The sequence below is a fragment of the Sporolactobacillus nakayamae genome (genome assembly GCF_900113325.1).
In the GTDB taxonomy this organism is placed as follows: Bacteria; Bacillota; Bacilli; order Bacillales; family Sporolactobacillaceae; genus Sporolactobacillus; species Sporolactobacillus nakayamae.
Genome location: NZ_FOOY01000005.1, coordinates 177,153 through 217,551, shown reverse-complemented (window position 1 = coordinate 217,551; position 40,399 = coordinate 177,153). Strand labels below are relative to the sequence as shown.

General features: G+C 43.1%; 39 protein-coding genes, 2 pseudogenes and 3 riboswitches (1 of these 44 running past the window's edge). Of the genes and pseudogenes, 29 read left to right on the top strand and 12 right to left on the bottom strand.

What is annotated here, in order from left to right; all coding sequences use genetic code 11:
- Positions 1-340, bottom strand: a pseudogene (locus BM003_RS04610) (IS1634 family transposase); the annotation flags it as partial.
- Between the two features lie 267 nt (positions 341-607).
- Complete coding sequence (locus BM003_RS04605) at positions 608-1,135, bottom strand: DUF6143 family protein (protein ID WP_093670557.1); 528 nt, start codon at positions 1,133-1,135, stop codon at positions 608-610.
- Between the two features lie 182 nt (positions 1,136-1,317).
- Here BM003_RS04605 and BM003_RS18155 point away from each other — a divergent pair, with 182 nt between their 5' ends.
- Positions 1,318-1,926, top strand: coding sequence for a DnaA N-terminal domain-containing protein (locus BM003_RS18155; RefSeq protein WP_093670555.1), 609 nt, complete (start codon positions 1,318-1,320; stop codon positions 1,924-1,926).
- Between the two features lie 127 nt (positions 1,927-2,053).
- Here the strand turns inward: BM003_RS18155 and BM003_RS04595 are convergent, their stop codons facing one another.
- Positions 2,054-3,451 (bottom strand): MATE family efflux transporter, encoded by a 1,398-nt coding sequence (locus BM003_RS04595; protein WP_093670553.1) that lies wholly within the window; start codon positions 3,449-3,451, stop codon positions 2,054-2,056.
- Between the two features lie 17 nt (positions 3,452-3,468).
- Positions 3,469-3,684, bottom strand: a complete 216-nt coding sequence (locus BM003_RS17895; RefSeq protein ID WP_245734061.1) for a hypothetical protein — start codon at positions 3,682-3,684, stop codon at positions 3,469-3,471.
- Between BM003_RS17895 and BM003_RS04590 the strand changes: the two genes are divergently transcribed.
- The 9 genes from BM003_RS04590 to BM003_RS18210 all read left to right on the top strand — a co-directional run bounded on the left by BM003_RS04590 (position 3,605) and on the right by BM003_RS18210 (position 11,082).
- The gene (locus tag BM003_RS04590) at positions 3,605-4,456 is read left to right on the top strand and encodes a DMT family transporter (protein ID WP_245734057.1); all 852 of its coding nucleotides are present in this window, start codon (positions 3,605-3,607) and stop codon (positions 4,454-4,456) included. The two genes, BM003_RS17895 and BM003_RS04590, sit on opposite strands and share 80 nt — an antisense overlap.
- 200 nt (positions 4,457-4,656) lie before the next feature.
- Positions 4,657-4,920: a metal-sensitive transcriptional regulator gene (locus tag BM003_RS04585; RefSeq protein WP_093670551.1), complete on the top strand. Its 264-nt coding sequence runs from the start codon at positions 4,657-4,659 to the stop codon at positions 4,918-4,920.
- Positions 4,921-4,966: 46 nt separating this feature from the next.
- A complete protein-coding gene (locus BM003_RS04580) occupies positions 4,967-5,287 on the top strand; it encodes a rhodanese-like domain-containing protein (RefSeq protein WP_093670549.1) in 321 nt (106 codons plus the stop codon).
- An 86-nt stretch (positions 5,288-5,373) separates the two neighbouring features.
- Entirely contained in the window at positions 5,374-5,676 is a 303-nt protein-coding gene (locus BM003_RS04575) for a rhodanese-like domain-containing protein (protein WP_010027643.1), read from the top strand.
- Between the two features lie 13 nt (positions 5,677-5,689).
- On the top strand, positions 5,690-7,339 hold the full coding sequence (locus BM003_RS04570; protein ID WP_093670547.1) for an FAD-dependent oxidoreductase: 1,650 nt from the start codon (positions 5,690-5,692) through the stop codon (positions 7,337-7,339).
- A gap of 64 nt (positions 7,340-7,403) precedes the next feature.
- A complete protein-coding gene (locus BM003_RS04565; RefSeq protein WP_028976645.1) occupies positions 7,404-7,637 on the top strand; it encodes a glutaredoxin family protein in 234 nt (77 codons plus the stop codon).
- An 87-nt stretch (positions 7,638-7,724) separates the two neighbouring features.
- A complete protein-coding gene (locus tag BM003_RS04560) occupies positions 7,725-10,193 on the top strand; it encodes an FAD-dependent oxidoreductase (RefSeq protein ID WP_093670545.1) in 2,469 nt (822 codons plus the stop codon).
- 121 nt (positions 10,194-10,314) lie between these two features.
- The gene (locus BM003_RS04555) at positions 10,315-10,491 is read left to right on the top strand and encodes a hypothetical protein (protein WP_245734049.1); all 177 of its coding nucleotides are present in this window, start codon (positions 10,315-10,317) and stop codon (positions 10,489-10,491) included.
- A 342-nt stretch (positions 10,492-10,833) separates the two neighbouring features.
- The gene (locus tag BM003_RS18210) at positions 10,834-11,082 is read left to right on the top strand and encodes a RidA family protein (RefSeq protein ID WP_425441038.1); all 249 of its coding nucleotides are present in this window, start codon (positions 10,834-10,836) and stop codon (positions 11,080-11,082) included.
- A 107-nt stretch (positions 11,083-11,189) separates the two neighbouring features.
- Here BM003_RS18210 and BM003_RS04545 read toward each other — a convergent pair whose 3' ends face one another.
- Entirely contained in the window at positions 11,190-12,308 is a 1,119-nt protein-coding gene (locus BM003_RS04545; RefSeq protein ID WP_093670541.1) for a glycoside hydrolase family 172 protein, read from the bottom strand.
- Positions 12,309-12,329: 21 nt separating this feature from the next.
- On the bottom strand, positions 12,330-13,703 hold the full coding sequence (locus BM003_RS04540; protein WP_093670539.1) for a glycoside-pentoside-hexuronide (GPH):cation symporter: 1,374 nt from the start codon (positions 13,701-13,703) through the stop codon (positions 12,330-12,332).
- 216 nt (positions 13,704-13,919) lie between these two features.
- Between BM003_RS04540 and BM003_RS04535 the strand changes: the two genes are divergently transcribed.
- Positions 13,920-14,912, top strand: a complete 993-nt coding sequence (locus BM003_RS04535; RefSeq protein ID WP_093670537.1) for a LacI family DNA-binding transcriptional regulator — start codon at positions 13,920-13,922, stop codon at positions 14,910-14,912.
- Positions 14,913-15,044: 132 nt separating this feature from the next.
- Here BM003_RS04535 and BM003_RS04530 read toward each other — a convergent pair whose 3' ends face one another.
- Positions 15,045-15,599, bottom strand: a complete 555-nt coding sequence (locus BM003_RS04530) for a TetR/AcrR family transcriptional regulator (protein ID WP_093670535.1) — start codon at positions 15,597-15,599, stop codon at positions 15,045-15,047.
- Positions 15,600-15,948: 349 nt separating this feature from the next.
- Between BM003_RS04530 and BM003_RS04525 the strand changes: the two genes are divergently transcribed.
- From BM003_RS04525 to BM003_RS04485, 11 genes and pseudogenes are all read left to right on the top strand, one after another.
- Positions 15,949-19,011, top strand: a complete 3,063-nt coding sequence (locus BM003_RS04525) for an MMPL family transporter (protein ID WP_093670533.1) — start codon at positions 15,949-15,951, stop codon at positions 19,009-19,011.
- 331 nt (positions 19,012-19,342) lie between these two features.
- Positions 19,343-19,441: pseudogene (locus BM003_RS18205) on the top strand (helix-turn-helix domain-containing protein); the annotation flags it as partial.
- A 953-nt stretch (positions 19,442-20,394) separates the two neighbouring features.
- Positions 20,395-20,553 (top strand): FbpB family small basic protein, encoded by a 159-nt coding sequence (locus BM003_RS17350; RefSeq protein WP_143128429.1) that lies wholly within the window; start codon positions 20,395-20,397, stop codon positions 20,551-20,553.
- Between the two features lie 51 nt (positions 20,554-20,604).
- A riboswitch (SAM riboswitch) is annotated at positions 20,605-20,712 on the top strand.
- Between the two features lie 345 nt (positions 20,713-21,057).
- Positions 21,058-21,158: riboswitch (SAM riboswitch) on the top strand.
- Between the two features lie 114 nt (positions 21,159-21,272).
- Positions 21,273-21,452, top strand: a complete 180-nt coding sequence (locus BM003_RS04515) for a hypothetical protein (protein ID WP_093670531.1) — start codon at positions 21,273-21,275, stop codon at positions 21,450-21,452.
- A 4-nt stretch (positions 21,453-21,456) separates the two neighbouring features.
- Positions 21,457-22,470, top strand: coding sequence for a trans-sulfuration enzyme family protein (locus BM003_RS04510; RefSeq protein ID WP_218143211.1), 1,014 nt, complete (start codon positions 21,457-21,459; stop codon positions 22,468-22,470).
- A complete protein-coding gene (locus tag BM003_RS18070) occupies positions 22,460-22,600 on the top strand; it encodes a PLP-dependent transferase (protein ID WP_218143210.1) in 141 nt (46 codons plus the stop codon). Before BM003_RS04510 ends, BM003_RS18070 begins: the two co-directional genes overlap by 11 nt.
- 17 nt (positions 22,601-22,617) lie before the next feature.
- The gene (locus BM003_RS04505; protein WP_093670529.1) at positions 22,618-23,034 is read left to right on the top strand and encodes a GNAT family N-acetyltransferase; all 417 of its coding nucleotides are present in this window, start codon (positions 22,618-22,620) and stop codon (positions 23,032-23,034) included.
- Between the two features lie 119 nt (positions 23,035-23,153).
- Positions 23,154-24,464 carry an O-acetylhomoserine aminocarboxypropyltransferase/cysteine synthase family protein gene (locus BM003_RS04500; RefSeq protein ID WP_093670527.1) on the top strand — a complete coding sequence of 437 codons (1,311 nt, stop codon included), beginning with the start codon at positions 23,154-23,156 and terminating at the stop codon, positions 24,462-24,464.
- Between the two features lie 28 nt (positions 24,465-24,492).
- Positions 24,493-25,620: an iron-containing alcohol dehydrogenase family protein gene (locus BM003_RS04495; protein WP_093670522.1), complete on the top strand. Its 1,128-nt coding sequence runs from the start codon at positions 24,493-24,495 to the stop codon at positions 25,618-25,620.
- Positions 25,617-26,771, top strand: coding sequence for an amidohydrolase (locus tag BM003_RS04490; RefSeq protein ID WP_093670520.1), 1,155 nt, complete (start codon positions 25,617-25,619; stop codon positions 26,769-26,771). Before BM003_RS04495 ends, BM003_RS04490 begins: the two co-directional genes overlap by 4 nt.
- A gap of 52 nt (positions 26,772-26,823) precedes the next feature.
- A riboswitch (SAM riboswitch) is annotated at positions 26,824-26,925 on the top strand.
- A 169-nt stretch (positions 26,926-27,094) separates the two neighbouring features.
- The gene (locus BM003_RS04485; RefSeq protein WP_093670518.1) at positions 27,095-27,262 is read left to right on the top strand and encodes a Fur-regulated basic protein FbpA; all 168 of its coding nucleotides are present in this window, start codon (positions 27,095-27,097) and stop codon (positions 27,260-27,262) included.
- Positions 27,263-27,309: 47 nt separating this feature from the next.
- Here BM003_RS04485 and BM003_RS04480 read toward each other — a convergent pair whose 3' ends face one another.
- From BM003_RS04480 to BM003_RS04465, 4 genes are all read right to left on the bottom strand, one after another.
- Positions 27,310-28,218, bottom strand: a complete 909-nt coding sequence (locus tag BM003_RS04480; RefSeq protein WP_093670516.1) for a lysylphosphatidylglycerol synthase domain-containing protein — start codon at positions 28,216-28,218, stop codon at positions 27,310-27,312.
- Positions 28,219-28,270: 52 nt separating this feature from the next.
- Positions 28,271-29,410 (bottom strand): MGDG synthase family glycosyltransferase, encoded by a 1,140-nt coding sequence (locus BM003_RS04475; RefSeq protein WP_093670514.1) that lies wholly within the window; start codon positions 29,408-29,410, stop codon positions 28,271-28,273.
- A 15-nt stretch (positions 29,411-29,425) separates the two neighbouring features.
- Entirely contained in the window at positions 29,426-29,941 is a 516-nt protein-coding gene (locus BM003_RS04470; protein ID WP_093670512.1) for a glycosyl-4,4'-diaponeurosporenoate acyltransferase CrtO family protein, read from the bottom strand.
- Positions 29,942-30,215: 274 nt separating this feature from the next.
- Entirely contained in the window at positions 30,216-30,896 is a 681-nt protein-coding gene (locus tag BM003_RS04465; RefSeq protein WP_177184639.1) for a helix-turn-helix transcriptional regulator, read from the bottom strand.
- 379 nt (positions 30,897-31,275) lie between these two features.
- Here BM003_RS04465 and BM003_RS04460 point away from each other — a divergent pair, with 379 nt between their 5' ends.
- Both BM003_RS04460 and BM003_RS18065 read left to right on the top strand, forming a co-directional pair.
- Positions 31,276-32,643 (top strand): hypothetical protein, encoded by a 1,368-nt coding sequence (locus tag BM003_RS04460; protein ID WP_093670508.1) that lies wholly within the window; start codon positions 31,276-31,278, stop codon positions 32,641-32,643.
- Positions 32,644-32,863: 220 nt separating this feature from the next.
- A complete protein-coding gene (locus tag BM003_RS18065; RefSeq protein ID WP_281242864.1) occupies positions 32,864-32,989 on the top strand; it encodes a hypothetical protein in 126 nt (41 codons plus the stop codon).
- Positions 32,990-33,134: 145 nt separating this feature from the next.
- Here the strand turns inward: BM003_RS18065 and BM003_RS04450 are convergent, their stop codons facing one another.
- Complete coding sequence (locus tag BM003_RS04450) at positions 33,135-35,684, bottom strand: EAL domain-containing protein (RefSeq protein ID WP_093670506.1); 2,550 nt, start codon at positions 35,682-35,684, stop codon at positions 33,135-33,137.
- A gap of 244 nt (positions 35,685-35,928) precedes the next feature.
- Between BM003_RS04450 and BM003_RS04445 the strand changes: the two genes are divergently transcribed.
- The 5 genes from BM003_RS04445 to BM003_RS04420 form a co-directional block, all read left to right on the top strand.
- A complete protein-coding gene (locus BM003_RS04445; protein ID WP_093670504.1) occupies positions 35,929-36,864 on the top strand; it encodes an L-lactate dehydrogenase in 936 nt (311 codons plus the stop codon).
- Positions 36,865-36,973: 109 nt separating this feature from the next.
- Positions 36,974-37,534 (top strand): maltose acetyltransferase domain-containing protein, encoded by a 561-nt coding sequence (locus tag BM003_RS04440; RefSeq protein ID WP_093670502.1) that lies wholly within the window; start codon positions 36,974-36,976, stop codon positions 37,532-37,534.
- A gap of 407 nt (positions 37,535-37,941) precedes the next feature.
- The gene (locus BM003_RS04430; protein ID WP_245734048.1) at positions 37,942-39,021 is read left to right on the top strand and encodes a FecCD family ABC transporter permease; all 1,080 of its coding nucleotides are present in this window, start codon (positions 37,942-37,944) and stop codon (positions 39,019-39,021) included.
- A gap of 3 nt (positions 39,022-39,024) precedes the next feature.
- Complete coding sequence (locus BM003_RS04425; protein ID WP_093670498.1) at positions 39,025-39,786, top strand: ABC transporter ATP-binding protein; 762 nt, start codon at positions 39,025-39,027, stop codon at positions 39,784-39,786.
- A gap of 11 nt (positions 39,787-39,797) precedes the next feature.
- A protein-coding gene (locus BM003_RS04420) for an ABC transporter substrate-binding protein (protein ID WP_093670496.1) crosses the window boundary here: on the top strand, positions 39,798-40,399 show its 5' portion. 415 nt of this gene lie beyond the right edge of the window; only the first 602 of its 1,017 coding nucleotides appear in the window; it begins with the start codon at positions 39,798-39,800; its stop codon lies off the right edge, out of view.

Here is a 40,399-nt window from a genome sequence, read left to right as displayed (position 1 = left end):
AATAGGCTACCGACAGAATCTGCTTGTAGGTATCAGGAAAACAACGTTTGAGGTCCTCAGTAATTCCCAATTTTGTGCCAATGGTATCAAACAAATAGGTTGTTCCGTAAAATCGGCGTTCCGCTCGCTCTGTCGGAACTGGGCCTGGTTTTTTGGCGATCAATTCTTTCATCGTTTCGGAATATTTTTTGGAAGGGACGAAGTCCCCTGTTACGGGATCCAGTTTTCCAATGCACTTCCGGTTATTTCGTGCTTGTTTTTTTTCTTTATCCCAGTATCCTACTGATTCATAAACATAAGTGACACCATTCTTTTTATTCTTTAGATAGACAAGTGACATGAGAACGCCTCCAAACATTGTTATAATTATACCAATGTTTGGAGATAATGTCAAGTGAAAAAGCGTCCAAATCTCAATAATATCAAGGGATTTGGACGCTTTATTGTTATAAAATACCGGGAATGCAGGATTAAAGGACTCATGAAGCTTCACCGATGATGACGCTCCTTCCCTAGTCACGTTTGAAAAGGAACCTCCTGAATCACAGAGAATCGTTTGCTCATTGCCGCAATGATCAAGTGCGGCCCCCGCACATTCGTCCGTAACTTATACACACGGTTCTTCCCACCAGCCGAATGCAATCCGCCCCAGAATTTTTTCGTTACTTGTTTCCGGGGGAAGACAGTTTATTAGAAAATTACCGCCTGGAGGGCAGATGAATTTCCCATCTTCCTCCGACACGATGGTTGTTTCGGCAGGACAACGGCGTCCGAATATGAGCGTTCCGCCCGCAGGCTCCGTCTCGACATTTTCCGCATACAAAAACTGAACCCTTGGCTTGGGCAAAGGATGTATTGCCGTGTTTGCCGGGCTTTGCATATCCGTCAGCTTCGCCGTTCCCGATACCGCTGTATTCAGCCAGACCTGAAAAGAAAAGGGGATCTCGCTAACGTTGCCGACGGTGAAAACATTTACAAAAAGTAAAACTCCAGAATTGCGAGGGTTGAACAGCCCAGCCCATGCATAGTTATTTTCGCCAAATTGCTCGCGGCTCAATCCGGCGAAGTAGTTGCCCCGAAGGGATTGATATAATGGCATTGTACAGGACGGTAGCTGGCAAGGCTTATTGAACATCGCTATTCTTCCTCTCTACGACACTTCTCTTCACACATGATTATGCAAGTTATTGGGAAAACGTGAAGTCAATCCTGGAACGAGAAAAGGCGCCTTACCCGTTTTTAATTGATTTGTTCCTAGAAACAGATAATAATTGGATTTATATTCAGTCAAAAAAATAGTCTGAGAGGGGCATAAACATGCATGTAATCACCTTAAGCGGCTCTAAAAAATTTAAGCATCAATTTGAACGGGTAAATGCATTTCTGACACTTCAAGGAAACATCGTCATTAGCTTGGCTTTCTTCGAACAAAGTGATGGTTTTAAATTGACACAAGAACAAGTTGAACTTCTTGGCGATTTGCATTTAAAGAAAATTGATATGTCTGATGAACTGTTCGTTATCGACGTTGACGGCTATATAGGAAGTCAGACCAGAAAAGAAATTGAGTATGCTGAAAAGAATGGCAAAAGAATACGGTACTACTCTAGTTTTGCGAAGAATACGAACGAGCATCGACAGATGAAACTGTGGGAACAAGCGCTTAACTTAATTGCGGGGACAATTAAACGCGCACAGTATGAGACGTGGTTCAAAGACACAACGGCAAAGTACGATGGCGAGACTTTCTTTATTGATTGTGCAAACGACTTTTCAAAGGATTGGCTGTATACTCACTATTCTCCTTTAATTCTTAAGGCTGCAGAACAGGTAACTGAAAATGATAAAGTTAAGATTGCTTTCCGATCCTCCAAACAAACCAGTGAAACGATTGATAAATCCCGTGTGACGTTGATTAAGGATTAATCGGAAGGTCAACGTTTCGTGATCAATGGGTGAAAAGGTTATTAAGGACTATCGTTGCCTGCGTTCTAATTCACGGAATGCAATGCAGGTGAACCTTTCATTGGGATGAAGGCTTCGGAAAAATGGATTAGATTGAACTTTTCACGTTATTCACTACCCCGTGTGGTCGCGGCACGTCATCGGTTTCATGACTTGTTTCCAATGCGTTGAGTTTGCGACTCACAGAAATGTAGGAGCCAATGAGCAGGAGCAGCGCACCGCCCCACGCAAGCGGATTGGCAAGGCTCGCTCCCGTGAATCCCAAGAGCTTAATTAGAAAAATAACAGCAAAAGAACGCATGAGCAGTTCGACGATTCCGGAAAGCGTAGGCAAAACGCTGTAACCGAGTCCCTGCAGCGTGTAGCGTATGATCAACAGTAAAGAAAGCAGTGCGTACATCGTGCTGTTGTAAAGAAAGTAAGTTTGTGCCAAATGAATGACAACAGGCTGCTGATTTCCGACAAATAGGTGGCAGAGCGGAACGGCATAGGCAATGATCAGTGCCCCCATGGCAATACTTAACGCGCAAGAAAGCACCATCGTCTGTTGAACGCCATGGCGAATGCGTGCATAATGTTTGGCACCCAAGTTTTGTGCCGCAAAGGTGGCCATGGTAATGCCGAATGACAGTGAGACCTGTGTTGCCAGAAAATCGATACGGCCCGCTGTCGTATAGGCAGCAACGGCGTTCGAGCCCAATGTGTTGAGCATGACTTGAACAATGATTGCGCCAATTGAAATGATCGATGCCTGAAATCCCATTGGCAGACCAAGGTGGAGATGCGGCTTGATTTCTCGAATAATATGCAAAAAATGGTCACGGGACAATTTGAGCTCAGGTACAAATTTATTGATGAATTGCAGGCACCAGATGGCGGATAACCCCTGTGCCGCGACCGAGGCGAATCCGGTACCAGCGACGCCCATATGAAAGAACAGAATGAAAATGAAGTCAAAAACAACGTTGACCACGCAGGCAAGTGCCAGAAAAATAAGCGGTGCCCGGCTGTTGCCTAAAGCACGTAACGTATTATTAAAAAGATTGTATAGAACGGTAACACTGGTCCCCCAGAAGCAGGCAACAATAAACTTTTGCGCATCATTGATGATGTCAGGAGGCGTTTGCATCAGCTCGAGCAGCGGGCGTGCAAAGAGAACGCCGATGCACGTCAGAATCAGAGAAACGGCAATACTGATAAAAATATTAACGGCAAAACTGCACTTGACGCCCTGAATGTCCCCAGCACCGTAGCGGCGCGCCGTCAGAATGGTCAGACCTGCCGTCATCCCTTGCGCGAAACCAATAATCAGCGCAAACAAACTATCGGTAGCGCCTACAGCAGCTAAAGCATGGATACTGATCGTACGACCGACAACGATTGTATCCGCAACGTTATAGAACTGCTGAAAAAGATTCCCGATCAGAAGCGGAATCGTGAACAAGATTATTTTTTTAATCGGACTTCCTTTTGTTAAATCCCACATGAAGAACACGACCCAATCTAAGCAGTAAGACTATCATACATCAGCTTGCAGGAAAGATCATGCTCTTTTTCACAGTGGCTAAAAAGTTGCTCATGGTCTAAGGGATGCTCAAGAAATGAGCTGTTTTTTACATCATCCAGACCATTTACATCTATATTTATCATTCTAATTGGGTTAGTTGTCAGACATATCGACTTATCTTCAAGTGCAGCCGCTTTGTTAAGTAGTTCCATTGGGGGAGGATTCTTGACGTGTGTAGTCTTGATGACCAAGAAAAAAATTCCTTGGAACTTAGTAAAGTCTAATTTTATATGTTTGATTTTTTCGGGTATAGCATTGGCTGGTAATTGGATCTTTTTATACGGCTCTTATCAGTATACAACGGTAACTAATGCTACATTGGCTTATTATTTTGCACCTGTAATTGTGATGATTTGTTCGCCAATCATGCTGCATGAACACTTATCTGTCAAAAAAATACTGTGCATTTTTACTGCAGTAATTGGAATGGTTATGATTGTGGGAACGGGGCTTAGTGCGTTCGGAAAACAGGATTTATTGGGTATCTTTTTAGGCGTAATTGCTGCCGTGTTTTATGCTTCGCTGATGTTAGTAAACAAATTTATTCACGATATGGATAAACTAGAGCTAACGATGATTCAACTGGGCACTGCTGCGGTACTTCTTTTCTTCTATGTGTTTTTTACAGAGGGATTGGCTTTCTTGAGTGTTTCAAAGTCTGCACTGCCTTTTATTGCTTTACTAGGCATTGTCAACACAGGTATTGGGTTTTGGCTTTTTTTCTCTGGAATGCAGAAACTTTCAGGGCAGAGTATCGCTGTGTTAAGTTATGTAGATCCGCTTGTAGCGATTTTAATTTCCGGAGTAGTTTTGCAAGAACGAATGACTGTGGTTCAAGTACTAGGCGGAATCTTGCTTTTAGGTTCTACATTCACTAGTGAGGTGAAATCACTTCATAAACCACACAAGAATATCATCGCGTGACAAGGGAGGCGTTTCTATGCCATTTAATTCTTTTGAAAATTATCCAATGTCATGGAAACCATCGATTGATAGAAATTCACGTTCGTTTTATAACATACTCACTTCACCTAGGTCTTTCGATCAGCTAAACGGTCCTTTCATTTGACAGAGAAAAATGCATCAATTATTATACCTATAGGGGTATATTGAGGAGGGTGTTCATGGAGTATACAGCGCAAATGAAAAATCGATTGAAACGAATTGATGGTCAGATCCGCGGGATTCTTAACATGATGGAACAAGGCGAAAACTGCCGCAGTGTGGTCACCCAGATGACGGCTGCTCGAACGGCAATGGATCGTGCACTTGGCTTAGTGATTGGAAAGAATTTGGAGGCCTGTTTGAGAGAGCAGATTGAGAACGGTGGCGGATCCGCTGAATCCATCATAAATGAAGCGGTTCAAATGCTGGTGAAAAGTCGCTAAGGGATCAAGACGCGGTGAATCGAATAGTGAAAAGAGGAAATCAACTATGAAATGCCTGTTCTTTTGCAAACCTAAAATTACAAAGATAAGCACTTCGGAACTAAAAGAGGCTTATCTGCCTAATAAAAAGGGGAAATACTTTCTTGACGTACGCACAAAACCGGAGTTCAGCAGTCGATCAATTCCGGGTTTTATCAATAGTCCGCTGCAAACGTTGACTAATCATCTCAACAAGATCCCGAAAGAAAAAGAAGTCGTTGTCATCTGTCAAAGCGGTATGAGAAGCTCAGTTGCTTGTAAGCTTTTGAAAAAAGCGGGGTATGAAAAAGTGACCAATGTACGCGGCGGGATGAATCACTGGGTTTAGTTTTTTTATGCAGTTAAATATACCTATAGGGGTATAAAGCACATAGGTTTTGATAAGAAAAAAGTTGATCCAAGGAGGAAAACAGCATGTATGAAGAACTGACACCTGAAGAAGTTGAACGCTTGTTGCGCAACCATACACCAGTAAGTATTATCGATGTTCGTGAACCGTTTGAATTTGCCGAGGGGCATATTCCGAGGGCGATTAATATTTCGGTTAATGAGATTCAGAACCGAATCGGCGAAATCAACAAAGAGCAAGAACACATCATGGTTTGTCATTCCGGAAGCAGAAGCGAGGTGGCTTCTGCCATCCTGTCCGCAAGTGGATTTAAGGTGAAAAATATGGATGGCGGGATGATGAATTGGCACGGACCGATTGAATGCTAAGGAGGTAAATTCAATGAAATACGTCATTATTGGCGGGGTGGCCGGCGGGATGTCGGCAGCCACGCGGCTTCGCCGATTAAATGAAGAAGCAGAAATTATTGTCGTGGAACGTGGTCCTTATGTTTCTTTTGCCAATTGCGGACTTCCTTATTTTATTGGCGGCGTGATTCAAGAACGGTCAAAGCTGCTTGTACAGACGGCAGAAAAGCTGTATCAGCGTTTTCGTCTGGATGTGCGGACGGAAAGTGAAGCAACACATATTGACCGGGAACAAAAGAAAGTAACTATTACTCATCATGGAAAGACTTATGAAGAAAACTATGATGCTCTGATTCTCTCAACCGGCGCGCACCCAATGCGTCCGCCAATTAAAGGAATTGACCAAGCGGATCATTTGTTCACGCTACGCGATGTTCCCGATGCTGAACATATTGTTCAATACCTGCAGCAGCATCAAGTGGATCGTGCAGTGATCATCGGTGCCGGTTTTATCGGCATGGAAATGGCAGAGAACCTTGCAGAACGCGGACTTAAAGTGACGATTATTGAACGCGAGCATCAAGTCCTTCCTCCGCTTGACCCGGAAATGGCGGCTAGTGTAGAAGCTGAACTGAAAGAGCGCGGTATTGAGGTGCTCAAAGGAAAAACCGTCACGGGTTTTGAAGAAAAAGGTGCCGTTCTTGTGATGGATGATGGACGGCGAAAAGAGAGCGATTTGACTCTTTTATCGGTAGGCATCGTTCCTGAATCATCTTTAGCTGAGCAAGCAGGCTTAGCACTGGGTATCCGCCGCAGTATATCGGTTAATGATCAGCTACAGACCAGTGATCCAAATATCTACGCGATCGGTGATGCAATCGAAGTTGCGCAGACCATCAGCGGGAAAGCAGCAGTTATTCCACTCGCTTCACCGGCCAATCGCCAAGGACGAATGGTTGCTGACATTCTTAGCGGGCTGAATCGTCACTATAAGGGAACGCTAGGCACATCCATTGTGAAAATTTTTGATACATCTGCCGCTGTGACAGGATTAAGTGAAAAAATGCTACAGAGATATCAGATCCCTTATGAGGCGTTGCACACCAGTCCGCCAGATCAAGCATCGTATTATCCGGGCAGCTCGCAGATGACACTTAAGCTGCTCTTCGACCCGGAAGTGGGAAAGCTACTGGGTGCTCAAGCAGTTGGTAAGAAGGGGATTGATAAGACCATCGATGTGCTTGCCACGGCAATCCATGGGCAGATGACGGTCAATGATTTAACTGAGCTTGAACTCGCCTACGCTCCGCCATTTAATTCGGCGAAGGCTCCAGTTAATTTAATCGGTTATGCATCAGAAAATCTGCTTGAAGACAAAGTGCAGCATGTTCAGTGGAATGAAGTCGACCAGCTAGTAAAACAAGGAGCAATGCTGATTGATGTTCGGACAGAACAGGAATACGAGAACGGAACCATCCAGGGGGCGGTGAATATTCCTTTGGACAATCTTCGTCAACGAGTACGGGAGATTCCAAAAAACCGTAACTTGATTGTGACTTGTCAGGTGGGTCTGCGCGGCTATCTCGCATCTCGTATTCTTGCTCAGAAAGGTTATAAGGTTAAGAATTTAGATGGAGGATATAAGCTGTATAAAAGTGTCTTTCCGGAAAAAGTAAAGGAATGATAGGAAAGATTAACAATTTGTTCGTTCGAACTGAAGCAAAAAACTTTTAAAGGAGTTATTAACGATGAATGAAATTACCGTGTATACGACCAATACTTGTCCCTATTGTCATATGGTGAAGAACTTTCTGAGTGAAAAAGGGATGCTATTTAAAGAAGTCAATGTCCAGCAAGACCCGGCTGCCGGTCAACGTCTTGTGGAAACAACCGGACAAATGGGTGTACCCCAAACCAATGTGAATGGACAATGGGTACTCGGATTTGATCCAAGTCGGATTATGAGTCTGATTCATGAATAATCTTTCTTTACCGACAACAAGCCAAGGAAGTTAATCAGGACTATGGCGAATGCAACGACTCAAATACATGAATCAGGAGGACCCATTGTGAAACAAAGAATCATTATTGTCGGCGGCGTCGCCGGGGGTGCAAGTGTAGCAACGCGGCTCAGGCGATTAAGTGAAGAAAATGAAATTGTCATGTATGAAAAGGGTGCTTATATTTCCTTTGCTAATTGCGGACTGCCTTATTATGTTGGCGGTACGATCCGTGAAAAAGATGCACTGCTTGTCGAGTCGGTTGAGAACATGGTCATGGAATTCAATATTGAAGTTCATAACAACACAGAAGTAGTTGATATAGATCCTGAAAAACACATCATTACGGCAAAAGATGTGCTGAACGGAGAAGTCTCAACAGATCATTATGATCGGCTGATTCTTTCTACAGGGGCAAAACCGATTGTGCCCAAGATCCCGGGACTTGATCATGCAGATAACATCTTCTCTGTACGAAATATACCCGATGTTGCGCGTATAAAAAAATATATGGATACGCATAACGTGCACAAAGCAACGGTGATCGGCGGCGGCTTCATTGGACTGGAGATGACTGAAAATCTTGTTGAACTCGGGTTGGCGGTTATGTTAGTTGAAGCGAGCCCGCAAGTAATGGCGCCGCTTGATTTCGAAATGGCACAATTTGTCCATGAACAGATTGAAATGCACGGCGTCACGCTCATCTTGAACGACGGCGTTGCGCAATTTTCCAACAACGGGCGTACGCTCGTACTCAGCAGTGGTGAAGAAATAGATACCGACCTGACTGTGATGGCGATTGGTGTCTTACCCGACAGTGCACTGGCGCAAAAAGCGGGTGTGAAGACAGGCATTAAGGGTGCGATTGTCGTTAACGAACATTTTGAAACGAGTGTCCCCGATATTTTTGCGATTGGCGATGTGATTGAAGTGACAGATTTCGTCACCGGTATGCCCACTTTAATTCCGCTGGCAGGTCCTGCTAATCGGCAGGGACGGTTTCTCGCAGACTATCTAAATGGCTTAGAGGCGAAAAATCCTCCTGTGCAGGGAACAGCCGTGGCAAAGGTTTTCGCGCTCACCGTGGCGACCACGGGAAAAAATGAACGTCTTTTGAAAAAGGCGGGTATCGCTTATCGTGTGGTTCATTTACACCCGAATTCCCATGCCGGCTATTATCCTGGCGCAGCACCGATTGAGTTGAAGGTGATCTATGACGATCAGGGCAAAATTCTTGGTGCACAGGCGATTGGTACGGAAGGCGCGGACAAACGTATTGACATGATTTCGGCAGTCATGCGTTTAAACGGATCGGTCGAGGATCTGCAGTTGATTGAAGTAGCGTATGCACCGCCGTATGCATCGGCAAAAGATCCTGTAAACTATGCCGGTTATCTTGCTGCAGACCAGCGACAGGGATTAGTAAAGACGATTGAATGGCATGAGGTCGATGCGTTGATTGGGAAGCAGGCATATTATTTGGATGTGCGCGAATCATTTGAACTGGCCGCCGGAAAAATTTCCGGCAGCCATCATATTCCGCGGGGCGAACTAAGAGGGCGGATTGAGGAGCTTCCTAGGGATCAGCCGATTTACGTATATTGCTCTGTTGGACTCCGCGGTTATAATGCGGCACGCATATTGGCGCTGAATGGTTTTGATGTCTATAATCTCGACGGCGGTTTGAAAACGTATGAACAAGCGAACTATGAGACGGGTCAAATGCAAGCACAGACCCATCCTGAAGTCCAGGATGAACCCGATCTGGAAGTACGGCAAGCACCACAACAAAGTACAAAAATAGAAGTCGATGCTTGCGGATTGCAGTGCCCAGGCCCGATCCTCAAGGTCAAGCAATCAATGGAGAAGCTGCATAACGGAGACGTACTGCAGGTGCAGGCCTCTGACTTTGGCTTTCGCAAGGATATTGTTGCCTGGGCCGATGCGACGGGCAATCAATTGCTGAAAAACGACATTGTCGGCAATAAGGTTGTCGCGACGCTGATGAAGGGAGCAAAGGACAGCCATGACGATGCTCGGCAAACATTACAAACGGCCTCAAATGCTGATGGAGCAACAACAATGGTGGTTTTTGATGGGGATTTGGATAAAGCAATTGCAACGTTTATCATTGCGACTGGGGCGGCTGCGATGGGGAAGCCGGTCACACTTTTCTTCACCTTCTGGGGGCTTAATATCATTAAGCGGCAGGCTCATGCGAAGATCAGCAAGTCGGGTACCGACAAACTGTTCAGTATGATGTTGCCGAAGAACGCAGATCATCTGCCGCTGTCACGCATGAATATGGCTGGCATGGGGCCGAAAATGATAAAAAAAGTCATGGCTGACAAAAATGTTGACAGTCTTGCTGTTATGATCGAGCGTGCAAAACAGCTTGGTGTTAAAATGGTTGCCTGTACGATGAGTATGGAGTTAATGGGCGTTGCACGTGAAGAAATCATCGACGGTGTTGAATTCGGTGGGGTTGCCAGCTATCTAGGCGAAGCAGCAAAATCAAATGTGAATCTATTTATCTAACTAAATCAATTGATTGTATATGCCAATGATGCAGGTGCTTCACTAGTCTATTGACTAGTGAAGCACCTTTGCCATGTATTCAAACCAATAAAACAGTGTCTTGGCTGAGAATAAAGCGTAGGTGCAAGATGCCCGCATTGGCGCCGGCCTTGCGATCATTTTCATTGGGTTACTTTTGGTTTATCGCAGAGTAAAACATGCGCTGTATCCGCTCATTCCGATTATCTTAGTGCTGGGATTCTCCCCAGGGACGTTAAAACTGCTTAATATGTCCTATAATCCGTTAACCAAGCCCTAAGTTCTCTCGTATTAGGGATTAATGCAAAAATAAAAGCATGAATACCGAGTACTCGGTATAATTGAAGTACTTATGGATGTAAAAGTGATACTAAAAAAGATGCCCCCTATGCAACATAGGGGACAACTTCTCATTGCTTCATCTCGTTATATGATGTAAGGAGCCGCAATTCCATTTCTAAAATGGGCAGTAAGAAGATAAACAAATAAGGTAAGAAGACCTCCGATCCCGATCACAGGTGGAGGTCTTTTTTGTGTCTCTAATTAAAATGGGAATGCGCTAATGATATATTATGCGGATGCCCAAATAGATTTTGCTATAATAAAGTAGGTAGGCAAATGAATCGACGGAATAGGCCAGATAGGTCACAAAGAACTTCCTCTTTCTCAAGAGATTAGAGTAGGAAATCGTATATATATGTCCGGACAAGGTCCTTTAAATGTCGAGACTGCACGGATTCTAAATACTGTTGAAGATCAAACAAGACAAGTATTGATTAACATCAAAAATATTTTGGAGGCGATTGAAGCGGAGATGTCAGATGTCGTTAAATTAGCCCACACCATCAAAAGAGTGTGGGCTTCATTATGATTATTGGAAATAACTTTTGCAGTGTCCGACATCAAGATGCTTACTCATTCAAGAGTCTCTTCTGTTTGCTCTTCAAGGCTAAACTATTCATTAAGAATGCGCTCAATTTATCTTGGTATCCGGTTCTTTCGCGGCAACAAGGGTGAAAAAATCTGATGAGGTTCTTTTTGATACCAATATGCAACGGATGCCACATCATCTGATCTCTCGAAAAGTCCAATGTCATCATTACCAATCTGTTGCAGAGTGACTTTTAAATCAGATTTAAATCGAATTGGATCAGGAAGATGCCATCGATATAATCCATGCATGGGTAACGCATCATCCCCAAAACCGTGAAGCGGCATCGCGTCTTCTGTCTGAAAATCGTCACGTGTATGATCCTCTTTAGAGAAAAAGGGATAACCCATAAAAGGTGTATTATAAGGCTGAACATAAATACGTCCGCTTTTATCCTTCTTGTGAAAAGCCCAGGCACCTCCAAAATAATCTTCAGTACCAGTAGAAGTAATTGAAGGATACTCTGAATCCCCATCAATGAAAAATTTAAATTCTCCTTCTCCCCACCAATATCTTTCAAGCGCTGTCACTTCAAGGAAAGTACCAACGTAATGTCCTACACCTTTTATGTTATCAATAATGGTATAATCGTTCTGCAATTGAGTTGTCTTTTGTCTATTCCATTTAGCATGAAAATAAGATACATTTTCAGGCAACTCGGGTTGTAGCACATAGTCGATATTATAGAAGAAACCATCTATTTTATTTGGATGTTCATTTGTTACTGTTATTTTTGCCTTTTTATTAAAAGGCATAGGAAAGTAACAATTCATGCCACCTGTTGGATTTACAACGATGGGAAGAGAATTTATTTCACATCGAGATCCAAAACCATTACAGAAAAAATCTCCAATAGGACTTTCAATTGAAGGATTTTCTTCATCATCCCAATAAATTCTGAGTACCACATCCCGCAATACAAAACTCCCTTTAGGTGTTGCTTCAGCAATTGTCATCCAAATGTGTTTAATTGTTCCAGGACCTTTAATTTCAGCAATGGTAAAGGTTTCGCCCTCTTTAAGAGAGACGGCTGCTCTTCCTTTGCGTGACTTTCCCAAATCACTATCGGTGGTTGCTGCCTTACCCTTTTCACCACACGGATTCTCCGGGTTAATACTATGACTTTCTTCGTCCTTAATGTTTTCTATACCTTGTAAATCTAGCATTTTAAACACCTCCATTTTGAATTAGCCGATCCTGCTGTCAAGTTCTTTACGAATTTGTGGATAATATTTATCCAGATTGTAAAAACACATGATGAGCATTGAAATAATGATGAGGATTGCAGGAATGATGATAAAATTGCTTCTAATCATCAATAGTGCCTGACTGTTCTGGTGTGCATGTGGAACATAGTGGCCCCATGTTAACAAGGCACCAGAGAGTGCTGCAGATACTGCCATAGCGACCTTACCAATGAAGCCGTTAATAGCAGAAATTAACCCGGCACCGTTGACCCCTGTCTTCCACTCCCCAAAATCCACCGGATCAGCCTGCATCGAAAAATACATATTTTGCCTCATTCCAAAGCCAATAGCGTATACAACTGCTCCTGTGATTAACACTGTAACATTGATATTAGCAATTAACATGACAACGAGTCCAAGAAAACTTATCAGGCTTCCCAGTAAGAAAATGTTTCTCTTCATCATTCTGTGGGAAATAACAGGAACCAGAATCGTCCCGATCAGCGGAATCGAAGACGTGATGCCTGCGATAATAGCTGCAATATCTTTTGATCCCACATTGTAGGTAAAATAATAAATGAGAGATCCTTGTAAGAAGAAGTTAGAACCCCACATAAATAAGGTGCTGACAGCAAATATCATCCATGGTTTATTTCCTTTTAATGCTACAAAGGATTCTTTAATACTTACTTTTTGCTTCACGACTTTTACTTTCTCTTTAACATTCCTAAAGGTAAGGTATAGACAAATAACTGCGATAAGGCAATATAAGCTCATTGCTAATACAAAACCTCTTACTTCTGAACCGCGTCCCAGAAGATGGACAAGAGGTAGGGTGGCAACGCTTACAATAGTGGCCCCGATAAACGCCAGCACGATTCTAACCGTTGTAAGATTTGTTCGTTCGCGTGCATTACTGGTTAAGCTAGGTAAGATGGAGGATATTGGAATGTTCACGAGTCCATAACATATTGAAATACCTAAATAGGTTGCGTAAGCATAGATGACTTTACCATCAGCACTTAAATCAGGAGCATAAAAACATAAGACGCCAAAAACAGCTAAAGGTAAGGAGCCAAAGAGAATATATGGACGGCTTTTCCCCCATCTTGAATGAGTCTTGTCAATAATCACTCCTGTAAACATATCTGCAAAACTATCAATGAGTCTGGTGACCATGATCATTGTCCCGACGGTAACAGCAGTAATACCTGCAACGTCTGTATAAAAGTACATCAGATATAAAGTCAACATATTCCAGATTAAATTACATGCAAAGTCCGAAATTCCATAACTAATTCGCTGTTTCCAAACATCAAGGAAACTTTCTTTTTCAATATTTGCATTTGACGATATTGGGGTTTCTATGTTCATTTTATCACCTTATCCACATCAAATTATTATAAGCGCTTACAACAACATGAATTATAAAATCATTCATTAAAATTGTCAAACGTTTTCATAAAATTCGTTTATATAAATCAATTATGTTGTTAATTACTAATTTAATATATGGTAACGTTTATAAATTTTATAAAATGACTATATCCTGTTATAATAATTTAATAATAGAAGCAAAGGAATTGAAAAATGAGTAAAAGTATTAAAGACGTAGCAAAAGTTGCAGGTGTATCTGTCACTACCGTTTCACGTGTATTAAATAATAGGGGGCCCATTAGCGAGAAGACACGAGAAAAAGTGTTTAAAGCTATGGAATCTATCAACTATACACCCAATGAATTTGCAAGAGCGTTAAAATTAAACAAAACTCACTTTATTGGAGTCAGCGTTCCAAGTATTTGGCATCCTTTTTTTTCTGAATTTGTTTTCCATATTGAGAATCGATTAAGTAGGCTGAAATATAATGTGTTAATTTGCAGTAATAATAATGACAAGACACGTGAAATTGAGTTTTTGAATATGGTTAAGCAAAATAAAGTCGATGGAATTATTGCAATTACTTATAGTGATATTGACAGATATGTCTCTGCTCGGTTGCCCTTTGTAAGTGTTGACCGTTTTTTTACCGAACAAGTTGCTTATGTAACCTCAGATAATTATTGGGGAGGAAAAATTGCTGCATCTGAATTAATTAAGAGAGGCTGTAAAAAAATCGCTTATATTGCAAGTGTGGCGCGACAACCAAACGACACCTTAAAAAGAAAAGATGGTTTTGTCGACGGCGCGAAAGAGAAGAATTGTGAGTTTGTCGTCTATGAAAAGAAAGAGCCGATTAATGACTACGCCATGTTTTTTAGTGAATTTTTCAGTAAATACCATCATATTGATGGCATCTTTGTCGTAAATGATCAAACGACCTTACTTTTGCTCAGGGAACTTAATAAAATGGGCATCCGTGTTCCGGAAGATGTCCAAATTATTGGTTATGATGCTTTTCAATATTTTGAAAACTTTGATACAACCCTTTCTTCTATTAAGCAACCCATTAAAGAAATGGCTGAATCCTCTGTTGATATGTTGCTTAAAATCATCGATAAAGAGCAGATACCAAATCCTGTTGTCTTACCGGTGGCGTTTAAAGAGGGACGTACAACTAAATCGTTACCAATCTATCAATATTAATAAAGGCACTGGTAACACTTTATGAACGCATTAATTATCGTTATTCGTTTGACCAAATGCATAAATAATGCTTATGCTGGAGGGCGCGCCGATTCTGTAAATCGGTTTTTTCTTTGCAATTTCTTAATTATATTATTCCGTTGATCGCGACAAGACGTTGGCTAAAGCTTTAGTAATTCCCTCAATCGAGTGATCTTCCTCATCTGCGAACCAACTTAAAATAGCGCTAATTGAACCGTTGACAAAATAGGAAAAATAATACTTTAGAATGTGAGGGTCCTGCTCATGAAAATCCTCTTTAAATTCCTCAATCGCTTGTTCTTGTACTTCAGAAAACAGCTCATTGATCATGATGCCGTCACGGTAATTTGCCAGAATTATTCGGCTAACTGCTTCGTTAGCTTTTAAAATAATAATCAATCTTTTTAGCCAATCATGAAGCTGTTCTTGCGGACGCATGGCTAAAATTGGTCTGATTTGATCGACAAGCTCTGCTTCAATTTTATGGAATAAATCAAGCGGGTCGTCAAAGTGCAAATAAAAAGTTCCTCGATTGACATCCGCTTCCCTGCAAATTTGAGTAACTGTAATCTTGGAGAGCTCATTCGTGCTTAGAAGGCATAAAAAAGCGTCCTTGATCACTTGGATCGTATAGTGAGTTCGTCTGTTGTTTTTGGTACCCACCATCAGATTCACCTTTTCCTTCATTTATTAAACAATACGTGATGTACTTGTTTATTCAATAACAGAAAATGAAAAATTACATATTGAACTTGACTTTTACGTTTACTATACTATCAACATGATGTTAAATCAACACTGTGTTCAATAAATTTCAGGAGGGAGAATTATGCGTTTTTTAGAAATCAGGAACGCATTTAAACAATGACCCATAGGGGATTTGACGATCGTTGTCTTTCCATAAAATGAATAAACTGCCTGAACACACGATTTTGATAGAGAAAAGACGATTCTGTTTATGAGTAGTGCTCACGAGCAGATGAATTTCATTTAGTTTTTACGGGGAGGATCAGAAGTGAGAGGAATCATTAAAGCGCGCTGGGTCATTTTATCCTTATGGCTTGTTGCAACGGTCGTGCTCGTTGCGCTGCAGCCGGATATCAATGCCATTCTTAGAGACCGAGGACAGAAGGCATTAAACGAAGACAGCCCATCGGTGCAAGCTGATGCCATATTGAGTAAAATGGAAAAATCGAAGGGGACCAATAATCTTGTTGTCTTTTATGACAAGAATAAAATTTCCAATAACGAGCTGAATCAAATCAAGCAGGGTGTAGAACGATTCCGTGATGACGCAGACAAGCTCGGTGTTGCCGAGATCATGGATCCTTTTCGTATACCTGAAGCGAAAAGTTCGCTGATTTCGAAGGACAAAACAACGGTAATGGTAAGCTTCAAGTTAGACAAAAAGTCTCGAGAAATCGATGATATTAAGAAAGCCATCGATCAGCGACTGGACAAGGTAACGGTCACCCATTACCTGACCGGCGAGGATTTCATTAATAATGACTATTTAAAAGCGTCTCAGGGCGGGGTTGAGAAGAGTGCGGCACTGACCGTTCTGTTCATTTTAATTGTCCTTGTTATCATGTTCCGATCCATTGTAACTCCGATCATTTCGTTACTTGCAGTTATGTTCTCTTACCTATGCTCGATGGGGATTGCAGCGCAGCTGATTGACAAAGCAGGTTTTCCGCTTACAAGTCTGACGCAAATGCTGCTTATTCTGATCCTGTTCGGTATCGGCACCGATTATAATATATTGCTGTTTAACCGGTTTAAGGAAGAACTGTCAAAGGGATTGTCCATTGACGAGGCGATTGTCTCGACCTACCAAACGGCCGGGAAAACGATTGTCTACAGTATCCTGACTGTCTTTATCGCTTTTGCAGCACTTATATTCTCTCAATCGCCAATCTATCAGTCGGGAATTGTCGTGGTTATTGGTGTTGCGTTCCTGTTGCTCGAGATGCTCACGTTAACGCCGTTTGCGATGAAACTGCTTGGCAAAAAGCTGTTCTGGCCATCCAAAAATAATAAAGGACATGGGGAGAACAGGATGTGGGCGAGAACAGCAACGCTCGCCACCAGGCATCCGATTGTTTCCGTAATCCTGGTGGCTGTACTTATTGTTCCGGCCGTATTTTTCTATCAGGAGAAATTAAACTTTGATACGATCGGCGAACTTGGCAACAGCTATCCTTCCTCTAAAGCCATGAATATTGTGGCAGATCATTTTGGCAAAGGCAATGCAATGCCGGCCACTGTTGTCATCGAGAATAAAAAAGCTTTAGATAATAACGAATCTTTGGCGGCGATCGATCGACTAACCGGACAGCTGGAAAAGATTAAAGGTGTAAAACAAGTTTCTTCCATAACAAGACCTCAGGGGCAAGAAGTGAATGGGTTTTACATCGGCGATCAGACGAAGTCGGTCACAGACGGATTGTCCGCGACGCGGAAGGGTGTTGACCAAATCGGCGGCGGTTTGAAAACGGCTCAGAAAAAGCTTGGCTCTGCTGACTTCTCTCAAGTCAATAAGATGGTCGACGGAACAGCCAAGCTTGAGAACGGCATGACTGCCTTGACCAGCGGACTTAAGCAAATCCAAAATGGAATCGGAGGTACCGGTCAATCACAGACGATCAGTGACGGGATCGGACAAATTGGAACGAATCTTGAAAAAATGAGCGGCGCTGTGACTACACTTGCCGATAACTATGATCAGATGCAGTCCGGCTATGCGAAAATGGGCACCAGTTATCAAGATACTGCAAAGGCGCTGCTCGGCGTCAAGAATGCACTCGCGCAGATGCAAATGCTGACGTCGGCGCTCGGTGACAGCAGTCCGGGAGTTGCCGGTGATCAAAATTATCTCCGACTAAAAGCGAGCTTCGATCAGTTGTCTGCATCGTTGGCCAAGATCACACCGGAAGGTATCGATGCTTTGAACAAGAACTACACTACACTGACGACCGGATTCAAAACGGCGAACAGTCATCTGTCTGAGATGAGTGCCGGTCTGTCCAAAATGGCTGAAGGACTTGAAAAAACGAAAAGCGGTCTTGACAGTGCCTCCTCAGGCATCGGAAAGATTGCCACCAATATGGATCAGGTAGCGGACGGACTGGGGCAAATGAAATCCGGTCAGCAGAAGCTGGCAGATGGCCTTAACGGGTTCCATACATTCAGCGACAAGCTGGCGGATGTGAATAAAGGATTGGATCAACTATCGGGCGGCTTGGGAAAGACCAACGATTTCCTTTCACAGCTTAATACAAATCGAAACTTCTCGATACCGGATGAAGCACTGAAAGATAAGCAGTATCAGCAGGCATTGGATGCGTTCATGTCTAAAGACCGGACTATTTCCAAAATAACGGTGATTCTCGATAATGACCCGTATTCAAAGCAAGCTTTAACGACAATCAAGCACATGAATACAACGGTGCATAACGGAGTGAAGGGAACGACTTTGGCTGATGCAAAGGTAGCCGTTTCCGGACCAAGTTCGACAACCTATGACACAAACAATGTTCTGACAAAAGATTTGAATCGCTTAACGATTATTGTACTCATCGGCGTGCTGCTCGTGCTGATCATTGTGATGCGCTCCTTCTGGATCCCGGTGTTCATCACGGTGTCGCTAATGGGAGCATACTACGCGGCCATGTTTGTTTTGAACGCTCTGTTCATCAATCTGATTGGTCTGGAGGGGATTTCTTCATTCGTCCCATTCTTCGCCTTTATCGTGATCGTTGCTCTGGGTGTAGACTACAGCATCTTCCTGCTGGCACGCTATAAGGAATATCCACTGATGTCAGGTAAGGAAGCGATTGTCGAAGCCGCAAAACGAGTGGGTACCATAATTTTGTCAGCGTTCGTGATTCTTGGAGGAACCTTTGCGACACTGATGCCGTCGGGAATTGTGCTGCTGATTGAGCTGGCAACGGCTGTAATTACCGGTCTGATCGTACTCTGCTTCATTATGCTTCCGATCTTTGTCCCGGCGATGATTTCACTCTTTGATTCTCCGCCGAAGTTTAAAAGAAGCGCAGAGTCATCAGTGAATGATTAAATGATTTTACGAATTGATCCTTTTAAAATATAAATAAAAAAATGAAGGTGTCTCAAAGGTCTATGACTATGAGACATCTTTTTTTGTACCAAGATTAAGAGCGTTTATAAAGGAGACCAGCCTGAGAAAACTCGGCCATTCATTGCCGAGATGAATCAGCGTCTTGGGTCTCCATTTTCTTGTTTGGAAACCGGTTCAATCATAGTGGAAACGCGAACATTCGTGCTATTATTATGCTGTGAAAAGAGGTGAAACGATGACTTTAAAAGGGCTTAACGTATGAATCTACCCCACTAAAAAACAAAAACTATTCATCCAATGAAACTTTGGCTACAACCGTTTTGTTTGGAATCAGATGCTAAACGTGCTGATCGAACGGTATGAACATAATCCGAAAGCCCCTTTTTTGAATACTTATGCTCTGAAATAATCTTTTACTAGCACTAAAACGTGACTATCCGTGGCTTAAAGATGCTGAAAGCACGAGCCTTCAGATCACCAATCACGATTTGGTGGAAGGTACAAAAATTTCTTTAAACAAAAACATGGCTTAAGTCGAAGAAATCCTTCAAGCAATCCTATCAATGCAAATGCGTCAATCAGAATATAAAACATACGAAAGTTCCTTTGCTCTAAATACTGTTTTGAATCATCAACCTTGTGCGCGAACAGACATTTCTGTTTCACACTGGTAGGAAAGTATAAGAAACCATTTAAAGGAAACGAGTGTAAGCGCAACTAAGTCTTCGGCTTCGCCAGGGGCTTGGCGAAGCCAAGTTTCCTAATAAATCATTGGGATCCTTAATTAAGTAATGCGGCCGGAATAAAATAAGCGGAGGTTTTCCGGTTATTTACACTCCGAAGCTTGTTTTGCAGGTAAATAAGGGTAATTTTTCCGCTTATGCACAGAAAAACCCTCCATTTTCACGTTTTTCGATTCGATAAGCGGAATTTCTCCGTTTATTTCTCGGATTGGGCACTTACCTGATCGCCCAGCCCAACCGAATCTTATACCTTATCGTCGTACCGACAAGGCAAAACGCTATACTTTCTTAACTTGTAAAAGAGTCTTAACCGCTGCTTGGATTTTCCAAGCAAGTATGAGATATTCCTAGAAGCTCGGGATTTAATCCTGATGTAGTTAACGATCTTGGATTTGCTGAACGGGGGTAGCGGCAAAAATGGAGCCTCCGCATCTTGCGGAAGTAAGCGCTCGAACGCCTGCAGAGTGTCTCTGTTGATCGCAAGTCAGGAAGATAGATCTCGCAGACATTGATATCTATTGAAAAATCACTATTGATACGGATTCCTATTTGTATTACAATGTGAAAAACAACAAAAACATATAATAATACTAGGAATAACAATGAGAGGAGGAAGATCATGGTGCGTAGGCGTTTCTTGTCTTTTAATAAGTTGGTACAGCAAAATATATCTGAAATGCTAAGTACAGAATCGGTGATGCAAGCATTAGAGGCGAAACTGGACCGAAGGCGTGTGGCAAAATTGGAAAACAGCAAGCCGCAAAGTAAAACTCGGTAAAATGATGACTAGTTTGGTGGGGTGCTGTGTTTGTTGAGAATTGAATATGAATTCTTATCCAGAGTGGGGGAGGGACTGGCCCAATGAACCCCGACAACCAACATGATTGCATGCATGGTGTCCATTCCAGAAACACTGAATGGTGTTTGAAGATGAGAAAGAACCAACGCAGCAAACCTTTCGCATCGTCGTTAGGCTTGTTTTTTTATCAGAACTTTTTTTAAAAGATCAGATTTTTATGCTCTTCGTGATGCAATTTTTTAGGATAGTAACACTTGTTGAGAAACGGATCACAGAACAATAAACATCGCAGAATCCGGATCTATTTGCTGTATGAAGATTGGGTGAAAGATTCTGAAAAAAGCATTGACACATGGTGCTTATTGAATTATATTACGTTATAACACATGTAACCTATTGGTTATCTAGGGATCAATAATTTTAATCCGGAGCATGCTCAGGAAAGTGTCCTACGCGTTTTCTTTGAAAATTAAATAGCAATCATTCTTATCAAGAGCGGCGGAGGGACTGGCCCAATGAAGCCCGACAACCAGCACATATGTGTATGGTGTTAATTCCATCAGTTTTAAACTGAGAGATAAGAGAACATACACGCCCAATGTTTTCTTATTCCCAAATAAGAAAGCATTTTTTTATTGCTTGTTTTCAGCGTCAGGAGAAGTTGGCGGGCGTTACTGATAACAAAGGGGTGATCATCAATGAACACCGTTGGAAAACAGTTTTATCAACTCATTCAGTCGCTTTTTTGGGATCCGGTCTATCTGCCTTGGGAGTCAGAAGCATTTCGCAACGCGGTTGCACCTGCGACGATCACCAAGAGAACATCGGAATATCTTCAGTTTTCAGGCAGCAGGACGCGCAGCAACAAAGAGGATTAACAGTATGAAAATAGATTCATTGATTGTAAAAGGGATTGATGCGAAAGACAATCCTAATCATGCGGTTGTTCCGCCGATTTTTCTGGCAACAACTTATGTTCAGGATGATCTGCATGGGTTTCAGTCCTTTGCCTATGCCAGGGGCGGGAATCCAACGCGAACTAATTTGGAAAACTTGTTTTCAAAAATCGAACAGGCGAACTATTCCTATGCGTTTGCATCAGGGATGGCGGCAGTGTCAGCTGTTTTCAGCCTGTTTCAGTCCGGTGACAAAATTTTGCTGAACAACAATGTGTATGGCGGAACCTATCGCTACGCCAGCAATCTTTTTAAGGACAGAGGCATTGCGTATGAATTGGTGCACGATTTTAATGAATTGAAAGCAGAGGATCTGGATGACGATGTGGCCGCACTCTATTTGGAGACACCGTCTAATCCGCTGCTGCGTGTTGCCGATATTCGGCGGCTTGCGGCGATCGCGCATGAGCGAGGCAAATTACTGATCGTCGACAATACATTTTTAACGGCTTATTATCAGAATCCGCTCGCGTTAGGTGCGGATATCGTCCTTTATTCCGCTACAAAATACCTGAGCGGTCATGCAGATGTGATTGCCGGTCTCGTGGCAACCAATCGTGAAGAAATTGCGCAAAAGCTTAAGTTCCTGCAAAATACATTGGGAGGAATCTTAAACCCTACAGATTCATACGCGTTGATTCGTGGTATCAAGACATTGAGTGTTCGACTTGATCGTCAGGAAGAGAATACAAACAAGATCATCACGTTCTTCAGCGGCCATCCCGGCATTGAACACTTGTACTATCCAGGCTCTTATTCGCAGGAGGAAAAGGAAATTCAGGAGCGTCAGTCTTCGGGACACGGCTCGGTCATTTCCATTCGCCTCGCGTCAGATTATGATCAGGATCAGTTTGTTGCGGCACTTTCGCTGTTTGATCTGGCTGTAAGTCTTGGCGGTGTTGAGAGTTTGATTTGCCCAGCCGGCAACGATGACGCATGAATCCTTTGATGAAAAACTTCAGGAGAAAATCGGCATCACAAAAGGCCTGCTCCGTTTGGCGATCGGTATTGAGAATGCGGATGATCTGCTGGACGATTTGGCGCGCGCATTGGAAAAAGCGAAAAGATAGTTTGGAGTGGAGACAGCATGGAAATTCGCAAGATGGTCCCTGAGGATTACGAAGGCGCTTATGACCTATGGACACGAGTGCCGGGAATGAATCTGAATTCTTTGGACAATAGTTATGCGGGAATTGATCGTATTATTCGCAGGAATCCGGAGACCTGTTTGGTCGCTGTCGATAACGAGAGGATCATCGGAACACTACTCGGAGGCACTGATGGACGCAAAGGCTTTCTATACCATACGGCAGTTGACCCTGCGCAGCAGGGAAAAGGAATCGGCACACAGTTAATTGACCGTGTTTGTGCTATTTTTAAAGAGGAAAAGATCACGAAGATCGGCTTGTACGTCGTACTTGATAATGAGGAAGGAAAACAATTTTGGAGAAAAAAGGGCTGGAATTTCAGACCCGATATTGTGTATCTTGATCGTGATCTGTGACGATTTGATGATGGAGGTGCAGATGAAATCAGTACATAATATCTGCACTTTAAATGCTGCTTATAAGCAGCATTCTCGATGGAATACGTCACGTCTCGAATGAGAAATGGGGAATTTTGATGGCAGAGGAGTCAGAAAAAAGATTTGACACATTAAAAATTCATGCGGGCTATGATCCCAAACACCATAATTATGCGTCGCAAGTCCCAATCTATCAAACGGTTGCTTTTGGTTTCGGCGACTCGGAGCGAGCAGAGCGATTGGTCAATTTTAAAGAAAAAGGCTTCAGCTATACGAGAGTCGGTAATCCGACAACTGCTGTGCTTGAACAAAGAATCGCAGATTTGGATGGCGCTTCAGAGGCGGTCGCAGTCGGATCCGGCATGGCAGCTGTTTCTTATACATTGCTTAATTTGGCTGAAGGCGGCGGCAGAATAATTTCCGCCTCTAATATTTACGGATCAAGCTTTGATGAATTTCGAACACTGTTTCCCAAATTTGGGGTTCATTTTGACTTTATCGACGACATTAACGATCGCTCCCAAGTGGCGGCAGCAATAAAAGACGATACCAAAGCTATTTTTGTGGAAAGTGTTACGAATCCGGACACAGCGGTGACCAATGTTGAAGCGTTAGCCAAACTGGCACACGAAAACGGTGTTCCTCTAGTCGTCGATAACACGTTTCCGACACCATATCTCTTTAACCCGATCCGCTATGGCGCAGATATCGTTGTCTACTCATCGACAAAAGGAATCAGCGGGCACGGAGAAGTGGTTTCAGGATTAATTGTCGATGCGGGAAAATTTGATTATGGAAACGGTAAGTTCAAGCAATTTGAGGAAAAAGAATTTGTCCTGGGAAATGAAGGAGAAAGCGTTGAGCGAAGCTTTGTCGAGGCCTTTGGAACAAAGGCCTTTGCTGCGCGAATCCGGGTCAAATACCTTCGTTTGTTCGGTGCTGTTCTGAGTCCTTTTGACGCTTATTTTGTTCTGTTAGGTATTGAAACACTATCCGAACGCTTGGCAAAGCAAGTAGCCAGTGCGGTGAAGATTGCCCGATTTCTGGAAGGTCATCCGCACGTCACATCGGTGCACTATTCCGGACTGCCGGATCATCCGCAGCATGAACTGGTGAACCGCTATTTTCCACGTGGCGTTGGTGCGATCTTTGCTTTTGACATCGACGGAACCGAAGCTCAGACAAAGAAAATCTTAGATTCAGTAAAAATCTTCAGTTACTTGCCGAATGTCGGCGATGCGCGTTCGTTGATCGTTAATCCGGGTCGAACCACTCACCGCGAGATTCCTTCCGCCAATCGTCAAAAAAGCGGACTCACCAATACATTGATCCGCCTTTCGATCGGTTTGGAAGATGCGGATGACCTGATCGGTGATCTGGATCAGGCGTTGAACAAGGCATTTGAGTAGGCAACTATAGAATTTGGGGGAAAAGATTATGGATTTAGGCAAAATTGTCAGGGGCGGACCGAGTCAGTATTTGTGTACAGAGGATGCCATCAGCAAACTCGATGAACTTGTTTCGCCCTTTTCATCTGTTCATATTGTCACGGGTGAAAAATCATTTGCGGCTTTTCAAAAGGTCTATAAAAAAGAAGTCAAGTGGCCGGTTCATCGTTATGATGGAACATCGAGTCATGAGGATATGGATCGTCTGACGCGCGAGATCGGTCAGGCGGATTTAGTTATCGGGATCGGTGGCGGACGTGTATTAGATACCGCCAAAGGCGTCAATCACCGGCTGCGCGCACAGTATATCTGCATTCCAACGGTTCTTGGCACCTGTTCCGCGTATACGCCGCTTGCTATCATCTATAATCAGCGGCATGAACATATCGGTCGCGATCATTTTCAAGAATCCGCCTACGCGGTGCTCGTTGATCTATCTTTATTAATTGATTCGCCGAAAGACTATTACGTTGCTGGCATTGGAGATACATTAGCGAAATGGTATGAGGCGGAAGCAATACCGAAGGATGCGTCTCAGCAAATCGATCCCTTTGTAACACTTGGACTCAGCGCGGCGCTGCAAACGAAAAAGCTGCTGCTTCAGTATTCAGAGGAAGCGGTGGCAAGTCTGGAACGCCATCAGCTCAGTCCAGCCTTCCGTATTGTATCTGATGTGATTGTCGGACTTTCCGGAACAGTAGGCAGCTTTGCCCGCGATTACGGACGCGCTTCCGGTGCCCATGCTGTTCATAATGCGATGAGCAAGATTCCGGAGACGAGCCGCTATCAACATGGAATAAAGGTTGCGTATGGTTTACTCGTACTGCTTGTCACCTTGGGTCAGGATGCTGAAGTGCGGAGGCTGCTGCCCTTTTACAAGCGAGTTGGTCTGAGCTATTCGCTGAGCCAATTCAGTCTTCAGGATGCAGAGAAGGCTAAAAAAATTCTCGCCAGAGAGTGTCAAACGGAGCTCGGCTTTCGTTTTGTCTTTAAAACCTTTGATGAGGCGTTTATTCTGAATGCATTGAATCAAGTGGAAACGTTGGTAACAGAAAGCGACAGTGAAGGGCAGGCAATCGGAAAATATGGCTACAAGGCAGATGAACAGCAAGTATGAGCAGACTTGTCAATGATGAAACAGCTTATCAATCCATTTTTGAGGAACTGCACCAACACCCGGAACTGTCACTGCATGAATATGAGACAACGGCAAAAATCAGAGACTGGCTGCAGGAACAATCGATTACGTTGCGAGAGACCAGCTTGCCAACCGGCGTTTTTGCTGAAATCTCAGGTGACCCGAACGGACCTGCTGTAGGACTTCGCGCGGATATCGACGCATTGCCGATCCATGAACAAACCGACTTGCCCTATAAATCACGAAATGAAGGCGTGATGCATGCTTGCGGTCACGATTTTCATACGACCGCTTTACTCTGGGCCGCCGCTTTGTTAAAACAAAATCAGGCAAATCTTCCAGGCACTGTCCGTCTGATCTTTCAACCTGCCGAAGAAACCGGCCATGGGGGACTCAAAGTGGTCAAAGACGGTCAGCTCAAAGGACTGGACACAGTGATCGGCATTCACAACAAACCCGATTTGCCGGTAGGAACCATTGGTGTTAAGACCGGACCACTTATGGCGGCTTGTGACAAATTTAAAATCACGTTTCATGGAATCGGCGGACATGCAGCGATTCCCGAACGGACCCGCGATCCGATTGTGGCAGCCTCGTCATTCGTTCAGACAGCGCAAACGATCGTCAGCCGAAACATTTCGCCCAAGCATGAAGCGGTTGTGAGTATTACCAGTATTCACGGTGGCGACGTGTGGAATGTGTTGCCTGGGGAGGTCGAACTGCTCGGCACGGTACGCACCTTTTATGATCAGGACCGTGATTTGATCATTGATCGTTTTGCCGAAATCGCCGATGGACTCCAGAAGGCCTGCAACGTGCAGATTGCTGTTGAATGGGGCCAAGGAACGCCATCCGTATTTAATGATGAAAAAATAACGCGGATTGTTCGCGAAGCAAATGAAAACGAAGTGCAGGTGGTGACACCGGAAGTATCGGTGGCCGGAGATGATTTTTCTTGTTTCCAACGTGAGGTACCTGGCGTGTTTGCATTCGTGGGATCAAACGGACCGGAAGATTGGCATCATCCCGCGTTCCATGTTGATCCTGAAGGAATCCGCATTGCCGCGGAGTTCTATTATCGTTCTGCCGTTGCCGTACTGAAGGCATTAAAGGATTCGAACGTTCATTGATCTGCAGAAATCAGAAATCATTAACATACTAATAAAAGAATAGTCCTAGTCATGCTTATCTAGAGAGGTGGAGGGATTGGCCCTGCGAAGCCTCAGCAACCGGTCGTTACGACACGGTGCTAATTCCAAAAGTAGTATTGCTTGAAGATGAGTTGAGGTCAGTAACCATGAAAAACCTGTTTCCTCTTCTTATTGATGAGAAAGCAGGTTTTTATTTTTGCGGCAAAGACAAAGTGACTCAGGGAAGGTATCGGGAATTTTGCTAAGAAGCTTAAACACCAATAAAGGTTAAGCCATAAAATCTATTAAGGAGATGTCGCACCATGGGCAGCGTTCAAAAAAAATCCATTGAAAACAGACAGGAACGGTTAATCGAACAGCTGATTGCTCATGAAATATATAAAATAAATGGAAAGCATCTTTTTCAATTACCGCTGTCCGAGTTGGAACATGAATATAAGCACGTACGTGACCTGCATTCCACTATGTAGGAGGATTCAGCGATAACACAGAAATGACCCATCAATCCAACAGCCATTTACATTTTTTGGTGCAACTTTCTTTTGATCACTTTTCCATATTTTCCATAAAAGGCCAGAATAGAAAGAACGATGCCCAATGGAAGCAATGCGGCATACTGTGTGAAATGAAGCAGTAACCCTGCTGGAAGCGCCGCGCTCTGCTGAATGCCCAGTCCGGCAAGGCCGATAATGACTCCGTATTCAAACAGACCAACAGAACCGGGCGAGGCAGGTATAAAGCCAACGAGGTTTGTTGTGGCAAAAACGGCGAGCGACATACGAAGAGATGTCACCCAGCTGAAGCCGAACGCGATCAGTCCCATCCACATGGAAAAAAGAAGGAGGATATATGAAAGAAGAACCCAAAGCATCATCTTCAGCATACCAATCGTTAAATAATAGCTACGCAATCGCGGCACAAAATAAATAACAATCAACAGCAACACGATGAGGACAATACATGAAAAGAAAAGAATCCACAGGATAGTTAAGATCTTGGTATCTTTAAATCCAGAAAAAGGTACGGCGAGAAGTGAGATGACGATAATCGCAATCGAGTCAGCGATCGCCGGTATCACCAGTAACTTCGTCCGACGCAGCGCAGTATAATCGTCCGGAAAAAAAGCGAAGCGTAATCCGTCACCGATATGAAGAGGCAAAATCATATTTGCCGCATGCCCGATACCAACGATTTGCAGAGCGCTCAGACGGTTGATATTCGGGTCAATACCTAACGTGTACCCAAGGCTTCGAATATAGTTTGAATAGATATTAAGGACAACCGAACCAAAGACTAAGAACCAATTAATTCTTGAATTGAATACAGTGTTTAGATCCAGGCCACCCAGTGTTTTGAATGAATAGTAGACGACTAAAAGAGTAATGATTATTCCCAATAGTAGCTTGAACTTTATTTTTGTGACCATTCAGATGCTCCTGCTGCACGTTTTTTTGGACTTCAGTCGTTAAAAAGAATTTTCAAGCGGTTGGCAGATCAATAGATGCATTAGTTTCCCTAGCTGTTTGTATGAGCAGCTCAGCAATCTCGCGCGTAGATTCAGGTTTTCTGAATCGATACTGGCTTTGTGCGATCTGCAGGAGCTTCTCGCCGTTATTGGCCAGTAATTCAGAAACCATGTCGTTCAGACGGTTTAGGTTCGTGCAATAAAGACCTAACTTGTGTTTTACGACAAACTGAGGATTCTTCGCCTCTTGACCTCCCAGCGCGCCGGTGATGATGACCGGTTTACATAGGTTGATCGCTTCCATTAATACATTTGGGCTTGCCCGAGTGATCAGAAGATCAGCTTCCATCATACGCGCCTTTATTTCCGTAATAAATCCATAGAGTGTAACTCGCTTCCCAATGTAAGGAGAAAAAGCATTCTCCATCAATTGAATTAATGCTTTGTTATGTCCGGCAATAATTGATAGGTGAATTTTATCATTGTTAAGCAATGTTTTTGCGATTTTCAGAACCTGAGTCGATCCCTGACTCCCGCTAATCAGAAGGATTGAAACAACTTCTTTTGCCGCGTGGCAGTGAGGCTCGGGAAGACTGCGGTCACAGAATGTATCGCGTACGGGGAATCCGGTTAAAAATAATTGCTTATGCGCCATACCTACCCTGAGCATCTTTTGCTGTGCCTCATTTGATGGGCATATAATATACGTTGCTCGTTTATCTGCCCAAAGGCTTGTAACGTTGTCCAGATCTGCAATCAGTGAGATAAACGGGATATCCAAATGTGACTGATCCAAGATGTCTAAAACCGAACCAACGAAAAGATTATGAACGGATACGATTACATCCGGATGAAAGGAATCGATCTGCTTTAATAGAGACTTTTTGATGCTTCGAGCAACAAACCAATTGACAACTGGTTTAAACGGATTACTTAATTGATAGAAAAGCCCCCAAAGCGCAGGGAACTTCACTGCAAACGAGTCATAATTGTGACTGGAAGAGCGCAGAACCCAGCTGCCGAGACCGAATCCATCAATTACAGTAAATTGACTATCAGGAGATAAGAGCAGTAACTGCTTGCTCAATGCTTCAGTGATACTTTTATGACCGTTCCCCGTGTACTCGGATGAAAGAAACAGAATCCTATTCACAGAAAAAACTCTCCTCTAGATATCTTTATGGAGCACGTCCAAATTCAACCTACTCCCTCTAATAGTCATCTTTTTATTGGCAAGAATACTTAAAATTCTTGGACGATTATACCGTTGGATAATAATATATGGAAGATTGCAGAGTACAGCAAAACCAAAAATGAAAAGTGAAATGCCGGTATGATTCCATTTTGTAAAAAGAAGCGAACTGATGATGATGCACCAATGGACTAATTCGGCACGGCATGTCTCCAGAGCGAATCTGCATAAATACTCGGTGCTGTATTGTTTCATTTGTTTCTTTGAAAAAAGGAAGGACAGAAAATCACTGAGTTCCGGCAACCTATTCTTCCATCTTTTCACGCTAAACCAATGCTGATAGAAATATCCGTCTTTTTCCCAAGCTCTCGCCTTAAATAACCAGCTGTCATGGTGAAAGATAGCTATTGGGAGTTTAATCGAAATAATCGTATTAATTATTGAGATGATCATGAAAACAAGTATATTATTGATCAATGCAAGTAATTTCATAAGGATCATCTCTCTTTTGTAAATCAGGTTCCCTTTATATGTGGTCTGAAGTAGGACGTCTGGCCAACCCCAGCATAGAAATGATGTGACTGTTATCTTGGTCGAGAGAAAATACAAAATCTAAATTAATAATAACGCTAAATCCTAGAGAAAAGCAGAGTGTGAAAAAAAAACGAAAGAAATAATTAAAAAATACGGCTTTTCAGATTTCGTGACATTCTCGATTTTCCCTCAGCTCACACCAGTGAATTACCTTTTACAATACCGGCTTACCTCATTGTTCGCCATATAGGTTAACTATTTTTTGCGCCGATTCAATGACTTTTATTTTCAGTCTTTCAGGTTGAACCACTTCTGCTTTTGAGCCGAGAGCGAGTATCTCTCGCAGCGCTTGGTCAAAGGTTTCAAACTGGATATTGATGATCAGCCATTCTTCATTTGGTTCATGATCTTGTATTTCTAAGGTATATCCATTCTTTGAGAGTTCATGAAAACCATCTGGATGAGTGCGAAGCAGCACTGGATAACGGGGACGTGAGTTTTCAAATTCACGGCACCAGGTTGACCAGAATGAAGAAATAGAGAATTGCTCTGGAAAAGTGAATGGCGTATGGGTCACGTTAAGCTCTGTAATCCGAGATGCACGATAAACTCTCAACGTATTGTCATGCTCTGCAATTAAATACCAAACGCTCGTTTTAGCGACAAGACCATAAGGGGCAACTTCTCGAAAAATTAGTTCTCCGTTATCCTTCTGATAGTTGATTTGAATCTGCAAATTGCGCTCCAACGCTTGTTCAATGGTTGGCAATGCGGCAATGGATTTATGATTGCCAAACCAGACTCTGGAATCCAAATAGATGCGCCGGAGAAATTGATTGGTTTCACTCTTATAGGATTCAGGCAGATTCTGTATTATTTTTTTCACAGTCACAGGTCGTGTCAAGATGCCCAAATCTTTGAGAAGCTCCGACGAACGATTAATTAGTAAACTCTTTAATTCAGGCAGTCACTGGGATTGGACTTGGCATGCATCGTGCTGTCTCGCTGCTTTTTCTGTTTATTCTCACTCTCATTGTCCTTGCTCCGCTTTTTATACGATTGGAAAAATGGGTTGAAAATAAATAAATTGATTTGACTACAGATAGGATGCGAGATTTACACGGAAATTATTTTGTCATAAGCTATTTAAGAGAATAAAAAAGATCAACGGCGAAAGTTTCTCCTTTTCTAACGAATGTTTTATTGAGCAGATTAAACGGCGCAATACGATTCAACTATTGAAATGGAACGTCGTTTTATATAGAGATCGTTTGAGAAAGGATTTGAATACAGTGAAGAAACAGTCGGAACTAGCAGGAATGCTGAACAGCTTGCCCAAGGAAGAACTCGTTCGTATTATTCTTCGAATTGCTGAGGAAGACGACAAGATTGGAGCTCAGCTGATCGTAAAATACGGAACAGGAAAGGCTGTTCATCAGCTCAAAGCGCGCAAGAAATTGATCAAGTCCATTATTGATAAATATAGTGGAGATGAAGAATTTGGGTTTATACGGTATGGAGAAGAACGTGCTTTTGCTTTAGATATGCTCAGTATTCTGGAGGACGACATGAATAATGAGACCTTGGCATTGGATACAGCCCTGCTGGTGTTGGAGGAAGGTATCTCCGCATTTCAGTATGCAGATGACTCGGATGGCGATATAGGTATGCTGGTAGAAGAAACAATAGCTGGCATTCAGAAAATAGCAGCAAGAATGAGAGAAGATGTTTTATCTGGAGAGCACTGTTTTCAACGCTTGCTGACGATGAGCAACGGTTCGCTATTTGACGGCTGGAATGATTATAGGATTGATTTGCTTCGTATTTGTGCTGATTTTGCTGATGATGAAAAGCATAGAAAACAACTGAAAAAGGTGATTGAGCAGCGTATAGCTGCCGGTGCAGATAATGAAAGCATGCGCTATACAATTGAATCTTTGTATAAGCTGCTGTTTCAGATTATTTGTGATTATGGTTCAGATGCGGAAGCAGAACGATTTGTCCAAGATCACTTATCAGTCACTTTTTTCCGAGAGTGGTCAATCGAAAAGAGCATGGCAGGCGGCAACTATGCTCATGTTATTGAGCTGGCTGAGGCAGGCGAACAACAGGATCATCACTATGCTGGTTTGTTGTCTAAGTGGAAAGCCTTCAGATACCAGGCGTATAAGAAGCTTTCCTTAAGAAAACAGCAGGAGATGCTTGCAAGAGAACTTTTGCTTGATGGTGACTACAACTATTATCATGATCTGGAGTCTCTTCATGAAGAAGACAAAGAAGCGTTCTATCATGAGATTATTGCCGAACTGAAGACAAGCAAAAACTGGAGAGCGCGCAGCGTCTATGTTGAACTGATCTCAGATAAAAACGATTTGGATGAGTTAATGGCTTATGTACGCACTAATCCATCAGAAGTTGAAAAGTATGGGGATCGATTGCTGGCTCGTTACTCTGCGGATGTGCAACAGATTTGCAGTGACTATGTTTTCAACGCAGCCGGCAAAGCTTCAAATCGAAAAGAGTATCGAGAGATCTGCGGTATCTTAAGAAGCTGCAAAAAAATGCTTGGGACTGCCAACCGGTCAGCGATCATTGCCAAACTAAAAACGGAGTACAGCAGGCGACCTGCTTTTCTGGATGAACTGTCTCATATTAAGTAATTGAACAATGACTATATTGCAGAAAGATCATCGAATGGTTAACGTGACATGCATTATAAAACATAGGGAAGGTTTTTAATTGATGAATAATACAGAAGCGCAGTTTGATTGAGTGGCAGTAGAATACGATTTTGTCACTGAACTTACAGGAAGATGAAGGGACCCCATATGTCTGCGAGATTCTTAAAGTGGTACATAAAAAAGATCATGAGGTGATCAAATGTTCACATTAGTTGAGTTGACGACAGGAATTGAAGATGCTTTTAACGACTATTTGTCAGATTGGAAAGAGTCCGGTGAAGAAATCATTCCAAGCACTTCTGCAAAAGGAAAGAGCACTCTATGAGGGTCTTTCGACCGAACTCAAACAAGGACTAAACTTGATCGGGTTTAGTCCCCTGGAAAAGCAGCATATTGATGGACTTTGCAATTTAAGCATACAAATGGTCAAAATGTTTGGGTGAACATCAGCAATTTAGTGCTGATACAGTTCACTTTGCGAATACGCTGTATTTATCCGTTGTCACAAAATCACAATCCGGCGGCAACGGATTCTCGTTAAGAAGCAGGGCGAACTTATTCAGTAATTGGGAAAGAATCTTGCGTTCATTCTCGTTCATGATAAATTTGAAATCATACTGGAATACCTCCGATTTTAGTTCTTTCGTCCAAACAACCGACCCCAAAAATGTCATCTTTTTCCCAAGAATGTTTGTTTCGACCTTTAAGATCAGGGATGAATCAATGCCAAAACGCAGGTCGGAAAGGAAGCGCAAGCCACCTAAACCAATATTTTCGATAAGGATGCGTGTGTTGCCTAGTTGCACATGTTGCTCATGAAATTGAACAAGGGTTATCATGGCACTTAGCGGATAATCAAGATCCACTCTGAAGTGTTTTCTTCGATTTTCATAGACTTCACGTCTTCTTGAGATCGGTTCAACAGGAGCTTTCACTCTTTCCTTTCGCAACAGCTCGGTGAATGTATCGGCCGGAACGGGTTTGGAGAAAAGGTAGCCTTGTATCAGATTGCAGTGAAAATCCTGTAACAGCTGCAGTTGTTCTTGAGCTTCCACTCCTTCAGCTACCACCTTCATTTTTAAATGATGCGCGAGTTCAATGATTGATTTGATGATGTATTTAGAACTCTCATCGTCGGTGTCACTAAGCGCGTCAATGAATGACTTATCAATTTTTAACGTATTGATTCGGCCTTTGAACCGCTTGAGGTAGGAAAGTGATGAATAGCCGGTTCCGAAGTCATCCAGATTGATTCCAATCCCATTCTGCCTGAGACTATCGAGAATCGTAAAAACAGTTTTCTCATTCTCAAGGAGAGCTGTTTCAACGATTTCGACCTCTAAGTATTTCGGGTCCAAATGAGTCTGTCCAAGCACGTCCAAGAGATTAGCAGTCAGATCATGATCCAAAAAACGGGTTGCGGACAGATTGATTGAGATCGGAATCGCAGGCAGGTCTTTATCTTGCCATGCTTTGTTTTGGAGACAAGCGGTATATTCGATCCATCTGTCGATTTGACGCATCATACCGATTTCTTCTGCCAAAGGGATAAATTCTGCCGGTGATACAAGTCCCCATTCCGGATGGTTCCATCGAATCAGTGCTTCGGCGCCTATAATACGCTGGGTAGCGATGTCTACCTTTGGTTGATAGTATAATTCAAATTGACTCAATTCCAGTGAATTTTGTAAATCGGATGCTAAAGTAAAGCGTTTGTAGCCAACGATATTCATTTTATGTGTGTACATCTGATAGTTACTTTGTTTGTTTTCTTTCGTTTGATGCAGCGCAGCATCGGCATGCTTGATTAAGCTCGTCGAATCTTCGCCATCTCTCGGAAAGACACTAATCCCGATACTGAGTGAAATCGGCAAGCGATAATCTTTAACAATGAAGGGAGCATCAAATGCATTGATGATTTTCTCAGCCTGTTGGGTGACTGTGTGCCGAAAAACATTCGGGCAGAGTATAAGAAATTCGTCGGCACCGATTCGCGCTGCAAATTGATGATGATCCAGTATTTTTGTCAGCTTATCAGCAAACTGCTTCAGAAATTCATCACCGATTGGATGACCCAATGTATCATTAATGTATTTAAACCGATCTAAGTCCACATACATCACGGCCAATTTTTGATTTAACGTTTTGCTGACGACAATTTCCTGTTCTAATTTTTCACGGAAAAATCTGCTGTTTGGAAGTCCGGTTAATTCATCATGATCGGCAAGAAATTTTGTTAGCAATTGTGCTTTTTTATATTTCGTGACCTCTTGAACGGAACCCACAACGGTTGCTTGGTTTTGATACATGATTTTTTTAATGTGACATTCATAATAATGCGTGCCGTCCTCTTTAATTGTTCTAAACGGAACGTCTTTCCCAATTCCGCCAACAGTCAATTCGTTTATATTTGATTGAATCGTTGAATGATCATCTGGGTGCAAGGCATCCAAGAGACATTCATTATTTATCAAGTATGGTCCCATAAACGTGTGGAATTTCGGATTTCCATAAATGAGCTGATTACCTTGAAAAATGAAAATGCCAAAGGATGCTTCATCTGCAAAACTTCTAAATTTTAATTCAGATTCGATTAAGGATTTTTTTAATAGGTTCTTGTTTGTTAGATCTTGGACAAGTCCAAATGCACCAATAATGTGATCCTGTGATCGTGCTGGCATTAGGGTTAATTGACACTCGATTTGAGTACCGTTTTTGTGTATAAGTACAGTATTGATGTACTGGTTTTTTCCAATCATTACATTTTTTAATGCTTCTTTGTAGGATAAGGCTTCCTTATCCGGCAAGAATGTATCAAATTTATTTAAAATGATCTCGTCATTCGTGTAGTCAAGGCATTCCGAAAAGTGTTTGTTTGGTAAAGCAATCACCCCGTTAACATCCATATAAAAAGCTATGTTCGGATTACCCTCAAACAAGGATCGGAAAAATAGATCAGGATATTCGATTGCGTGGTCCGTTGAGAGATTTGTATTTTTTTTACGCTTGTTATCAAACATTATTTATGCCTCCGTGGTTCAAACTGGGACAAGCGAGCCATGTGCTCTAAGATATCTTTGTGATATAAATAATAGAACATTCGTATGACTTTGACTATATATACATTGAGTAAATGCGCAAGATTCAATCTATGTTAGAAAATCACAAACTATTAAAAATATACGGGCTTCATTTGACGCTCATTGTGCTAAGATAGAATTGGATGTACGTAGTCAAATTCATTATGAGGGTGGAGACAGATAGATGAGAAAATATGCGATTATTGGCCTTGGCCACGTGGGTGCGGCGGTTGCGTTCCAGCTTGTATCCAAGGGGATTGCCGATGAACTGATTTTAATCGACACGAACGAAGGACTGGCACGCGCAGAACAGCTTGATTTACAGGACATGCAAGGACGGATTGAAACCCGCACGATCATTAAAATCAATGATTACAGCGAGCTTGCCGATACGGACATCTTGTTCATTACTGCCGGCAATATTCTTGCGTATGCGGAAAAAGATGCAGCAGGTAACCGTTGGGCTGAATTCAAATACACGAAGAATATTGTGCAGGATATTGCGCCTAAGGTTAAAGCGTCCGGTTTCCACGGCGTTGCCATCGATACGATGAACCCATGTGATGCGATTACGCAGTATTTCCAGGAAAATACCAGACTCAGCCGGCAGCAAGTTTTTGCTACGGGCACGTTCCTTGACACGGCTCGGATGCAGAAAGTGGTTTCGGATCAATTTGAATGTGATCCGAAAAATGTTTCCGGTTATGTTTATGGTGAACATGGGGAATCTCAATTCAGCGCATGGTCAACCGTTCGCGTGAATGGGCTGGACATCACTGAGCTCGCGAAAGAACGGAATCTGAATCTGGATGATCTTGAAGAAGCAGCTCGCCGCGGCGGCTGGGAAGTTTATTCCGGCAAGGGCTATACAAGCTGGGCGATCTCTACTTGTGCTGTCAAGCTCAGTCAGGCAGTTCTTTCGGATGCCAAGGCCGCATACATCTGCTCTTGTTATAACGAAAAGTACGGCACCTATGTGGGTCAACCGGCAATCATCGGTAAGGACGGAATAGAAGAAGTTATCACTCTGCCGTTAACTGCTGAAGAGGAAGCAAAATTCAAACACTCTGCGGATACAATTAAGGAAAAATTTCAAGCTTTTGATAAGCAGCCTAACTGATTAATCAGGCAAAACTAGGCTATTTGTAATAGGCTCGGTGGTTAAAATCCGATTCACTCGGACTTCGGCCGCCGAGTTTTTCATGAAATCCAAAAAAGGGGTCAAATTAATGACAACCGAAAAAGAAAAAATGATCAACGGTGAGTTGTATGACGCGTTGGATTCGATATTAATAAGCGATCGATTGAATGCGCGGAGGCTGACACGATTATATAATGGAACGCTCGAAACAGAGCGAGATAAGAGAAGGGGATTATTAAAACAGCTCTTCGGGTCGACCGGAGAAAAGTTATACATTGAGCCAACGTTTCATTGTGATTATGGCTACAACATCCATGTCGGCGACCATTTTTATGCGAATTTTGATTGTGTCTTTTTAGATATATGCGAGATTCGCATTGGAGATAACTGCATGTGTGCTCCGGGTGTTCATATTTATACTGCGGCGCACCCGCTTAATGCGAAACTGCGTACATCGGGTGTGGAATTTGGGAAGCCGGTAACAATTGGCGATAATGTTTGGATCGGCGGGCGGGCCGTGATTAATCCTGGGGTTACGATTGGTAATAATGTCGTTGTCGGATCAGGTTCAGTCGTCACCAAGGACGTGCCGGATAATGTAGTTGTCGCCGGCAATCCAGCGAGAATTATAAAGAAAATCGAAGAATAAAAGGAATGCTTCATGCATGAACATTTGATCAAATTGCTCAACTCGATAAACGCTCGATAAAGATCTCAAAGTGCTCGATAAATCGTTGGAAACGCTCGATAAAATGCTGAAAACGCTCGATAAACAATTTAAAGTGCTCGATAAATTTGTAGAGTACACATCACGTCACACATGGTGCCGTAATGCGTGCATCAGAACGCGTTCAAAAGTGAGCGGGTTCTTTTTTTGCTTGATTTTTTTGAAAGCTGAATGACGGTAAGGAGTCATGTGAGCATACTCATTTATTAACGGAACTTTTCTAGTGTGATGATAATCACAAATAAGTCTTGTTTTTTGGTACATTATGCCTTAAAATCATAAGAGATAATGATAATCATTATCACTTGAATTGTGGAGAGGTGATTTCTTTGGTCAAGCACAGAGTTAGGAGTGATCGAATCGGCTATTTTTATTTTCCGATTATATTGTTCCTACTCTTTTTGATTGCCCTATCAGCAGTATATTCCGTATCAATTGGACAAGTACATATTCCATTCAGGCAATCGATGAATATCCTACTGCACGTGCTTACAAATGGCAGGTTGGGTTCTCCGGATGCAGTAGGAAACGAATCTTATTTCAACATCATCTATCAGATCCGAATGCCGCGCGTGATTTTTGCTTTGCTGATCGGTATGGGCCTTTCTCTATGCGGGACCGTGATGCAGGCTGTTGTGCAGAACCCGCTTGCGGATCCATATATTATCGGCATCTCTTCCGGGGCTTCTCTTGGCGCAACGATCGCAATTTTGATTGGTTTCGGAGCCAGCGCATTCTTCGCCAACTTCGGGGTAGCTTTCGGCGCATTTGTCGGCGCGGTTATCACATCTGCCGCAGTGCTTCTACTCTCGAGTATTGGTGGGAAAGCGACCTCGGTGAAGCTTGTACTCTCGGGCGTCGTCGTCGGTGCCTTTTGCAGCTCGCTCTCAAGTCTTGTGATTTTTTTCGCCAACAATGCGGAGGGTGTGCAGCAGGTTGCCTTCTGGTCAATGGGGAGTCTTGCTCCGTCAAGCTGGGACAAGGTGCCGATTTTAACAATCGTCGTGCTGCTTGGGTGCGGCATTTTTCTCTTCCAGCACCGCGTTCTGAACACGATGCTGCTCGGTGATGAATCAGCGGTGACGCTTGGGATTAATCTAAGCGCGTTTCGTAAGATTTACATGGTGCTCGCAGCGTTGATCACGGGAACAATGGTCGCTTATTCCGGAACAATTGGCTTTGTCGGACTCATTGTTCCGCACATTTGCCGCGGGCTCTTCGGCGCGGACCATAAACGTTTGATGCCGGCGACGCTGCTCTTAGGCGGTCTCTTTCTCATCTGGGCAGACATCTTGTCCCGGACGCTGGTTCCCAATGTTGACCTTCCGATCGGGATCATCACCTCAGTGATCGGTTCACCGCTCTTCATCTATATGATTGTGAAAAAAGGCTATAACTTCGGAGGCTGAGGAATGGAACTTACGGCAAAAGAACTGCACGTGCGAATGGGCAAAAAAGAAATTATTAAAAATGCCTCGGTCTTTGTGAAAAACAAGCAGTTTGTCGGACTGATTGGACCGAACGGCTGCGGGAAGTCGACACTGCTTAAAAGTATCTATAAGAGCTTGACTCCCCAGAGCGGAAGCGTTTTTTTAGGCGACCTTAATGTCTTAAAGAGTTCGGAGAAAAAGGTGTCGCAGCACTTGGGCGTTGTCGGACAGTTCAATGAAATGAGCTTTGATTTAACTGTTGAGCAAATGGTGCTTCTTGGACGTACGCCGCACAAGAAATTGCTGGAATCCGATCAAGCGGATGATTATGAGATTGTCGAAGAAGCATTGAGGCGGACGCGATTGCAAGACTATCGAACGCGCAGCTACCTGTCGCTGTCCGGCGGTGAGAAGCAACGGGTTATTCTTGCGCGCACCATTGTCCAGCAGCCGCAATTGATGATTCTTGATGAACCAACGAACCATCTGGACATCCGCTATCAGTTTGAAATTCTATCTTGCGTGAAGCAGCTCGGAATCAGCGTACTTGCGGCACTCCATGATTTAGAGCTGGCCGTGATGTACTGCGACTATCTGTATGCGGTTAAAGACGGCGAGATTTATGCGCACGGGAGACCGGAAGAAGTACTGACGCCTGAAACTGTTGAAGCACTCTATCAAATCAAATGCCAGACTTATATAAATCCAGTAACCAAACGATTAGGCTTTGCCTACGGAGTATGAGGAGGATCATCATGAAAAAGAAAAAATTACTTGCCTGCGGATTGACAGCGCTCTTGCTGCTTGCCGGCTGTGGGAATTCAGCAACAAATGACGGATCGGACAAGGCTGCAAAGAGCAGCAAATCGCACTATCCGCTGACTATTCATAACTATACGAAGGCAGAAGGCGGAAAGGATTGGAAGAAGAAGGATCAAGTAGTGAAGAAGGAACCGAAGCGTGTGATGGCGACAACACGTACGGTAGCCGAACTGCTTCTTCATCTTGGCTTGAAAGACAGGATTGTCGGGGTCGGCGGCAACTTTGGCGCTGCGGACACATCGGTTGAGAAACAGTATAATTCGTTGAAGAAACTTGGCAGTTCTTATGTTGGCAAAGAAGTGGCGATCGGAACCAATCCGGACATTATTGTCAGCCGCGGCGATTTGTTTGACAATGCCGACTGGGGAGTTGGTACGGTCGATTCGTTGAATTCTATGGGCGTCACTACTTACGCGCTTAAGTCCTCGATTCGCGGCGGTACGTATGATGACATTTACAAAGACATTGATAATCTCGGGAAAATTTTCAACGTCCAAGATAAAGCCAAGGCATTTTCCAATAAACTAAAGACACA

Bases quoted from the DNA above. Each gene is read 5' to 3' on its own strand.
- BM003_RS04605 (WP_093670557.1), bottom strand. From the start codon at position 1,135: ATGTTCAATAAGCCTTGCCAGCTACCGTCCTGTACAATGCCATTATAT.
- BM003_RS18155 (WP_093670555.1), top strand. From the start codon at position 1,318: ATGCATGTAATCACCTTAAGCGGCTCTAAAAAATTTAAGCATCAATTT.
- BM003_RS04595 (WP_093670553.1), bottom strand. From the start codon at position 3,451: ATGTGGGATTTAACAAAAGGAAGTCCGATTAAAAAAATAATCTTGTTC.
- BM003_RS17895 (WP_245734061.1), bottom strand. From the start codon at position 3,684: ATGGAACTACTTAACAAAGCGGCTGCACTTGAAGATAAGTCGATATGT.
- BM003_RS04585 (WP_093670551.1), top strand. From the start codon at position 4,657: ATGGAGTATACAGCGCAAATGAAAAATCGATTGAAACGAATTGATGGT.
- BM003_RS04580 (WP_093670549.1), top strand. From the start codon at position 4,967: ATGAAATGCCTGTTCTTTTGCAAACCTAAAATTACAAAGATAAGCACT.
- BM003_RS04575 (WP_010027643.1), top strand. From the start codon at position 5,374: ATGTATGAAGAACTGACACCTGAAGAAGTTGAACGCTTGTTGCGCAAC.
- BM003_RS04570 (WP_093670547.1), top strand. From the start codon at position 5,690: ATGAAATACGTCATTATTGGCGGGGTGGCCGGCGGGATGTCGGCAGCC.
- BM003_RS04565 (WP_028976645.1), top strand. From the start codon at position 7,404: ATGAATGAAATTACCGTGTATACGACCAATACTTGTCCCTATTGTCAT.
- BM003_RS04545 (WP_093670541.1), bottom strand. From the start codon at position 12,308: ATGCTAGATTTACAAGGTATAGAAAACATTAAGGACGAAGAAAGTCAT.
- BM003_RS04540 (WP_093670539.1), bottom strand. From the start codon at position 13,703: ATGAACATAGAAACCCCAATATCGTCAAATGCAAATATTGAAAAAGAA.
- BM003_RS04535 (WP_093670537.1), top strand. From the start codon at position 13,920: ATGAGTAAAAGTATTAAAGACGTAGCAAAAGTTGCAGGTGTATCTGTC.
- BM003_RS04530 (WP_093670535.1), bottom strand. From the start codon at position 15,599: ATGGTGGGTACCAAAAACAACAGACGAACTCACTATACGATCCAAGTG.
- BM003_RS17350 (WP_143128429.1), top strand. From the start codon at position 20,395: ATGGTGCGTAGGCGTTTCTTGTCTTTTAATAAGTTGGTACAGCAAAAT.
- BM003_RS04515 (WP_093670531.1), top strand. From the start codon at position 21,273: ATGAACACCGTTGGAAAACAGTTTTATCAACTCATTCAGTCGCTTTTT.
- BM003_RS04510 (WP_218143211.1), top strand. From the start codon at position 21,457: ATGAAAATAGATTCATTGATTGTAAAAGGGATTGATGCGAAAGACAAT.
- BM003_RS18070 (WP_218143210.1), top strand. From the start codon at position 22,460: ATGACGCATGAATCCTTTGATGAAAAACTTCAGGAGAAAATCGGCATC.
- BM003_RS04505 (WP_093670529.1), top strand. From the start codon at position 22,618: ATGGAAATTCGCAAGATGGTCCCTGAGGATTACGAAGGCGCTTATGAC.
- BM003_RS04500 (WP_093670527.1), top strand. From the start codon at position 23,154: ATGGCAGAGGAGTCAGAAAAAAGATTTGACACATTAAAAATTCATGCG.
- BM003_RS04495 (WP_093670522.1), top strand. From the start codon at position 24,493: ATGGATTTAGGCAAAATTGTCAGGGGCGGACCGAGTCAGTATTTGTGT.
- BM003_RS04490 (WP_093670520.1), top strand. From the start codon at position 25,617: ATGAGCAGACTTGTCAATGATGAAACAGCTTATCAATCCATTTTTGAG.
- BM003_RS04485 (WP_093670518.1), top strand. From the start codon at position 27,095: ATGGGCAGCGTTCAAAAAAAATCCATTGAAAACAGACAGGAACGGTTA.
- BM003_RS04480 (WP_093670516.1), bottom strand. From the start codon at position 28,218: ATGGTCACAAAAATAAAGTTCAAGCTACTATTGGGAATAATCATTACT.
- BM003_RS04470 (WP_093670512.1), bottom strand. From the start codon at position 29,941: ATGAAATTACTTGCATTGATCAATAATATACTTGTTTTCATGATCATC.
- BM003_RS18065 (WP_281242864.1), top strand. From the start codon at position 32,864: ATGTTCACATTAGTTGAGTTGACGACAGGAATTGAAGATGCTTTTAAC.
- BM003_RS04450 (WP_093670506.1), bottom strand. From the start codon at position 35,684: ATGTTTGATAACAAGCGTAAAAAAAATACAAATCTCTCAACGGACCAC.
- BM003_RS04445 (WP_093670504.1), top strand. From the start codon at position 35,929: ATGAGAAAATATGCGATTATTGGCCTTGGCCACGTGGGTGCGGCGGTT.
- BM003_RS04440 (WP_093670502.1), top strand. From the start codon at position 36,974: ATGACAACCGAAAAAGAAAAAATGATCAACGGTGAGTTGTATGACGCG.
- BM003_RS04425 (WP_093670498.1), top strand. From the start codon at position 39,025: ATGGAACTTACGGCAAAAGAACTGCACGTGCGAATGGGCAAAAAAGAA.